Source organism: Sphingomonas bacterium (assembly GCF_028289855.1).
Lineage (GTDB): Bacteria > Pseudomonadota > Alphaproteobacteria > Sphingomonadales > Sphingomonadaceae > Sphingomonas.
Genome location: NZ_JAQGKZ010000089.1, coordinates 1 through 57166, shown reverse-complemented (window position 1 = coordinate 57166; position 57166 = coordinate 1). Strand labels below are relative to the sequence as shown.

Here is a 57166-nt window from a genome sequence, read left to right as displayed (position 1 = left end):
TCCGAGCGCGGGCGCCCCGCCAGCGTGATCAGCGCGACCGAGCATTTGCCTGCGGCGATCGCCTGTGCGGCGTGGCCGACATGCAGGATGTACGACGATCCGCCGGTCTCGGTGCTGTCGGTGTGGCGCACCTTCAGCCCCATATAGTCGATCATCGACATCCCGCCGAACCCCGGCGCGTCGCCCGCGCAGAAATAGCCGTCGACGTCCGATAGGCTCAGCCCGGCATCGGCGAGCGCCCCCTTCGCGCATTCGGCGTGGAGTTGCGGGGTCGATATGTCGGGCGCCAGCCGGATCGGATGCTCGAACGCGCCGGCGATGAACGCCTTGCCCCGGATGGTCACGCAGCTTGCTCCCCAAACGCGGCGAGCGCGCGGTCCTTGACCGCCTTGTAGTCGAGCTTGCCGTTGGGCGCACGTGCGACGCTGTCGACCACCAACACGTGGCGCGGCGCCTTGTAGGTCGCGAGTTGCGATTTGACGTGGTCGCGCAATTCTATTTCGTCGGGCGCGTGGCCGGCATGCGGCTCGACCAGCGCGACGATCCGCTCGCCGAAGCGCGCGTCGGGCACCCCGGTCACCGCCGCGTCGCGCACCGCCGGATGGCGCTTCAAGGCTTCCTCGACCTCTTCGGGAAACACCTTCTCCCCGCCGGTATTGATGCATTGCGACCCGCGGCCGAGAATGCGGACGGTGCCGTCGGCGTCGACGCTGGCCCAGTCGCCGGGCATCGACCAGCGCTTGCCCTCATAGGTCGGAAAGGTCTGCGCCGACTTCACCGGGTCCTTGTAATAGCCGAGCGGGATCGGCCCGCCGACCGCCAGCCTCCCGCTCTCGCCCGACCCCGGCTCGACGCGGCGCCCGTCCTCGGTGAAGATCGCGCAATCGGGGCCGAGCTCGAACGTCGCGGTAGCCTTTTCGCCCGCCGCGCTGGTGGTCGACAGCCCCATCCCGAACGCTTCCGACGACGAATAGCTGTCCATCAGCTGGACTTGCGGGATGTGGCGGATCAGCCCGAGCTTGTTCTCGCGGTTCCACATCGCGCCCGACGAGCCGATGATGAACAGGCTGGTCGAATCCCACCGCCCGGGATTGGCGTCGAGCGCCTCCAAGAGCGGTTGCGCGAACGGCTGGCCGACGATCGTCATGCGCGTCACGCGCCAGCGCTCGACCGCGCTCCACACTTCCTCGGGGTCGAACTTGCCCTGCGGCAACAGCACCACCGCACCGCCCGCGCCGATCGCGGTGAACGCGCCGATCAGCCCGGTCGCGTGCATCAGCGGCGGCGCGATCAGCGAGCGCGGCTTGATCGGCGACGCGACTGCGCGGCGGCCGGCTTCCTCGGGCGCCGCCATCGGGCCGGTGCCGAGCAGCGGATTGGCGCCGTAATTGCCCTTCTCCATCAAATCGCCCTGCTGCCACATCACCGCCTTGGGCATGCCGGTGGTGCCGCCGGTGAAGATCAGCAGCAGGTCTTCGTTCTGCCGGCCCCATGGGGCGACGACCGGACGGAGCGCGGGAACACGCGCGGCGAGCGACGCGAAATCCTCGGCCCAGGCGGGCGCGTCGACACCGTCGCGCCCGATCGCGACCCAGCTCTTCACCCCGGGCATCGCGGCGCGGATCGGGTCGATGATCGGTGCGAACCCCGCCTCAAATACCACCGCGTCGGCATCGCCATTGTCGAACAGGTAGCGAACCTCCTCTGGCCCGTAGCGGTAGTTGACGTTGAACGGCGCGAGCCCAGCCTTGAAGGCGGCATAATAGGCAATCAGGAATTCCGGGCAGTTGGTGGCGTAGACCGCGAGCTTGGCCTGCTGCTGCAACCCGGCGCCGAGCAGGTACGCGGCGAGCGCATCGGCCTGCGCTTCGAATTCGGCGAAGCTGACGACGCGGGTCCCCTGGACGATGGCGGGCTGATCGGGGACCGCCGCGGCGACCGATTCCCAGATATTGGCATAGGTCCAGGCGCTCATGCGGCTCTCCTGCCGCGCATTTCATGACGCTACGGCTTTCTCCCGAATTGGAATATCGGGTATGGTGCCGTCAAGGCCTAAAGCTCGGTCCGGACATGCCACAGTTCGGGAAACAGCTCGACCTCGAGCATGCGGCGGAGATAGGCGACGCCTTGCGAGCCCCCGGTGCCCCGCTTGAGGCCGATCACGCGCTCGACCGTGGTGACGTGGTTAAAGCGCCAGCGGCGGAAATAATCCTCGAGATCGACCAGTTTCTCGGCAAGCTCGTACAGCGCCCAATGCTCCTCTGGCGATAGATAGATCGCGCGCCACGCTGCCTGGAGCTTGGGGTTTTCGACGCGCTGTTCGGACAAATCCGCGCGCTCGTCTCCCACGTCGAACCCCGACCGCGCGAGCAGCCGCACAGCCTCGTCGTACAGGCTCGGGCGCGACAGGATCGCTTGCAGTTCGGTGACGATCTCGGGCCGGTGCGCATGCGGTTTGAGCATCGCGGCGTTGCGGTTGCCGCATAGGAATTCGATCGCGCGGTACTGGTGGCTCTGGAACCCCGACGACTGGCCCAGATCTTCGCGGAATTCGGTATATTCGCTCGGCGTGAGCGTGCGCAGCACGTCCCACGCATTGTTGAGCTGTTCGAGGATGCGCGAGACGCGCGCGAGCATCTTGAACGCGTGCGGCAGCCGGTCGTCGGCGATCGCATCGCGCGCCGATTCGAGTTCGTGGACCGCGAGCTTCATCCATAGCTCACTGGTCTGGTGCTGGATGATGAACAGCAATTCGTCATGCGCGCTCGACCGCGGCGCCTGCGCGCCGAGGATCAGGTCGAGGCGCAGGTAATCGCCATAGGCCATCTTGCCGGCGAAATCGGTTTCGGGCGTATCGGTCATGTGACGGCGCTCCGCGTCGCATAGGCCGGGTCGTCCCACAAGCGCCCGACCATGACGCGTTCGAGGATTTTGGTAGCGGCGACTACCTCGTCCTCGCTCAGATAGAGCGGCGTGAAGCCGAAGCGGATCAGGTCGGGCGCGCGGAAATCGCCGATCACGTCGTTGGCGATCAGCGCCTGCATGATCGCATAGCCTTGCGGGTGGCGGAACGAGACCTGGCTGCCGCGCTGCGCGGGGTCGCGCGGAGAAGCGAGCGCGAGGTCGGGACAGCGCGCCTCGACCTCGGCGATGAATCGCTCGCTCAGCCGGATCGATTGCGCGCGGACATCGGCCATGTTCACCCCCTCCCACGCATCGAGTGCGGCATCGAGCGCCGCCAGCGCGAGCACCGGCGGGGTGCCGACGCGCATCCGCTCGACGCTGGCGTGCGGACGGTAATCGAGGTCGAACGCGAACGGCGCCTCGTGCCCCATCCAGCCCGACAGGATCGGCTGTGCACTGTCGGCGAAGCGCGGCGCGACGTAAATGAAGGCGGGCGCGCCGGGGCCGCCGTTGAGATATTTGTACGTGCAGCCCACTGCGAAATCGGCGTCGGCGGCGGTCACGTCGACCGGGATCGCACCCGCCGAATGCGCCAGGTCCCATACCGCGATTGCGCCCGCAGCGTGTGCCTTGGCGGTCAGCGCCGCCATGTCGTGCAGCCGCCCGGTGCGGTAATCGACCTCGGTGATCAGCGTTGCCGCGACGCTCTCGTCGATCGCATCCGCCACATCCTCGGGCGCGACTAGCCGCAATTCGAGACCGCGCCCGAGCGCGTTGAGCAACCCGTCGGCGATGTAGAGGTCGGACGGAAAATTGCCGGTGTCCGACAGCACGACGGTGCGATCGGGCCGCATCGCCAGCGCCGCCGACAGCGCCTGGAACACTTTGATCGACAGCGTGTCGCCGGTCGCGACGCTCCCCGCCGGTGCGCCGATCAGCATCCCGATCCTGTCACCCACGCGGCGCGGCAGATTGATCCAGTCGGCGGTGTTCCACGCCTTGATCAGCTCGCCGCCCCATTCGCGCGTTATCACCGCGCGCACGCGCGCCTCAGCGGCGAGCGGCAAGGGACCGAGCGAATTGCCGTCGAGATAGATCATCCCCGGCGGCAAGTGGAACAGCGCGCGAGTGGCGGCGAAGTCGGTCATCGGCGCGACAGTCACCGAAATCGCGAGCTTGTAAAGACCGGCGATAAAAGAGTGGAAATGTAGGATTTCGCCTGTCAGTCAGCGGTCATGGCCGACCGATTCCGCAACGCTTCGTCGCATTTCGCCCCGCGCGTCCTGTGACTTTCGTGACCTTCGCGAATCGGTGACCGCCATCAGCACCATCGTCATCCTGACCGGCGCGGGGATTTCCGCCGAGAGCGGGATCGCGACGTTTCGCGGGCCGGGCGGGTTGTGGGAGGGGCATCGGGTCGAGGATGTCTGTACGCCGCGGGCATTGGCGCGCGATCCCGAACTGGTTCACCGCTTCTATGATTTGCGCCGCGCGGCGCTCGCGGATGTCGAGCCCAATGCCGCGCATCGCGCGCTGGCGCGGCTCGACGCCGAATGGCCGGGCGAGTTGCTGATCGTCACGCAGAATGTCGACGACCTCCACGAGCGCGCCGGGGCGAGGCGGATGCTCCACATGCACGGCGAATTGCTCTCGGCCTTGTGCGCTGAGTGCGGCGCGCGGGAGGCATGGGCTGGCGAGATGCCGCCGGCCAGCGTGTGTCCGTCATGCGGCGCGCCCGCGCTGCGCCCCGACATCGTGTTCTTCGGGGAGATGCCGTACGCTATGGACGCGATCGAGTGCGCGTTGGCCCGAGCCGATCTGTTCGTGTCGATCGGCACGTCGGGCGCGGTCTATCCCGCCGCCGGGTTCGTCCAGACCGCGAAATATCACGGCGCGCGGACGTTGGAGATCAACCTCGATCGCTCCGAAGGCAGCGGCTGGTTCGATGAGAGCCGGCGCGGGCCGGCTGGGGAATTGGTGCCGGCGTGGATCGACGAAGTGCTGCAACACACCCTTAACCGTCACCCCCGCGAAAGCGGGGGCCCATCTCCCGACCGATCCACTCGATGAAACGGTAGGAGCTGGGTCCCCGCTTTCGCGGGGATGACCAAGTGGAGGTCACTCCACCCAATCCAACCCGATATCGCGATACACCTCGCGGTCCTCGTCCCAATCGGCCTTGACCTTGACGTGAAGGTAAAGGTGCACCGGGCGGTCGAGCAGATGCACCAGCTGCGCCCGCGCGCGCGCGCCGATTTCCTTGATCCGGCTGCCCCCCTTGCCCAGCACGATCGCGCGCTGGGTCGGGCGGGCGACGAGGATCTGCTGGTGGATTTCGACCGATCCATCGGCGCGCTCGTCGAACTTCTCGGTCTCGACCGCCGACGCATAAGGTAGTTCGGCGTGGAGCTGGAGGTAGAGTTGCTCGCGCGTCACTTCGGCGGCCATCGCGCGTTCGGTGGCGTCGCTGACCTGGTCCTCGGGGAAGTGCCACGGCCCCTCGGGCATCATCGCCGCGAACGCCGCCTTGAGCTCGGGAAGCCCGTCGCCGGTCGCCGCCGAGACGAAGAACGTCTCGTCGAACGCGACCGCCGCGTTGAGTTTCTCGGCATGAACGAGCAGCTTGGCCTTGTCGGCCAGATCGACCTTGTTGAGCACCAGGAACTTGCGCTCGGGCCGGTTGGCGATGCTCTCGGCGATCGGCATTACCTTGGCGCCGAGCCCGCCCTTGGCATCGACCACCAGCGCGATCACGTCGGCGCCATCGGTCCCGCCCCACGCGGCGGCGACCATCGCGCGGTCGAGCCGGCGCTCCGCCGCGAAGATGCCCGGGGTGTCGACCAGCAGGATCTGCGTCTCGTCGGCCATCGCCACCCCGAGCAACCGCGTCCGCGTGGTCTGCGCCTTGGGGCTGACGATCGCGACCTTTTGACCGACCAGCGCATTGACGAGCGTCGACTTGCCCGCATTGGGCGCGCCGAGGACGGCGACGAGGCCACAATGGTGCGTCATGCGTCCACCTGCGCCAGCAACGTCGCGGCGGCGGCGGTTTCGGCTTCCTGCTTGCTCGCGCCGATCGCTTCGGCCTCGGCGAACCCGCCCAGGCTGACGCGCACGGTGAAGCGCGGCGCGTGTTGCGGGCCCGACCGGTCGGTCACTTCGTAATGCGGGGTCTTGCGGTTGTGCGCGGCGGCCCATTCCTGGAGCGCCGATTTGGGGTGCTGTGGCGCGCGCGCGCCGGCTTGGACGCGGGTGCCCCAGGCCGACCGCACGAAATCGCGCGCCGGGGCGTAGCCGCCGTCGAGATAGAGCGCGCCGATCAATGCCTCCATCACGTCGCCCAGCACGTTGTCGCTGTCGCTGGCGCCGTCGTCGCGCGCTTGCTTGCCGAGGCGCAGCCGCGCCTGCACGCCGATCGCGCGCGCAACGTCGGCACATACCGCGCCGGTCACCAGCGCGTTGAGCCGTTTCGACAAACTGCCTTCGGGTTCGTGGGGAAAGGTTTCGAACAACCATTCGGCCATGGCGAGCCCGAGCACGCGGTCGCCGAGAAACTCCAGCCGCTCGTAATTGTCCGCCGCCTGGCTGCCGTGCGTCAGCGCGCGGTCGAACAGCGCGAGATCGCTGGGCTTGTGGTCGAACGTCTCGCCAAGCCAGCCGGCGAGAGCCTGCGTCGGCAAGTCGGCACCAGCCCGCTCCCCCACCCGACCTCCCATTTCAGGATACCTTGTGGGAGGTCGGGTGGGGGAGCGGGCTGGTGCCGCGTTTCAGCGCAGCTGAAACCCTCATCAAAAAGCCTGCCCCATCCGGCTCCAGCGCGCCGCGGTGAACCACGTCCAGGGCAGCAGCCACTGCGCATTGCCGTCGGTCGACCAGAAGGTGATAACCGCTTTGCCCTCGACGGTTTCCAGCGGGACGTAGCCCAGCCCGCCCTGTTCGACCGGGAAGCGGCTGTCGCCCGAATCGTCGCGATTGTCGCCCATCATGAAGACGTGGCCGGGCGGGACGGTGTACAGGTCGGTATCGTCCGCCCCCGCGCGCGGCCCGCGGTCGAGCACGTTGTAGCTTACCCCATTCGGCAGCGTTTCCTTATATTGCAGGTACCGGCACACCGGCTGGCCGCCGACATTGGTCAGATAGGGCGGCGGGCAATTGGGCTGATCCTCGGCCGGGCCCTGAATATTGCTGTAATTGGGCGTGATCGGGATGACGAAATCGGCGACGCGCACCTTGGGCACCGCGGCGCCGTTCAGGATCAGTTGGCCACCCCGCATCTGGATCGTGTCGCCGGGCAAGCCGATCACGCGCTTGATGATGTCCTCGCCGCTGCCGGTCGGGCTCTTGAACACCGCAATGTCGCCGCGCGTCGGGTCGCGCGCCAGGATGCGGCCCGGGATCAGCGGCAGGCTCCACGGCAGCGAGTGCCGCGAATAGCCGTAATTCCATTTCGAGATGAACAGATAGTCGCCGATATACAGCCGCGGCAGCATCGACTGCGACGGGATCGAGAAAGGCGAGAACAGAAAGCTGCGGAAGATGAACACGACGATCGCGAGCTTCGCCAGGAATTTGAGCGTGTCGCGCCAATCCTCCTTCTTCACCGGCTTGGTGGGCGCCGGATCGGTCGGGATCGGTTCCGGCGCGATGGGCGCCTCGGTCGTGTCGGTCATGCGGCGCGGTTTGCGCATGGTGTGTGGCAACGTCAAGGCGGACCCGCTTGCTTGAACGGGACGTTATGAACGCCCATTGCAACCCGCGAGTCGAATAGGAGCGTACAATATGGCCGACTGGAGCGAGATCGAGGCGCTGAAGCGCGTGCCGCTAACCGAGCTGTTCACCGCCGATCCCGACCGGCTTGGCAAGTATAGCGCCGACCTTGCGGGCATCCATTTCGACTGGTCGAAGACGCATTTGACCGACGACGGCATCAAGGCGTTCGAGCGGCTGGCCAAGGCGTGCGATCTGGCGGGCAAGCGCGAGGCGCTGTTCACCGGCCAGGTCATCAACACCACCGAGAACCGCGCGGTCACGCATACCGCCGAACGCGGCGAGGGCGCGAAGGACGATGTCGCGGTCGCGCAAGGCTTCCACGCGCGGATGCGCGGGTTGATCGACGTGATCGAGAGCGGCGCGCTAGGGCCGATCCGCAACGTGCTGCATGTCGGGATCGGCGGATCGGCGCTGGGGCCGGACCTGCTGGTCGATGCGCTCGGCCGCGATGCGGCGCGCTACGAAGTCGCGATCGTTTCCAACGTCGACGGGGTCGCGCTGGAGGACGTGTTCAAGCGCTTCGACCCGACCGCGACCTTGCTCGCGGTGGCGTCGAAGACCTTCACCACCACCGAGACGATGCTCAACGCCGAAAGCGTGATCGAGTGGATGCAGGCGGGCGGCGTCGAGGATCCGTACGGCCGCGTGATCGCGCTGACCGCCGAGCCCGACAAGGCGATCGAATGGGGCGTCGATGAGACTCGGGTGCTACCGTTCGCCGATACGGTCGGCGGGCGATATTCGTTATGGTCGTCGATCGGCTTTCCCGCGGCGATCGCGCTTGGCTGGGACGCGTTCAGCGACTTGCTCGAGGGCGCCGCCGAGGTGGACCGGCATTTCCGGCTGACCGCGCTGCACGAGAACGTGCCCGCGATCGCGGCGTTTTCGGACCTGCTCTACACGCAAGTGCTCGGCTGCGAGACGCGCGGCGTATTCTGCTACGACGAGCGGCTGCGGCTGTTGCCGTCCTATCTCCAGCAGCTCGAAATGGAATCGAACGGCAAGGGCGTGACGCTCGACGGCCAGCCGGTCGGGCGCCCGACCGCGGCAATCACCTGGGGTGGGGTCGGCACCGACGCGCAGCATGCGGTGTTCCAGTTGCTCCATCAGGGCACGCATCTGGTCCCGCTCGAACTGATCGGCGTGATCGAGCCCGGCGACACGCTGGCCGAGGATCACCACAAGAATTTGCTCAACAACATGTTCGCGCAGGGTGCCGCGCTGATGAAGGGCAAGCCCAATCCGGACGATCCGGCACGCGCCTATCCGGGCGACCGGCCCTCGACCACGCTGTTGCTCGACGATCTCGACGCGCGGACGCTCGGCGCGCTGATCGCTTATCACGAGCATCGCGTGTTCGTGAACGGCGTGCTGCTCGGGATCAATTCGTTCGACCAGTTCGGGGTTGAGCTCGGCAAGGAAATGGCCAAGGCGGCGAGCAAGGGCGAAGGCGATTTCGATCCATCGACCACCGACCTGATCAAGCGCGCGTTCGGGTAATCCGCTCCTGCCGTCGCCTTGAACTTGTTTCAGGGTCCAACGTGCAACAAGTAATGGCGGCGCCGGCGGCGCGATGGATGCTGAAACGAGTTCAGCATGACGAAAGTGAGAGACGATGACCGACGCCACATACGACTACGACCTGTTCGTCATCGGCATCGGTTCGGGCGGCACGCGGGCGGCGCGCGTCGCCGCCGCGCACGGCGCGAAGGTCGCGGCCGCCGAGGAATATCGCGTCGGCGGGACCTGCGTCATCCGCGGCTGCGTGCCCAAGAAATTGCTCGTCTATGGCGCGCATTTCGCCGAGGATTTGCAGGACGCACGCCGCTTCGGCTGGGACGTGCCCGACTGCAGCTTCGACTGGAAGACGCTGACCGCAAACGTGTTCGAGGAAGTCGACCGGATCAATCAGGCCTATACCAACACGCTCGACACGCACGGTGTCGAGATCATCCACGAACATGCCGAGTTGACCGGGCCGAACAACGTCCGCCTGGCCTCGGGCCGCGAGATCACCGCCAAGTACATCCTGATCGCCACCGGCGCGCGGCCGCACATCCCGACCTGTCCCGGGCACGAATTTGGCATTACCTCGAACGAGGCGTTCCATCTGCCCGATATTCCCAAGCGCATCCTGATCGCTGGCGCGGGCTATATCGCCAACGAATTCGCCGGCATCTTCCACGAATTCGGCGCGCACGTGACGCTGATCAACCGCACCGACGTGATCCTTCGCGGCTATGACGAATCCTGCCGCGACCGGTTGCTCCAGATCAGCATGATGAAGGGCATCGATTTCCGATTTAACGCCAAATTCTCCGGCATCGAACAGCAAGCCGATGGGTCGCTGAAAGTGTCGATGTCGAACCACGACCCGATCGAGGTCGATTGCGTCATGTTCGCGACCGGCCGCGTGCCCAATACCGAGAATCTCGGCTTGGCGGCGGCGGGGGTCGAACTGACCGAAAAGGGCGCGGTCAAGGTCGACGAGGACAATCGCAGCAACGTTCCGAGCATCTATGCGGTCGGCGACGTCACCGACCGCGTTCAGCTGACGCCGGTCGCGATCCGCGAGGGGCAAGCGTTCGCCGACACGGTGTTCGGCAACAAGCCGACGCGGGTCGATTATCACTGCATCCCGGCGGCGGTGTTCAGCCATCCGCAAATGGCCGGGGTCGGCATGACCGAAAGCCAGGCCAAGATGAAACACGGCTCGGTCAAGGTCTACACCAGCGATTTCCGCCCGATGAAGAACGTGCTGGCCGGCCGCAACGAGCGCGCGCTCTATAAGATGATCTGCGACGGCACGACGGGCAAGATCCTCGGCATCCACATGATCGGGCCCGAAGCCGCGGAGATTTTGCAGGCGGCCGCCATCGCGGTGAAGGCCGGGCTGACCAAGGACGATTTCGACGCCACCGTCGCGCTGCATCCGACGATGGCGGAAGAATTGGTCTTAATGAAGTAGCGGAACTCAGGACAGAATCGGGTTCCGCGCGATGCTCCCTCGCGCGGCGCGACGGATAAGCTGCACCAGACCCTTTGCATCGCTGAGAATTCGCCTTTTGTCGAAGAACCCGACGGCGCCCCGGCCGAGCGATTCGATCGCCGATTCTGTATGGCTCGACAGCATGACGACGTGGGTCTGGCCTTCGGCGACCAGGCGGTCGAGCAGCGCCAGTCCGTCCATCCCCGGCATTGCGATATCGACCGTGACCACCGAGGGACGAAATTGGTCGATCATCCGCTCGGCCTCCTCCGCGCTGGAGGCGACTCCGACCACTTTAACGCCGGGTTCGCGCGCGAAAACCGTCTCCAACATAGCGCGGATCGTCATCGAATCGTCGACGACGAGAATACGGATCGGGACGGTCATCTTCTCTCCCGGCGCAAAAAAATACTGGCGCCACCGCTTCTTTGGGCGCAATTGATTGAGAAGCTATGTTTTTTTTGGCGACCGGTTAGACGAGCGGCACACCCGAAATCGTGATCCGGTGCATCAGCCGGCGGTGGCCGTGATAGTCGTTCATCGCCAAATGCCAGGTCGACCGGTTGTCCCACACCGCGAGACTCCCCGGCGCCCATTGCAGGCGGCAGTGGAATTCCGGCCGCATCGCGACCGAATAGAGATAGGCGAGCAGCGGCATGCTTTCCTCGCGCGTCCAGCCTTCGAAATGGAGCGTGAAGGCCGGGTTGACGTAGAGGATCTTTCGTCCGGTCACCGGGTGGCGGATCACCGCCGGATGGACCGCGTTGGCGCTGATGTCCTGACCTTTCAGATCGGCGCCTTGGTCGGTCTTCGCATAGATGCCGTCCTCGCCGTAAATGTGGTCGGCGGAATGCACGGCGCGTAACGTCTCCAGCGTCGCCTTGAGCCCGTCCGACAACGAATCGTACGCCGCGCCCAGGCTCGAAAACAGCGTGTCGCCGCCGGTCGGCGGAGTCTCGCGTGCGAGCAGGATCGATCCCATTGCGGGCACCTGATCGTAGCTGTGATCGGTGTGCCAGCCGCCACCGATATTGGTGGTCTGCGCCTCGGCCTTGCGCACTTCGGCGATCTCGGGATGGCCGCCATTGGCCGGGAAATAATTGTTGATATCGATATCGCCCCAGCGCCGCGCGAAGGCGATGTGATCCTCCGGGGTCAGCTCCTGGTCGCGGACGAACAGCACGCCATTCTCGAACAGCGCCGCCTTGAGCGCGTCCATCCCGGCATCGTCGAGCGTCTTGAGATCGATGCCGGATGCTTCGGCGCCGCAATGATCGGTGATCGGCTGGATATGCATTTTCCCTCTCCTTGTTGATCGACCATAGCGAGTCGCTTGCCGACCGAATGCTACGATCGTAACAATTAGAAATGGAGGTGATGACCGCCCTCAAGCGTGGCCGCTGGTTCGCCGGACTTGATGCGAAACTCGCCGAGGCGTTGGTCGCGGCGGGCCGGGTGCGCGCGCTCGACGAGGGGCAATGGATCTACAGCGAAGGCGACGAGGAGCCGGGGCTGTGCCTGGTGATCGACGGCGTGCTGCGGCTCGAAGCAAGCGCCGGGTACGAGCGCGGTGTGCTGATCGGGCTGGTCGGACCGGGACAGGCGATCGGCCAGTCGCGGCGCTTCGGTGGCGGGCGGCGGATCGTGACCGCTAGCGCGCAACGCGCGAGCCATGTGCTGCTGGTCCCCGACATCGCGCTGCCCGGCATCGCCGACCGCGCGCCCGGCGCGTGGGCGGCGGTGATCGCATTGCTCTACGACCAGCTCGACGCCGCGGTCCACGCCGCCGCGCTGAATCTATGCCTGACCCCGCGCCAGCGAGTCGCGGCGCGGCTGGCGCAACTCGCCGACGCCGAGGGCGTCGTCGCCGTGACGCAAGCCGACCTCGCCGAAATGTGCGGGCTCAGCCGCAAGTCGGCGAGCGGGCATATCCTTGCATTGGCAGCGAACGATTGGGTCGTGCCGCTCTACCGGTCGTTGCTGGTAGTTGATCCAAATTCCCTGCGCGCATTCGCCGGGATCTAGGGCTCGATCACGATCTTCCCCACCACCCGGCTGTCGCGCATCGCCTCGAACGCGGTGCGCCAATCAGTTAGCGGATAGCGCATATCGACGCGGGGGCGGATACGGCCTTCGGCGGCGAGTGCCCAGATCGCGTCCAGATTCTCGCGGCCCTTGTCGGGGAATTGCCGGCCATATTCGCCCGCGCGAACGCCGATCACCGAGAATCCCTTGATCAGCGGGATGTTGGTCGGGACGGTCGCGATCCGGCCCGAGGTGAAACCGATCACCAGCAATCGTCCGCCGAAGCCGATGCAGCGCGTGCTCTCGTCGAACACGTCGCCGCCGACCGGATCGTAGATCACGTCTGCGCCGCCGCCGGCCAGCTCCTTGACGGCCTCGCGGAAGCCGGGCGCGATCAGCATCGCGTCGGGCGCATAGTGGCGCGCGACTATCGCCAGCTTGTCCGCCGAACGCGAGGTAGCGATTACCCGGCAGCCGAGCGCCTTGGCCAAGTCGACCGCCGCCAGCCCAACCCCACCCGTCGCGCCGTGGACGACCACCCATTCGCCCGGCTGAACGTTGGCGCAGCGCCCCAGCGCAACATAAGCGGTGTTATACGCCGCGCCGACGCTCGCCGCCCTGGCGTAGTCGAGGTTGGCGGGTATGGCGCGGACGCTCCGCGCATCCACCGTGACGAATTCGGCAAACCCGCCCAGCCGAGTCCCCGCGACCACCGCGTCGCCCGCCGCGAAACCGCTATCGCGATCGGCCGCGACCACCTCGCCCGCCACCTCCATGCCGGGCACGAAAGGGAGGTCGGGCTTCAACTGATACTTGCCCTCGGTCATCAGCAGGTCGGGGAAGTTGAGCGATGCTGCGCGGACGCGGATCAGCACTTGCCCCGCGACGCGCACCGGATCGGGCACGTCCGCCAGCGCGCACCCGGCGAAGTCCGCGGCCAGTTCGGAAACGACGAGCGCCTTCATGATCGGGGTGTCGCGCGCGCCGCCGCCCTGGTCAATCGCAACCGAATTGCCGCGCGCGCCGTATCCCGGCATAGGCGCTTCCGGGGAGACGATCGATGACGCAGACAGTGCTGGTGTCGGGGGGCAGCGGCTATATCGCGGGCTTCACCATCCGCCAGTTGATCGCCGAGGGTTGGACCGTCCACGCGACGATCCGCAATCTCGCGCGCGAAGCCGAGGTGCGCCGGGCGCTGGCGACCGATAACGACCGGCTCCATTTCTTCGCCGCCGATCTGATGCATGACGCCGGCTGGGCGGAGGCAATGGCGGGGTGCAGCCATGTTGTCCACATGGCCTCGCCGATCCCGTCGGGCGCGGTGAAGGACGAGAACGATCTGATCGTGCCCGCGCGCGACGGGGCATTGCGCGCGCTACGCTTCGCTCGCGATGCCGGCGCGACGCGGCTGGTGATGACGTCGTCGGTCGCGGCGATCTTCTATGGCCGCGCGGCAACCAAGGACAGCTTCACCGAATCCGACTGGACCGACGTCACCGCGCGCAATGTGGGGGCCTATGCCAAGTCGAAGACGATCGCCGAGCGCGCCGCGCGCGACTGGATTGCCGACGAAGGCGGCAGCCTCGAATATGTCTCGGTCAATCCGGGCCTCGTGATCGGCCCGCTGCTCAGCCAGGATTTCTCGCCCTCGCTCGAAGTGGTCAAGCGCGTGCTCGAAGGGGCATATCCGGCGCTGCCCGATCTCGGCTTCAACCTGGTCGATGTGCGCGACGTTGCCGACCTCCATGTTCGCGCGCTCACCGCGCCCGACATGCATGGCGAGCGCTTCATGACGGTCGCGCAGAACGGCTTCCTGCGGCTCGGCGAAATCGGCGCGGTGCTGCGCGCGCGGATGCCGGCGGAGGCGAAGAAGGTGCCGACGCGGCGGATGCCCAATTGGGTGATGCGGTTGCTCGCCTTGTTCGATCCGATGATCCGCCAGGTGGTCGACGAACTCGGCAAGACCCGCCATGCCGAACCGACCCGCGCAGTCGAGAAACTCGGCTGGGCGCCGCGTAAGGTCGAGGACAGCGTGGTCGATACTGCGCGGAGTTTGATCGATATGGGCGTGGTGAAGGTCTAGGGCGCGAAAAGGCGCCCGCGATTGCTCGCGAGCGCCCTTCTCAAAATAACGTCACGCCGTCGGACGAGCCGGGCAAGCCGGCTCGCCGGCCGCCGTGACGAGTCCTGGATTTGCCGAGGCAAATCCAGGCCGTCCGCTCACCAAATATGCACGCGCTTTTCGGGCGACAGATACAATTTGTCGGTCGGCTGGATGTTGAACGCCTTGTACCACGGGTCGAAATTGCGGACGACGCCGTTCACCCGGAACATCGCCGGCGAGTGCGGGTCGGTCAGCACTTGCTGACGCAGCCGGTCGTCGCGCGATTTGGATTGCCACGCCTGGGCATAGGCGAGGAAGAAGCGCTGGTCACCGGTCAGCCCGCCGATCACCTTGGCCTTGCCGTGCTTGGCCTGGTACAATTGATACGCCTCATAGGCATTCTCGATACCGCTCAAGTCGCCGATATTCTCGCCCAGCGTCAGCTTGCCGTTGACCTTGACGCCAGCGACCGGCTCGTACGTGTCGTACTGCGCGGACAGCGCGGCGGTGTGCTCCGAATAGGCCTTCTTCGCCGCCGGGGTCCACCAATTCTCGAACTTGCCGGTCGGGCCGAACTGGCTGCCCTGATCGTCGAAGCCGTGACCCATTTCGTGCCCGATGATCGCGCCGATCGCGCCATAGTTCACCGCCGGATCGGCGTTCGGGTCGAAATAGGGCGGCTGCAGGATCGCCGCCGGGAAGGTGATCTGGTTGGCCAGCGGGTTGTAATAGGCGTTCACGGTCTGCGGCGTCATGCCCCACAGGGTGCGGTCGACCGGCTTGGCAAAGCGCGTCAGTTCGAGTTGGTGCTGGAACTCGCCCGAGTGCATCACATTGCCGAGCAAATCGCCGCGATCGACCGACAGAGACGAATAGTCGATATATTTGTCGGGATGGCCGATCCGCGGTTCGAACGCCTGCAACTTGACCAGCGCGGCCTTGCGCGTCGCATCGTCCATCCACGCCGCGCTCGAAATGCGTTCGTGATAGGCGGTGCGCAAATTCTCGATCAACTCGGCCATCTTGGCCTGACTGGCGGCCGGATAGTAACGCTTGACGTAAAGCTGGCCGACCGCCTCGCCGAGCGCACCGTTCATCAACTGGACGCCGCGTTTCCAGCGGTCGCGCTTGACCTGAACGCCACCCAAAGTCTTCGAATAGAAACCGAACTGCGCGTCGTCGAACGCCTTGGGCAGGAACGTCGCGTGATCGCTGACGAAGTGATAGGCGACATAGTCCTTCCACGTCTGAAGCGGGGTCGCGACCATGATCTTGCCCATCGCGGTCAGCGCGGTGTTGTTGGTCATCAGCACGGTCGGCGTGTTGTCGAGGCCCGCGGTCTTGAGCATCAGCGCCCAATCGACCTCGGGCGCCTTGGCCTTCAGCCCGGCGAGCGTCTCGGGATCGTTGAGCTTGGCGATGTCGCGGCTCTGTTCGGGCGACCATTGTTCCTTGGCCATCGCGGTTTCGAGCGCGAAGATGGCATCGGCCTTGGCGCCCGCGTCGGGAATGCCGGCGAGCTCCTGCATCTGCTTGATGTACGCCTTGTACGCGGTGCGGAAGCCTTCGTATTTCGCGCCCGGCAGCAGATAGTAATCGCGCGGCATGCCGAGCCCGCTCTGCCCGACGGCGACGGTGTAGTGCGTCGGATCCGCCAGGTTCGGGATGATCCCGACGTCGATCGGCGACGTATAGCCGGTGGTCGCGAACAGCGTCTGCAGTCCGGTCAGGTCGTTCACCGCCGCGATCTTCGCGAGATAGGGCTTGAGCGGCGCGGTGCCCTTGGCCTCGATTCCCGCCTCGTCCATCCAGCTGGCGTAGAAATCGCCGACCTGCTTGCCGGTCGCGCCATACGCTGCGGGGTTGGCCGCCATGTCGGTCAGGATCGTGCGGACATTGGCCTCGGCCTCATCCGACAGAATGTTGCCGTAACCGACGCCGCCCTTGTCGGCGGGGATCGGGGTGCGCTTGGCCCAAGCGCCGTTGGCATAGGTCCAGAAATCGTCGCCCGGCTTGACGGTCTTGTCCGCCGCGGTCAGGTCGATGCCGAACGTGCCGTACCGTGCCTTGGTAACTTGCGCGACCGTCGGAATCGCGATCGCCAGCGCGGCGACGCCCAGCATCGCCCGAGTCAAAACCTTGGTTTTCATCGAAAATCTCTCCGCACACTTGTGTGTTACGTCGCTATAGCGGCACGGCTGGGCGCGTGCAATCGACACGAATCAAGTTTCGTGCGACGAAAAATACGATGTCCGTAGCCCGCAAAATCCGCACCCTCGCCACCACAGGCTGGCGCCGTCAGGCGATGGTCGCCGAGGCATGTGGGGCGATGCTGGCGGCGCGGGTCACGCTGGCGATCCATCCGTTCTCGCGCGTGTCGAAATCGCTCGGCGACTTCACCCGGCCCGACGATCCGCGCGCCACCGATCATGCCGCGCCGACCGATGAGGCCGATGCCGCGACCGCGCGCGCGGTGCGCTGGGCGATCCGCGCCTCGGCGCCGTTCCTGCCGTTCCGCACGGTCTGCCTGCAACAAGCGATGGCGGCTCGGGTGATGCTAAAGCGGCGCGGGATCGCCAGCGTGATGCATTTCGGCGCGCCCGCCGAAGGCGAGCGACCGATCGACGCGCACGCCTGGCTCGACGCCGCGGGGATCAAGGTGACGGGCTATCCGCTCCCCGATGGGATGCAGGAGATCGCCTGTTTCGTGGGGCCGCCGGCCCCTAGCGCCGAATGATCTCCTGAACGCGACTGGGCAGGAGCTCGACCTGAAACGGCTTCGACAGGAGAAACATCCCCTTCTCCAGCCGTCCGCCGCCGACCACAGCATTCTCGGCATAGCCGGTGATGAACAGCACCTTGAGGTCGGGGCGGCTCACCCGCGCCGCGTCGGCGACTTGCCGGCCGTTCATCCCGCCGGGCAAGCCGACATCGGTGATCAGCAAATCGATCCTGGCATTCGATTCGAGGATGCGAAGCCCGGTCGGGCCGTCGGGCGCCTCGATCACCGCATATCCCGCTTCGGTCAGCACTTCGCCGGCAAGCATCCGGATCGTCGGCTCGTCGTCGATCAGCAGCACGACTTCGCCGTCTCCGACGGGCTCCGACGACATGGACGAATTTGCTTCGTCTTCCGATACCGCCTCTTCGTCGTGACGCGGCAGGTAGATGCACATCGTCGTGCCTTGGCCGACCTCCGAATAGATCCTGACTTGCCCGCCCGATTGGCGCGCGAAGCCGTAGATCATCGACAGCCCCAGCCCGGTGCCCTGCCCGAGCGGCTTGGTTGTAAAGAAGGGCTCGAACGCCTTGGCGACGATGTCGGGGGCCATCCCCGTGCCCGTATCGCTCACGCAGATCGAGACGTATTGGCCGACCGGCAGATCCTGTTGGCGCGCCGTGCGCTCGTCGAGCCACTTGTTCGCGGTCTCGATCGTCAGCCTGCCGCCATCGGGCATGGCATCGCGCGCGTTGATGCTGAGATTCAGGATGGCGTTTTCGAGCTGGTTTGGATCGACCAGGGTCGGCCACAGCCCGCCTGCACCGACGACCTCGACTCGAACGCTCGGGCCCACGGTTCGTTGGATAAGGTCCTGAAGGTCGTTGATCAGACGGTTGATGTTGGTCGGACGCGGATCGAGCGGTTGGCGGCGCGAAAAGGCAAGCAGGCGGTGCGTCAGCGCTGCGGCGCGTTTAACCGCTCCCTGCGCCGCGAGCAGATAGCGGTCGAAGTCGCCGGTCCGGCCCTGCGCCATGCGGACCTGCATCATCTCGAGACTGCCGCCGATGCCAGTCAGCAGATTGTTGAAGTCGTGCGCGAGGCCCCCGGTCAATTGACCGACCGCTTCCATCTTTTGCGATTGGCGAAGCTGTTCCTCGATGCCGCGTTTCTCGGTCAGGTCGCGAGTCACCTTGGCGAACCCGATCAGTTCGCCATCGTCGTTGCGGATCGAATCGATGATCACGCTGGCCCAGAAACGCGATCCGTCCTTGCGCAGCCGCCACCCTTCGGTCTCGAAGCGGCCTTCGCTCGCGGCTGTCTCCAGCGCAATGCGCGGTATTTCCGCCGCCCGATCCTCATCGGTATAGAATCGGGAAAAATGTTCTCCCATGATTTCGTCGGCTGTGTAGCCCTTGAAGCGTTCCGCCCCGGCGTTCCAACTGCTCACGCGCCCGTCGGGATCGAGCAGATAGATCGCATAATCGGTCACGCTTTGGACGAGCATGCGAAAGCGTTCTTCACTCGCGCGAAGCTCCTGCTCCGCCGCGCGCCGCTCGGTGAGGTCGCGCGTTACCTTGGCATAGCCGATCAGATTGCCGGCATTATCTCGGACCGGGTCGATCACCACGTTCGCCCAGAAGGTCGTTCCGTCCTTGCGGACGCGCCAGCCTTCGGCTTCGAACCGGCCTTCGCGTTCGGCGGTTTCCAGCGCGATCCGGGGGATTTCCTTGGCGCGCTCCTCCGCGGTGTAGAACCGCGAAAAATGCTCGCCGATTATCTCGTCGGGTTCATATCCCTTGAACCGCCGGGCGCCAGCGTTCCAGCTCGTCACGCGACCCTGCAGGTCGAGCATGTAGATCGCGTAATCGGTAACGCTTTGGACAAGGAGTTCGAATTTGTTGCCGGTACTCGAGGGATGTTCGGATCCTGCCATGCCCTCTTTCTGCACTCGTCGCTTCGTACCTAAACAGCGGGCAGCGCTAACCGTTCCCGCTCCATAACGAATTATCGGGGACTATCCGACCCTGTTCGCCACCAGATCGTCGACCACCGCCGGGTCGGCCAGGGTCGAGGTATCCCCCAGGCTCGACACGTCGCCTTCCGCGATTTTGCGCAGGATGCGCCGCATGATCTTGCCCGACCGCGTCTTGGGCAGGCTGGGCGCGAACTGGATCGCATCGGGCGAGGCGATCGGCCCGATTTCCGTGCGCACCCATTGGATCAGCTCGCCGTGCAGCTCCGCGGTCGCGATCTCGTCGGCGTTGAGCGTGACATAGGCGTAGATGCCCTGCCCCTTGATGTCGTGCGGGAAGCCGACCACCGCGGCCTCGGCGACCTTGGGATGGAGCACCAGCGCCGATTCGACCTCGGCGGTGCCCATGCGGTGGCCCGACACGTTGATCACGTCGTCCACGCGGCCGGTGATCCAGTAATAGCCGTCCGCGTCGCGGCGGCAGCCGTCGCCGGTGAAATACTTGCCCTTGTAGGTGGTGAAATAGGTCTGGAAGAAGCGCTCGTGGTCACCCCACACGCTGCGCATCTGGCCCGGCCACGAACGCGCGATGACGAGGTTGCCCTCGCACGCGCCGTTCTGCACGACGCCGTCGGCATCGACGATCTGCGGATCGACGCCCGGAAACGGAAACGTTGCGCTACCGGGCTTCAAGTCGGTTGCTCCGGGGAGCGGCGTGATCATGTGCCCGCCGGTCTCGGTCTGCCACCAGGTGTCGACGATCGGGCAGCGGCCTTCGCCGACCACGTCGTGATACCAGCGCCATGCCTCGGGATTGATCGGCTCGCCGACCGTGCCGAGCAGCTTCAGCGTCGCGCGGCTGGTCGCGGTAACGAAGGCATCGCCCTCTTTCATCAGCGCGCGCAACGCGGTCGGCGCGGTGTAGAGAATCTCGACCTGATGCCGGTCGCACACTTGCCAGATGCGGCTGGCGTCGGGCCAGTTGGGGACGCCTTCGTACATCAGCGACGTGGCGCCGTTCGCGAGCGGGCCGTAGAGGATGTAGCTGTGCCCGGTGACCCAGCCGATATCGGCCGCGCACCAGTATATTTGCCCGGGCCGGTAATCGAAGGTCAGTTCGTGGCTGAGGCTGACCCAGACGAGATAGCCGCCGGTGGTGTGGAGCACACCCTTGGGCTTACCGGTGGATCCGCTGGTGTAGAGGATAAACAACGGATCTTCGGCTGACATTGGCTCAGGCCGGCAACCAGGCGCCGCGGCCGCGAGCAGATCGTGATACCAATGGTCGCCCGCGTCCATCGTCACGTCGCCGCCGGTCGCCCGGACGACGATCACCGTCTCCAGCCCCGGCGCGAGTTTGCGCGCGGCATCGACATTGGCCTTGAGCGGGACTTTTCTGCCTCCGCGCCGCCCTTCGTCGGCGGTGATGACGACGGTCGATCCGCAATCCTCGATCCGTCCGGCCAGCGCCTCGGGCGAGAAGCCGCCGAACACCACCGAATGGATCGCGCCGATCCGCGCGCAAGCGAGCAACGCGACCGCGGCTTCGGGGATCATCGGCAGGTAGATCGTCACGCGATCGCCCTTAGTGACGCCGCGATCCTTCAACGCGTTGGCGAAACGGCACACCTCGGCGTGGAGCTGGCGATAGGTGATCCGCTTCGGCGTCTCAGCCGGATCGTCGGGTTCCCAGATCAGCGCGACGGTGTCGCCGTTCTTGGCGAGGTGCCGGTCGAGGCAATTGGCCGACACGTTGAGGATGCCGTCGGCGAACCAGGTGATGCGGAAATCGGCCTTGTCGAACGACCAGTCGCCGGCGATTTCGGGCCGCTTGATCCAGTCGAGCCGCTTGGCCTGTTCGAGCCAGAAGCTGCCCGGGTCGGCGAGCGACCGGCCGTATAACTTCTCATAGCCCGCGCGCGTCACCTTGGCGCGCTTCGCCCAATCGGCGGGGACCGGATAGAGCGACTGGTCGGACATCGGCTTTTCCTCCGTGCGAAAAACGATGATGGCGGGTGATGCGGGCGCTTGGCAAGCGGCGTCGGTGCGGGCAGCATACGGCCAAGGGGGATTCGATGAGCGACGCGACAACCGATCGGCCGATGCACCACGGCGCACCGGCGCACGCGCTGGAGCGGCTGGTGTTCTTTTCGGACGCGGTGTTCGCGATCTCGATCACGCTCTTGGTGATCGAGCTCAAATTCCCGCATCTGCCACGCGACGCCAGCGACCGCGATTTCCTCGTCACATTAATCAACATGACGCCGCAGTTCATCGGCTTCTTCGTATCGTTCTTCGTCATCGGCGCGTTCTGGAACGGACACCACCGCGCGTTCGATTGCGCGCGGCACTGGTCGCCCAAATTGGTGATGCCCAATCTCTTTTTGTTGCTGTCGGTCGCGGGCATGCCGTTCTTCACCGCGCTGGTCAGTGCCTATTATGGCAAGCTGGTGCCCGCGGCGGCATACTGCTTCTGGCTGCTGTTCGTGGCGGTGTGCAATCTGTGGAACAACAGCATGGCGGTGGCACGACCCGTCGCCGCCGACGATCTCGATCCCGAATATGCCGCGCTGATCCGGCGGCGCGGCTGGGCGGTGCTGCTCGGGACGGCAACGGCGCTGGCGTTTTGCTTCGTCAACCCATGGTTCGGCCAGCCCGCGCTGATGTCGATGCCGGTATGGCGCAAGATACTCGACCTGCTCCACCGCCGCGGGGTGATCCAGAAGGTCTGAGCTATTGCGTCGCCAGCCGGTCGATCCACAGCGTCGCGACTGGTTTGGCCCGGCTCAACAGGAACAGCGCGCCGAACACGATCATCCAGCCGATCACATCGCCCATGACCGCGAGAAAGACCGCGACGATCGCGGCGGCGACCAACGCTAGCACCGCGCCACCGAGCTGTTGCTCCGCCGCCATTCCCAACGCCAGCGTGCGCGGCCCCTTCGCATCGTACCAGCGTGCGGTAGTCAGCAACAGCCGGCCGTCGCCGTCGCGCGCGCCGCCGGCGACCGTCTCGGCGACGCTTCGCAGCGCGCCGGGTGGCTCGGCGATCATCGATTGCGCGGTGGCGTAGCGCGATGGCGGCGGCGCCACCGGCGCAACAGGTTCGGCGAGCGGTTGTTCGTCCATATACGGCTCGTCCAGCACCATCGGCGGCGTATCATCCGTCCGGGACTCTGAAGCCATGTCGGGCAACAAGTCCCTTGCCGTCAGCGGCGCGCCGCCGACCGCCGAATCGAGCACCACCAGCCGCCCGCCGCGTTCGACCACGCGATAGCGCGACGGCGGCGGCTGCATCGTCAGCCGAACCGTTGCTTGAGGCCGAGCATCGCCAGCGCCGCGCGCGCCGCGCCGCCACCCTTGTCGGCCTGTGCGGGATCGGCGCGATAGATCGCCTGCGCCTCGTTCTCGGTCGTCAGGATGCCGTTGCCGATCGCGATCCCGTCCATCGTCAATGCCATGATCCCGCGCGCGCTTTCGTTCGACACGATCTCGAAATGATAGGTCTCGCCGCGAATGACCACGCCGAGTGCGACGAACGCGTCGTAGCGCCCGGCTTCCGCCGCCAGCGCGATCGCGCCGGGGGCTTCGAGCGCGCCGGGGACGGTCACCGTCTCGTGGATATGCCCCGCTTCCTCGATCGCGGCGCGCGCACCGGCCAACAGCATATCGTTCAAATGGTCGTAGAACCGCGCCTCGACGATCAGCACGCGCGCCATCAGTTGCCGCCGCCGCTGATCGCGCGCTCGCCGACGATCGACAGGCCGTAGCCGTCGAGCGCGACGAGCGTGTGGTGGGTGTTGGTCAGCAGGATCATGTCCTCGACCCCCAATTCGGTCAGAATCTGCGCGCCGACGCCGTAATCGCGTATTTCATCGCCCGGCGGGCCGCCCGCCTTGCGCTCCAGCGCCTGGCTGAACCCGCCCGCGCCGCTCGGCGACAGCAACACGACGACGCCCGATCCGGCCTCGCCGATCAACTCCATCGACCGCGGGAGCAAGCCGCCACGCGTGCCCTCTTCGCCGAACATGTCGGCGAACACGTTCATCGCGTGCATGCGGACCAGCGTCGGCTTGTCGGGATCGATCCGGCCCTTGATCAACGCGATCTGCTCGGTCCCGGTCGCCTTGTTGTAATAGGTCCGCGCGGTCCAGTCGCCGCCCCAGCGGCTGATGAACTTCGCCTCGGCGCGGCGCTCGACGAGGTGGTCGTGCTGGCGGCGATACGCGATCAAGTCGCGGATCGTGCCGATCTTGAGCCGGTGCTGGTCGGCGAACGCGACGAGGTCGTCCATCCGCGCCATCGTCCCGTCGTCCTTCATGATCTCGCAGATCACGCCCGACGGGTTCAAACCGGCCAGCCGCGACACGTCGACCGCCGCCTCGGTATGGCCGGCGCGGACCAGCACGCCGCCGTCGCGCGCGACTAGCGGGAAGACGTGACCGGGAGTGACGATGTCCGCCTTGTGCTTGGCGGCATCGATCGCGACCGACACAGTGCGCGCGCGATCGTGTGCGGAGATGCCGGTGGTGACGCCCTCGCGTGCTTCGATCGAGACGGTGAAGGCGGTTTCGTGCCGCGTGCCGTTGTGACGGCTCATCAGCTCGAGCCCGAGGCTGTCGATGCGGTCCTTGGTCATCGCGAGGCAGATCAGCCCGCGGCCGTGCTTGGCCATGAAGTTGATCGCGTCGGGGGTCGCCATTTGCGCGGGGACGATCAAGTCGCCCTCATTCTCGCGGTCCTCGTCGTCGACCAGGATGAACATCCGGCCGTTGCGTGCTTCCTCGATGATCTCCTCGATCGGGACCAGCGCGGGGCGTTTCTCGCGCAGCGTCAGATACGATTCGAGCTTCTTCAGCGTGTCGGCGGTGGGGTTCCATTCCTGCTCGTCCAGGCTGCGCAGCGAATTGGCGTGGAGCCCGGCGGCGCGGGCAAGACCGGAGCGGGAAATCCCGCCCGTGGCGACGAGATCGCGGACGCGATCGATCAGCATGGTGCTCATGATCCGCCGATTATCACACTGCAATGTGATTTGCCAAGCCAGCAATCACATGAACGCGCAAGGTGCCGACCGAAATTTACCGAAGCTCGCGCATGTGACACCATGAAAAGGACGTTCTTCATTGTCTTGTTGACCTTGCAATGTGAATCGTGGGTGTCAGACGAAATCCAACATTGCCAGTTCTAAATCCTCCCCGGGACGGGGAGGAGGCAGCGCGTAGCGCTGACGGAGGGGGCGGGCCGCAAGCGGTGCGCTCGCGGCCCAGCACTATCTGTTAGCGAGCGACTGCATTCGGCTGAGATAGCGCGCGAGCACGTCGATCTCGATATTGACCGCCTGCCCGACCGCCAGCGCGCCGAGCGTCGTCACCGCCTGGGTGTGCGGGATCACATTGACGGTGAACTCGGTGCCCTGCGGTCCGTCGGTGACGGCATTGACGGTAAGCGACACGCCATCGACCGTCACCGATCCCTTGGCGGCGATGTATGGCGCCAGGTCGCCCACGACGCGGAACGCGATGACGCGCGAATCGCCCGAGGGCTCGGCACGCACGACTTCTGCGACGCCATCGATATGGCCGGTGACGATATGCCCGCCCAACTCGTCGCCCAGCTTCATCGCGCGCTCGAGGTTGAGCTTGCGCCCCTGGCTCCACTGCCCCTGCGCGGTGCGCGCGACGGTTTCGCCCGACACATCCACGGTGAACCAGCCCGGACCCTTATCGATCACGGTCAGGCACACGCCCGAGCACGAAATCGACGCGCCGAGATCGACCGTCGCGGTGTCGTAGGCAGTCGCGACGCGGACGCGCAGGTCGCCGCGTCGTTCGACGCGCTCGATCGTGCCGATATCGGTGATGATGCCGGTGAACATTAACGGGTCCGTTCGTATTCTTCGAACACGTCGATGCCCAACATCCGCCGGTCGCGCAACCGCCAGCGACCGTGCGTGTCGGCGAGACCGGTCAAGCCGATATCGCCAAGCGCGGGCTTGCCGCCCCCGATCAGGATCGGGGCGCGGTAGAGGAGGAGGCGATCGACCAGGTTCGCCGCCAGAAAGGCCGAAGCGGTTTGTGCGCCACCTTCGATGAGGAGGTGGTCGATGCCGGTAAGGTCAGCGATGGCCGCTGGCGAAGCGACCCACTCCCAATCGTCATCCCCGCGAAAGCGGGGACCCAGCTTACCTCCTCCGCCTAGCAACAAAGAAGCTGAGCCCCCGCTTTCGCGGGGGTGACGGGAGGAAAGGAGGAGGCGGCGGGGCGATCGATCCGCCAGCCCATCCAACCGCACATCGAGTGTCGGCGCATCCGCCTCCCACGTCCCCCGCCCGACAAGGATCGCCTCATGCCGCGAGCGTTCGAGATGCGCGTGCGCCCGCGCGGGCGCGCCGGTGATCCATTGGCTCTCGCCCGAGGCGAGCGCGATGCAGCCGTCGAGCGAGGTTGCGAGCTTGAGTGTGACATAGGGGCGTTCGTGCGCCTGCCGCGTCAGGAACCCCGCCATCGAGCGTCGCGCTTCCGCCTCGCCCGGCCCGGTTTCGACGGCGATCCCGGCGGCGCGCAGCCGGTCGTGACCCTTGCCATCGGTGCGCGGGTCGGGATCGCCGAGCGCCGCAACCACGCTCGCGACCCCCGCCTCGACCAGCAAGCCGCTGCACGCGGGCCCGCGCGGACTGGCATGCGCGCACGGCTCGAGCGTGGTGTAGACGGTCGCGCCGCGCGCCGCCGCACCCGCCTCGGCCAGCGCCATCGCTTCGGCGTGCGGGCGCCCGCCCGGCTGGGTCCAGCCACGCCCGACGACGCGGCCCCCGTTCACGATCACGCAGCCGACATTGGGGTTGGGCGCGGTCCGCCCGCGGCCACGCTCGGCGAGCGCCAGTGCGGCGCCCATCCATCGCGCGTCGGCGGTCAGATGCCGAACTTCTTCATCTGATCGCTGACGCGCTTGTACTCGGCGCGCTTCTTGGCCTCGAACTCGGCCTCCTTCGCGTCCTGAATCTTCTTCTGCGCCATGTCGATCTTCTGCTGCGCGATGATTTCCGCATCGGTGCGGTCGGCGCGCCATGACTGGACGTAGATGATCTCGGGTGGCTTATACAGTTTCTCGACGTGCGACCCGAGCACGAAGCCGACGACAATTAACGTGCAGATGATCAGCGCCGCGAACAGGAAGATGATCTCGTGCCGCCCGCGCGACGCTAGATAGCGGCGCAAGTCGCCGACCGCGCGCAATGGATTGAATCGGATCAGAACGGCCATGCGGCCAAGATAGGGGCGGGGCCGGTGCGAGACCAGCCCCGCCGTCCTTGTCGGACGATTGGGCCTCCGCCCAATCGCTGCGGTGCCGGGCCGGTACCGCTTCTCGCGGAGAGGCGAGCAGGAAAACTCCCTATTGATCGTCCTGAAGCACGAACCGCAGGCTCATCGTCTTCCATTGCTCGATCGGCGTCCCGTCGCTGGTCGCCGGCTTGAAGCGCCACTTGGTCAGCGCCTGGTTCTGCGCGGCGGCGAAGAAGGCGTCGCTGGCGGCGGCGATGCGCTCGACTTGCTTGACCCGCCCGTCGGCGCCGATCAGCACGCGGATCACCACCCGGCCGCTATTGCCGCCGCGGATTTCCGACGCCGGATAGGGCGGCTGCAGCGCGTTGGCATAGCGCGGGTCGTAACTCGCACCGACAAGCACCGGCTTCGCGATCGGCGGCGGCGTGACGGCGGTGCCGTTCCCGACTTCGGGGAGCAGCGGGATGATCGTACCCAGGTCGGTGGTGGTGGTCAGCGTGTTGTCGGTCGTCAGGCGCGTATCGACCCGCGGAACGTACGTCGTTTCATTGACCGGGGTTTGCGGATCGGGCTTGACCCTGGGCTTGACGATCGGCGGCGGATCCTTGGGCAGCGGGATGTTCCTGACCTCGATCGGGCCGTCGATGATCCGGATGATGCTGGCCGCGTGGGTCGATATGATCAGCCCCGCGATCGGCAGCACGGTCATCGCCAGCGCCAGCGTCATGCTGCCCGGCTTGAAGCTGCGATCGGCAGCGAATTGGTTCGCATACATACGCCGTATCCTCTCTCCTTGCCTCGACGTCAGCCGCCGAGTCTGTGTTATGATACAACGTTACATATGGTTCCGCAAGAAAAGATGAATCAGGCCGCGGCGAGGCGTTCGAGAGCGCGGTTGCGGCCGATCAGCGGGAGCAAGGCGGCCATATCGGGCCCGTGGTCGCGGCCGGTCAGCGCGCGGCGCAGCGGCAGGAAGAGCGGCTTGCCCTTGCGGCCGGTCTCGTCCTTCAGCGCCGCGGTGAGCGCGTGCCATGGGTCACCCGCCCAATCGATCTCGCCGGCGACGCGATGCGCGGCGGCGAGGAAATCGTGGTCGTCGGGGTCAGAAGTGGCAGTGACCGGCCCCTCGACGACATGCCACCAGTCGGCAGCGTCGGCGATCGTCGAGAGGTTGGGGCGAATCGCTTCCCATCCCGCGCGGTCCATGCCCGCGGGCAACCGACCGGCCACCGAGTCGTAGTCGAGTTGGTGGACGATCCGCGCGTTGACTTGCGCCAGCTCGGCCTCGTCGAACCGCGCCGGCGCGCGCCCGAACCGCGCGAAATCGAACGCGGCGATCAGCGGCGCGGGATCGGCGACGGGCTCGACCGGATCGCTCGTCCCGATCCGCGCGAGCAACGCGACGATCGCCTGCGGCTCGATCCCTTCGGCGCGGAAGTGCTCGGCGCTGAGCGAGCCGAGCCGCTTCGACAATTTCCCTTCCGCCCCGGTCAGCAGCGCGGCGTGCGCGAAGGTCGGGACGGCTGCGTCCATCGCCTCGAACATCTGGATCTGCAACGCGTTGTTCGACACGTGATCCTCGCCGCGCACGACATGGCTGATGCCCAGGTCGATATCGTCGATCGCCGAGGGCAGCATGTAGAGCCACGAGCCGTCGGCGCGGCGAATGACGGGATCGCTCATCGCCGCCGCGTCGAACCGCTGATGGCCGCGGATCAGATCGTCCCATTCGATCGCCCCGAGATCGAGCTTGAAGCGCCAGTGCGGGCGCACGCCCTCCGCCTCGAACTTCGTGCGATCGGCATCGCCCAACGCGAGGGCGGCGCGGTCGTAGATCGGCGGCAGCCCGCGCCCCAATTGCACCTTGCGCTTGAGGTCGAGTTCCTGCGCGGTCTCGTACGCGGGATAGACTCGGCCGGCGGCGCGCAACTTTTCGAACTGCGCCTCGTACAGGCCGAACCGTTCGGACTGCCGCGCCTCGGCATCGGGGGTCAGGCCGAGCCAGGCGAGATCGGCACGGATCGATGTGACGAAACGCTCCTCGCTGCGCTCGCGGTCGGTATCGTCGATCCGCAGCACGAACCGCCCGCCGGTCGCCCGCGCGTACATCCAGCTGAGGATCGCGGTGCGGATATTGCCAACGTGCAGATTGCCGGTCGGGCTGGGGGCGAAGCGAGTAACGGTCATGCCGCTCCCTTAGCGGCAGGAAATCATGGGCGCGACCGCCAATCCGGCGTAGAGGCGGGAACGACGTGCCCCTCCCTCTTGTTGATAGCGGCCACGCAGAAAGATTTTCGTGCCCCAACCGACCGCCTATCTCAACGCCATCGGCACCGCGGTGCCTGAGCATGACGCGCACCACGCCTTCCTCGACTGGGCGACGCCCAGGATCGCCGATCCGCGGCTCGCCAAAGTGTTCGGGCGGATGGTCGCGCGGTCGGGGATCGAGCATCGCTGGACTGTGTTGCCCGAAGCGCCCGGCGGCGGATCGCCGGTGGCGCCGGGCGGGTTTTACGAGAATGGCTTCATGCCGGGCACCGGCGCGCGGATGGCGCTTTATGCCGAGGAAGCCCCGACGCTGAGCATCGTGGCAATCGACCGGCTGGCTGAGCAAGTCGATCTACACGGCATCACGCACCTGGTGGTGGCGAGCTGTACCGGGTTCGTCGCGCCCGGGATCGACCAGATCGTCGCCGCGCGGATCGGCCTATCGCCCAGCGTCGAGCGGCTGCTGGTCGGCTTCATGGGGTGTTACGCCGCGGTCGCCGCGCTGAGGAGCGCGCGGCATATCGTGCGGTCGGAGCCGGGCGCGCGCGCGCTGGTGGTGTGCGTCGAATTGTGCACGCTCCATTTGCAGGACACCGCCGAGATCGAGCCGCTGCTCGCGATGCTCCAGTTCGGCGACGGCGCGGCGGCGGCGCTGGTCACGAGCGATCCGGCTGGCTTCGCGCTCGAAGCGCCGTTCGCGACCACGCTCCCCGATTCGGCGGGGCTGATCCGCTGGGACATCACCGACCAAGGCTTTGCAATGCATTTGTCGGGCGAAGTGCCGGGGCGGATCGCCGCGGGGCTCGCTGATCCCGCCTTCGCCGCTGCCGCATTGGGCGGCCGCCAGGTCGAGGAGATCGACGGCTGGGCGGTGCATGCCGGCGGACGATCGATCCTCGACGCGGTCGAAAGCGCGTACCATTTGCCGCAAGGCGCGCTCTGGGCGTCGCGCGAGACGCTCAACGACAACGGCAACATGTCGTCGGCGACGCTGATGTTTACGCTGGCGAAAATGCTCGCTACGCCGCCGGTCGAGCATGGCGTGGCGCTGGCGTTCGGGCCGGGGCTGGCCGCCGAGGGATTCGGGTTTCGGAGCGCCGCGTGAGCTTGGCGGAGCGCGCCATCGCCGAAGAGTTGATGGACGCCGACGACCTCGACGCATCGACCTATGCCGCGGTGGTCGGCGATCTCGCCAAGGTCAATGTCGTGACGATGGCGCGGCGGCCGACCTTGAGTTTCGTGCGGCGGGCGTTGGGCGAACGAAAAGCCTTCAAATTGCTCGATGTCGGGTTCGGTGACGGCGACATGCTGCGCACGATCGCGCGCTGGGCGGAAAAACGCGGGATCGAGGCGGAACTGGTCGGGGTCGATCTCAATCCACGAAGCGAACTCGCGGCGAAAGAGCATACCCCCAGCGGCATGCACATCCGCTGGATCACCGGCGACTATGCCGATCTCGCGGGCCAGCGCTGGGACATGGTAATCTCCAGCCTGGTCGCGCACCACATGACGCACGACCAGCTCGTCGCTTTCCTGCGCTTCATGGACCGCGAAAGCACGTTGGGGTGGCTGGTCAACGACCTTCACCGCCACGGTTTTGCGCATTGGGGCTTTCCGATCCTCGCGCGCATCTTCGGATGGCACCGTATCGTGCGGCACGACGGAGCGCTGTCGATCGCGCGGTCGTATCGCCCCGCCGAATGGCCGCCGATCCTCGCCGAGGCCGGAGTATCCGACGCGCGCGTCTATCGCGCTTTTCCGTTCCGCCTATGCGTTGAAAAGATTTGCGTCGAACGCCTGCGCTGATCGTCGGCGGCGGGCCGGCGGGCGCCGCGGCGGCGCTGCTGCTCGCTCGCGCCCGCGCGCCGCATTTGCTGATCGAGCGCACCCGCGAAACCGGCGACGCACTGTGCGGCGGGTTCCTCAGCTGGCGGACGCTGGAAACGCTCGAAGGCATCGGCATCCGCCGCGGCGCTCTCAATCGCGACGATATCCGGCGGCTGCGATTGTTCGCCGGCAAGCACAAAGCCGAGACGTGGCTTCCGCGTCCCGCGCTCGCCGTATCGCGATGGCGGCTCGATACGCTGATGATCGAGCATGCCGTCACGGCCGGAGCGGCGGTCGAGCGTGGGGTGGCGGTGCGCAGCGCAGAAGATCGCACCGTGCGGTTGGCCGATGACAGTGAAATCGCCGCCGACGCGCTGTTCCTCGCCACCGGCAAGCACGATTTGCGCGGCCTCGCGCGGCCGGTCGCGGTCGAGGATGACCCGACATTGGGATTGCGCGTCCGGCTCGGCCCGTCCGATGCGCTCGACCGGCTGGTCGGCGGGACGATCGAATTGCATTTGTTCGACCGCGGCTATGCCGGGCTCGCGCGGCAGGAGGACGGCACGGTCAATTGCTGCATGGCGGTGCATCGATCGCGGCTGAGCGAGGCGGGATCGCCCGATGCGTTGCTCGACGCGCTCGGGCGTGAATCGCCACGGCTCGGCGACCGCCTAACGTATCGCGTGAGCGGTGCGCCCGTCGATGCGGTCGCCAACGTCCCGTATGGCTGGCGCGCCGAGGATACCCGGCCCGGTATCTTCCGCCTCGGCGATCAGGGCGCGTGCATTCCCAGTCTGGCTGGCGAAGGCATGGGGATCGCGATCGAAAGCGGATTGCGCGCCGCGACCGCGTATCTGCGCGGCGGCCCCGACGCGGCGCTAGCCTATCAGCAGCGCCTAACCGCCGACCTCTCCCGTCCGTTCGCCGTGACGCGCACGATCCGCCGCGCCGCCGAGACGCGGGGTTGGGCAAGCGCGCTGACCTGGGCGGTACGGCTCGCACCGCAATTGGCCGGAATCGCCGCGCACCTGACCCGCATCAATCACATCGCGCTTGACGCCTGACCCGCGCGTCACGACATCTCGGGGTATGGATCATCTCACCCTGCCCGAGTCCGAATGGCGCCAGCGCCTGACCCCCGAGCAATATCACGTGCTGCGCGAAGCCGGCACCGAACGCGCCTTTGCCGGCATCTACAACGACAACAAGGCGGATGGCATTTATCACTGCGCCGCGTGCGATCTCGACCTGTTCGACAGCGCCGACAAATACGATTCGGGATCGGGCTGGCCGAGCTTCACGCAACCGATCGCGCCCGATCACGTCACCGACCATAGCGACGTCAGCCACGGCATGACTCGCACCGAAAGCCGCTGCGCGCGGTGCGACAGCCATTTGGGGCACGTCTTCCCCGATGGTCCGCCGCCAACCGGCCTCAGGTATTGCATGAATTCCATCAGCCTCGACTTCAAACCGAGGGCTTAGTTAACCCCGGCTTGTCGAGAGTCCGCTAACCCGGTATCGCCGCTTCCGTGGCGCGCGCTTCCACTCGTATCGTACCCAAATGGCGGCGCTGGCTCGTGCTGGCGCTGCGCGTTACCGGCATCGCCTTCGTTCTGGCGTTTCTGGCGCTGGTCATCGCCGTCTATGTGACCCGCGGGCAACTCCCCAGCTTCGACGAGCTCAAATCCTCGCCCAACGGCCAGATGATCCGCGTGCTCGCCGCCGACGGCACGCCGATCGTCAATCTCGGGCCGAGCTACGGCGAGTGGCTGACCTACGACCAGATTCCGCAAGTCATGAAGGACGCGATGGTCGCGGTCGAGGATCGCCGCTTCCGCAGCCATTGGGGTGTCGACCCGATCGGCGTCGCGCGATCGTTCGAGGTGCGACTCAAGGAAGGGCATTGGACGCAGGGGGGGTCGACCATCACCCAGCAGCTCGCGCGGAACATCTTTCTGTCGTCGACCAAGCAGTTCGGCCGCAAGTTCCGCGAGGGTATCCTGGCGCTGGCAATGGAGCGCAAGTTTACCAAGGACCAGGTGCTCGAACTGTACCTCAACAAGGTCTATTTCGGCGGCGGCGCGTACGGGATCGACGCCGCGAGCCGCAAATTCTTCGGCCATGGCGCCGATCACCTGACGCTGGACGAAGCCGCGATCATCGCCGGGCTGGTCAAGGCACCGTCGCATTATTCGCCGACCGCCGACGCCGAGGCCGCGGTCGGCCGCGCCGGGGTGGTGATCGGGCTGATGAAGGAAACCGGCAAGATCACCGCTGCGGAAGCGGCGGCCGCCAATCCCAAGGCGGTCAAGCTCGCACCCGAGCCGAACCAGAACAGCGTGCGCTATTTCACCGACTGGGCGCTGCCCCAGCTCGAGAATCTGATCGACGAGCCGAGCCGCCCGCTCGAAGTGTGGACGACGATCGACATCAAGATGCAGGCGGCGGGCGACAATGCGATCCGCGCCAACGCGCCGGGCAACGCGCAGGGCGCGCTGATCAGCCTCGACCGCGACGGCGCCGTCCGCGCGATGGTCGGCGGCAAGGATTACGTCACGTCGAACTACAACCGCTCGATCACCGCGCTCCGCCAGCCGGGATCGTCGTTCAAATTGTTCGTCTATCTGGCCGCGCTCGAGGCCGGCAAGCGGCCGAGCGATCAGGTCGTCGACGAGCCGGTGACGATCCAGGGCTGGAGCCCGCGCAACTCGTCGGGCCGCAATGCCGGCGCGATGGATCTGCGCACCGCGTTTGCCTATTCGGTCAACACCGTCGCGGCGAAACTGGGCGAGGAAGTCGGTTTCTCGACCGTCGCCGACATGGCGCGACGCTTCGGCATCTCGACCCCGATCCAGGTTGTCCCATCGATGGTGCTGGGATCGAACGACGTCCGCGTGATCGACATGACTCGCGCCTTCGCATCGGTCGCCAACAAGGGTGTTGCCGTCACCCCGTACGGCATCACCAAGGTCACTTCGATGGGCGAGACGATCTACACGCACGAAGTCGACCGCAGCCATGTGCTGGTCGCGCCGTACGTCGCGCAGGAAATGACCGATTTGCTCCAGACCGCGGTCAACACCGGCACCGGCCGCGCCGCGCAGATCGGCCGGCCGGTCGCGGGCAAGACCGGGACGACCACGTCGAACAAGGACGGCTGGTTCATCGGCTTCTCGTCGGGGCTGACCACTGGCGTGTGGATGGGCCGCGACGACGCCAAGGTCGTGCCGGGGCTTCAGGGCGGCACCGCACCAGCGCGCGCCTTCGCCGCGTTCATGAAGATCGCCACGGCGGGCCGCCCGGTCGAGCAATTCGACACCGCGGTGACCTTGCCCGATCTCGCGCTCGATAATGAGGAAGGGTTCGGCGCGCCCGACAACGGCGTGTTCGTCGATCCCGACGGCAATCCGATACCCCCGGATCAGATCGCCCCCGACGAGCCGCCAACGGGTGGCGGCGACGCCGGCTTACCGCCAAGTTCCGAGAACGACGCGCCGCAGACCGCGCCCGATGGGCCGCCCAAGCAGAGCGACCGGCTCGACAAGAAATGGCTCGACCGCGTGACCGGCGGGGATACCGGTAACGGCAAGGCACCGCCGCGCACCCCGCCGCCCGACCGCTCAGCCCCGGCCGACCGTCCGCGCGACGTTCAGGAACGCCGCCCCAGCCAGTGAAGCTCTGCGCCGTGGCGCCGCAGCCATGCGCGCGCTGGCGCCGGATCGGCGCCGTACAATTCGCGCAACGCCGCATAGAAAGCGGGCGAGTGGTTCATGTGGAGCCGGTGTGCGACTTCGTGCGCAACGGTCGCGCGGCGGACATGCGGCGGCGCGCAGATCAGCCGCCAGTTATAGCGGATCGCGCCGCTGGAGGCGCAGCTTCCCCAGCGCGCCTTGGCGTCGGCGACCGAGACACGGGTGATGGTGACGCCGGCCTTGGCAGCGTATTCGGCGGTTTCGTCGGACAGGACGGCCAGCGCGCGGCGCTTCAGCCAGGATTCGATGCGGCGGGGGAGGCCTTCGAGCGGGCCGCCACAGACCAACCTGTCGTCACCCCGGACTTGATCCGGGGTCCATGTCCGGGAAACGGTATGCTCGTTGCTCGGGTGGGACATGGATGCCGGATCAAGTCCGGCATGACGAACCAGGGTGATCGTTCTGGATCGCGCTTCGTCCCAATCGATAAGCGTATCCCCGCCCTCGACCGGAATCACCGCCCCCGGCGCGAACGGTCGCGCTTGGGGCAGCCGCACGCGCTGCGCCTCGATCCAGCCGCGTTGCTCGTCGGCCCACGCCATCGCGCGCTTCAACGACGCGCGCGGCGGCAACGTCAGCCGCACACGCCCGCTTGCCGCATCGACCGACAACCGCATCCGCCGCGACCGCGCGTTGCGCACGATGTCGATATCGAGGCTCACAGCGTGCGATCGACCAGGTGGAATTCGAGCTCCCCCGCATCGTCCTCGCTGACCGTCCAGCCGCGCGTCGATTCACCCGCGCGGTGCACCGCCTCACGGTCGCCGCTCACCAGATAATGCCAGTCGGGCAGCTTTTCGCCATTGGCGCGCAACCGGTACGCGCACGTCGAGGGCAGCCAGTCGGTGGTAAAGGCGTTGACGGCATCCAGCCGGACGCAATCGGGCACATAGGTGCGCCGGTTCTTGTAATCCTTGCACTGCGCAGTGCGGCGATCGAGCAACTTGCACGCGACGTTGGTCGGATACAGCTCACCGGTCTGGTCGTCCTCCAACTTGTGCAGGCAGCATTTGCCGCAGCCGTCGCACAACGCCTCCCACTGGCCGCGGTCGAGCTCGGCCAAGGTCTTGGTTTCCCAGAATCGGTCGGTGGTCATTTGACCCAGCGCTTGATCTCGTCGGCGGTCGCGTCGGCGCCCTGATCGGTGGGCAGCAACGCGATCGGCTTGTTGTCGGGATCCATCAGATAGGCGGCGTTGGAATGTTCGACCAGATAGCCGCCATTCGGCGTCGGCTTGTCCTTGGCGGCAAACACGCCGTACTCGCGCGCGACCGTCTTGATCGCCGTGACGCTGCCGGTCAGTCCGACGAAGCGCGGGTAGAAGGCGCGGACGAACTGCTTGATCACCGCGGGCGTGTCGCGTTCGGGATCGACCGTGACGAACACGGGCACGACCTTGGCCGAGACCACCGGATCGCTCTTGTCGAGGTTCCGCATCGCCGCGCCGATGGTCTGCGCGGTGGTCGGGCACACGTCGGGGCAATAGGTATAGCCGAAATACATGATGCGGTATTTGCCCGTAAAGCTGCGGTCGGTGGCGGGCTTGCCATCCTGGTCGGTCAGCGCGAAGGGGCCCCCGATCTTCGCCCCGGCGAGCGGTGGTGGCGCGGCCGGGGTCGGCGAGCAGGCGGCCAGCGCCAGCGCCAAAACGATCGTAGCTGGGGAGAAATTCATCGCGGCGTCAGCCTTGATCGTTTAGGGGCGGGCGCGCAAGTTCGCCGCACATCATCACGGGTATCGCAACCATGGCCGCTCCCCTGCTCCGTCTCGCACTCGCCGCTGCGCTCCTCGCCGCCCCGCTCCCCGCCGCAGCGCAGCTCCAGGGTTCGCCCGGCTATGCGTTCCTCCAGGCGGTGCGCGACGACAAGGGCGAGGATGTCGACAAGATCCTCGCCGTGCCGGGGACGCGGATCATCGACACACAGGACGTTACCTCGGGCGAGAGCGCGCTGCACATCGTCGCGAAGCGCAACGATTCGCGCTACACCGCCTATCTGCTCGCCAAGGGGGCCAACCCCAACCTCAAGGATCGCCAGGGCAACACGCCGCTGATGGTCGCGATCGATCATGGCTATGCCGGGCTGGTGCCGATCCTGTTGAAGGGCAAGGCCAACCCCAACATCGCCGGCGACGGCGGACAGACCCCGCTGATCAAGGCGGTGCTGCGCCGCGACGAGGAGATGGTCCGCGCGCTGCTCGATGCCGGCGCCGACCCCGACCGCAAGGATTATCTGGCGGGCAAATCGGCGCGCGATTACGCCAATGCGGACACGCGCAACACGTCGATGGCCAAGCTGTTCGCCGATGTCCCGGTCAAAACGCGGCGCGCAATCTCTGGCCCCACACTGTAATTACGCGGGCAACGGTTCCGCGCCCGCACCCGGCAATTTCGCGAATAGCGTGCGGTCCTCGGGTTTGAACGACCAGCGCCACACGACGAACAGGAACGCGCCGACCAACGCCGGTTCGCCGACCACCAGCTCGACCCACTCGAACCGCTTGGGCAGCAAGGTGAACAGCGTGCCGACCACCACCGACGCCGCGATCGCGGCGAGGAACGACCAGCGCCACGCCATCACCGGCGCGCCGAGCATCCGGCGCAACACCCCAGCCTTGATCAGCGAGGTCAACGTCAGCGACAGCATCAGCGCCACCGCCGGTCCCGCCGCCTGGTAATTGGGCGGAAAGCTCAGCTTGGTCCAACCCGAAGGCAGCCAGATCATCCACCCCGATCGATCCAGCCATCGCATCGCGAAGATCAGCGCGAAGCTGAGCGCGATCTGGAACAGCAGCATCCCGACCGAAATCGCCAGATTGCGGTGCCGCGCCATGTACACCAAAGCCGCCTCGCTGACCGCTCCCTGCGTCGCCAGTACCTCTCCCCACAGGAGGAATCCCAACGCCGCGGTGCCGGCCACGAATTGCGGACCGATCAGCCCCATCACCGCTTCGCCCGGGATCGACCCCATCAGCGCGGCGATCGCCTGGAACGACATGATCCAGAACCCGACCTGGCGCACTTGCTGCGCGATCGCGGCGCGGTCGTTCTTGGCGAGGCTCTGCGTGATCACCGGCCCCAGGATCGGATCGAAGCTCGATTTCAGCTTCTGCGGCACCGACGAGATTTGCTGCGCCATATAATAGATGCCGACGATCTTGGGCTCGAACACCATCCCCAGGATGAAGCGATCGACGTTGCGCGTGCCCCATTCGATCGTCTCTGCACCGGCCAGCGGTGCGTTGAGCCGCGCCATCGCCGCGACGCGCCCGGGATGCGGGCGCCAGCCGCGCGGCCAGCCGAATTCGCGCGCCATCGGCACGACCGAGGCGACCATCGCCGCGACCAGCGCGGTCATATAGGCGAGCGTCAGCCCTTCGGCGCGCGCGACATAATAATAAGCCAGCACCGCGATCGAGATCGTCCACGGCTCGATGATCGCGCGCGCCGTCACCGCCGCTCGGAAGTTGCGGCGATACGACAGCGCCGCCACCGCCACATCGGACAAGGCGATCGGCAGGATCGTCCAGGCGAACCACGGATCGAAGCGCGTGACGACGCCGTCGGGGTACATGAGCTCGGGCAGCGCGAAGAGCAGCCCGCCCGCCGCCAGCGACACCAATGTCGCCAGCAACATCGCGTCCCACACCGTACAGGCCTCGTCCTTGCCCTTGGCCAGCGCCAGCGCGAGCCCGCGCTTGAGGCCGAGCGTCGCAATCAGCGCACCGAACTCGATCACCACGACCGCGATTGCGTAGCGCCCGACCGCGTCTGGACCGTAGAGCCGCCCCGCCGCGAACAGGAACGGCATCCGCGACACCAGCCGGATCGCGAACCCGCCGATATTGGTCCGTCCGCCCTTGGCGAGCGTGCCCATATCGTCGGGGGAGGCGGCGCCCGAGGTCGTGCGGTTGCTCACGCGCGCGTGCCCCACAACCACCCGTCATGCTGAACTTGTTTCAGCATCCACCCCTCTACCCACCACTGCCGTGTGTGGAACGCGATGGACCCTGAAACAAGTTCAGGGTGACGGAGAAAAGGGGATGTAGAGTGGTGCAAGTTAGTGTGCCGCGCCCCAGCTCGGTCCGGTGCCGATTTCGATCGCAAGCGGCACGTCGAGCTTGACCGCGGGTTCGGCCGCCGTGGCCATGACGCGTTCGATCACCGGCTTGGCCGCTTCGACCTCGCTTTCGGGCACTTCGAATACCAATTCGTCATGGACCTGGAGCAGCATGCGCGTGCCGGTCAGTCCCGCCGCCGCCAGCGCCGGCTCCATCCGCGCCATCGCGCGCTTGATGATGTCGGCGCTCGTGCCCTGGATCGGCGCGTTGATCGCGGCGCGCTCGGCGCCCTGGCGTTCGTGCTGGACGCTCGATTTGAGCCGCGGAAAGTGCGTCTTCCGCCCGAACAACGTTGTGGTGTAGCCAAGCTCACGCGCGCTGTTGGTCGTGTCGGCGATATAGCGGCTGATGCCGGGGAAGCGTTCGAAATAGCGGTCGATCATCGCCTGCGCTTCATCCGACGACACATCGAGCCGGCCGGCCAGCCCCCAGCGCGAAATGCCGTAGAGGATCGCGAAGTTGATCGTCTTGGCGCGCCCGCGCGTGTCGCGGTTGACCTCCCCGAACAATTCCTGCGCGGTCAGGCTGTGGATGTCGTCGCCGCGCGCGAACGCGTCCTTGAGCGCGGGGACGTCGGCCATGTGCGCGGCGAGGCGCAGTTCGATCTGCGAGTAATCGGCGGCGAGGATGACGTTGCCCGGTTCGGCGACGAACGCGTCGCGGATCTGGCGGCCGGTCTCGGTGCGGATCGGAATGTTCTGGAGGTTGGGGTCGGTCGACGACAGCCGGCCGGTCTGCGCGCCGGTCAGGCCGTAGCTGGTGTGGACGCGGCCGGTCGCGGGGTTGATCTGTTCCTGCAGCGCGTCGGTATAGGTCGACTTGAGCTTCGATAGCTGGCGCCAGTCGAGCACCTTCACTACCATCTCGCGGCCCGGCGAATCCTTGTCGGCGGCAATCCGTTCGAGCTCGTTGACGTCGGTCGAATAGACCCCCGACTTGCCCTTGCGCCCGCCCTTGATCCCCATCTTGTCGAACAGCACGTCGCCCAATTGCTTGGGGCTGCCGATGGTGAACTTGAACCCGGCGATGCCGTGGATTTCCTCCTCCAGCGCGGCGATCTGGTATGCGAAATCGGTCGAGAGCTGATGAAGCTTGCCCTGATCGACCTTGATCCCGTGCCGCTCCATCCGGCCGATGACGGCGGGGAGCGGGCGGTCGACCATTTCGTAGACGCGCGTGACTTGTTCGGCGGGCAATCGCGGCGTGAACCGGCGCCACAGCCGAAGCGTCACGTCGGCATCCTCGGCGGCGTAGCGGGTCGCGGTCTTCAAATCGATTTCGGCGAACCCGAGCTGCTTCTTGCCTGTCCCCACCACGTCCTTGAACGCGATGCAGCTGTGCGACAGGTGCGTCGCGGCGAGCTCGTCCATGCCGTGACCGTGGAGCCCGGCGTCGAGATCGAAGCTCATCACGATCGTGTCATCGTATGGCGCGACCTCGATCCCCCCCACACTTTCTCCGGCGCGCGCGAGCACGATCAAATCGTATTTGATGTTGTGGCCGATCTTGAGCACCGCCGGGTCTTCGAACAGCGGTTTGAGCTTGGCCAGCGCCACAGTCTTGTCGAGTTGAACCGGCTTCTCCGCAAACATGTCGGTGCCGCCATGCGCCAGCGGGATGTAGCAAGCGAGGTTGGCGTGGAGCGCCATGCTGACCCCGACCAGTTCGGCGCGCGTCGCATCGACACCCGTCGTCTCGGTATCGATCGCTACCCAGCCCTGATGCCGAGCGACTTGAATCCAGCGATCGAGCGCGGCCTCGTCGACCACCGTTTCGTAGGCATCATGATCGCAGGGCGGGTCTTCCTCTTCCGGAACGCCGGGGAGCCCGGGCGCCGGTTCGGCCAAGGGCGCATCGGCGACTTGCCCGAGCTTGGCGAGCAACGTCTTGAACCCGTGATGCTCGAGGAACGCCCTGAGCGGCGCATCGGGAATACCCTGAAGCTCGAACTCCTCGAGCGGTTGCGGCAGCGGCACGTCGCACGCCAGTTCGACCAGCCTGCGGCTGAGGCGCGCCATGTCGGCATGCTCGATCAGATTGTCGCGCAATTTACCCGGCTTCATCGTCGGCGCGGCGGCGAGCACGGCTTCGATGTCGCCATATTCGTTGATCAGCTTGGCCGCGGTCTTCGGCCCCACCCCGGGCACGCCCGGCACATTGTCGACGCTGTCGCCCATCAGCCCGAGCACGTCTCCGAGCCGCTCCGGCCCGACGCCGAACTTCTCCATCACCTCGGCGGGGCCGAAACGCTTGTCGCGCATCGTATCGAGCATATCGATGCTCGGCTCGGTCAGGAGTTGCATCAAATCCTTGTCCGAGCTGATGATCGTCACCGACCAGCCCTGCGCCAGCGCGGCCTTGGCATAGGACGCGATCAAATCGTCCGCCTCCCACCCCGCTTCCTCGATGCACGGCAGCGAAAAGGCACGTGTCGCGTCGCGAATCATCGGGAATTGCGGGACGAGATCCTCGGGCGCGGGCGGGCGCTGCGCCTTGTACTGATCGTACATTTCGTTGCGGAACGTGTGCTCGGACTTGTCGAGCACCACCGCGAGATGGGTCGGTCCGTCGGCCTTGTGGAGCTCGTCGGCGAGCTTCCACAGCATCGTCGTATAGCCGTACACCGCACCGACCGGCTCGTCGTGCTTGTTGGTCAGCTTCGGGAGCACATGATAGGCGCGGAAGATGTAGCCGGAGCCGTCGACGAGATAGAGATGGGGCATCGTGGGCGAGGGATAGCGTAGCTGCGCGCCGGGACAAAGCCTTTCGCCTCTTCTCCCTCTCCCCTTGCTAGGGGAGAGGATAGCGAAGCTTGGCAGCTTGCTGTCTAGCGTAGCTCGGTGAGGGGTAGGGCGGCGCATGGCGCCGCGCGATTGCCATGCAATCGCTCACCCCTCACCCAGCTCCGACTAAGGCTCTTCGAGCCTAAGTCTGCGCAACCCTCTCCCCTTCCGGGAAGAGGGAGAACAGGCCTACCAGCGGTAGTTGCTCACCACCCCCATCACCACCGCCTGCATCAGCGCCTGGCGTTCGGGGATCGTCTTCGCGGTGTCGCCGATCATCACCGCGATCGCAAAGGACTTGCCGTTGGGCGCGATCAGGATGCCGACATCGTTATAGCCAGCGGTGCGTCCGCCGAAATTCTGCCCGGTCCCGGTCTTGTGCCCGAACGTCCAGCCCTCCGGCACCGCGCCGCGCATGCGCTGCTTGCCGGTGCGTGACATTTCCATCGTGCCGATCAGATATTGCGTCGAAGCGGGCGAGAGCAGTTCGCCGCGCTTGAGGCGGGCGAGCGCGGTCGCGATCGCGCGCGGTGCGGCGCCGTCGGGCGGATCGGCAATATAGCGCTCGAACGCGTCCATCCGGGTCGAGGCCGGGATGCGCGCGCGCGCCGTCTCGAACGCACGGCCCTTCGAATATTCGGGTTTCCAGTCGAGCCCGGCGGTCAGGCTCTGCAGCGCGCGCTCGCCGGGGCCGAAGCGGATGTCGGCAATCGCCTTCTTCAACAGGAACGCGCGCACCACGTTCGGCCCGCCGACATATTGCAGCAACCGGTCGTTAGCGGTGTTGTCGCTTTGGGTCAGCGCGCGCTGGAGCAACTCGCCAACCGTGGTTTGATACCCCTCGTCCTTCACCAGCGCCGCGATCGGCTGGTTGAACAGGGTGAGGTCTTCCTTCTTGACGGTGATCGGATCGTCGAGGCTCAATTTGCCGGCGTCGCGCGCATCGAGCACGGTCATCGCCACCCACAGCTTCGACACGCTTTGCTGCGGCAGCTTGAGATCGCCGTTCGACGTCACCGTCCAGTCGTCGTCGAGGCTCTTGACCGCGATCCCGACCTTGCCGCCGAAATCGCGCGTCAGCGACTGGACCAATGCGACCAGCGCCTCGGGCGGCGCGACGTTGCGCGGCGGCAAAGGCTGGACGACCGGGCGCGGCGCGGCGTACACCACCGGGGGCGGTACCGATCGCGCCATGCGGCTGGGGCGACTGTCGGATACGCACCCCGCGATCGCCAACCCGGCGATCACACCCGTTAGAATCTTGCTGGTACGCTGCACTGAATTACCCATGGACCCCCGCCCGCTTGGTTGCCGGGAGATACTGTATCGCCCGGCTTGGTTGAGGAATCCCCAATTTATCGATCCACGATGAACCGCGCCTGAAAAGCGGTGGGGCGAGCAACCCAATCGTCTGAAATAGTTAACGGAATCAGGGAACGAGGATCGTATCCACCGCGACGGGCAATGTTTCGGGATAATCGAGCGTGAAATGCAGCCCGCGCGATTCGTGGCGATGGAGCGCCGAGCGCACGATCAGATCGGCGGTCTGGAGCAGATTGCGCAGCTCGATCAGGTCGGGCGTCACGCGGAAATGGCCGTAATAATCGCCGACCTCGTCGTTGAGCAGCTTGATGCGGTGCGCAGCGCGTTCGAGCCGCTTGGTGGTGCGCACGATCCCCACGTAATTCCACATGAAGCGGCGGATTTCGGTCCAGTTCTGCTGGATCACGACTTCCTCGTCCGAATCGGTCACGCGGCTTTCGTCCCACGGCCGGATCGCGGGGGGCGGCGGCAGATCGTCCCAATGCGCGTTGATGTGCCGCGCCGCGCTTTCCCCGAATACGAAGCATTCGAGCAGCGAATTGCTGGCGAGGCGATTGGCGCCGTGGAGCCCCGACTGCGTGCACTCGCCCGCCGCATACAGCCCGGGCAGATCGGTGCGCCCGTCGAGATCGACCATGATCCCGCCGCAGGTGTAATGCTGCGCGGGGACGACCGGGATCGGCCCCTTGGTCATGTCGATGCCAAGCCCGAGCAGCTTCTCGTAGATCGTCGGGAAATGGTGCGTGACGAACTCGGCGCCCATGTGGCTGATGTCGAGATGGACGTAGTCGAGCCCGTCGCGCTTGATCTCGGCATCGATCGCGCGCGCGACGATATCGCGCGGCGCGAGCTCGGCGCGCGGGTCGACGTCGGGCATGAAGCGGTGCCCGGTCCTGGGGTTCTTGAGCTGCCCGCCCTCGCCGCGTACGGCCTCGGTGATCAGGAAATTCTTGACCTCGAGATTGTAGAGGCAGGTCGGGTGGAACTGCATCATCTCCATGTTCGAGATGCGGCACCCCGCGCGCCACGCCATCGCGATGCCGTCCCCGGTCGCACCACGCGGCGCGGTCGAGAACAGGTAGGTCCGGCCGGCCCCGCCGGTCGCGAGAATCGTCGCATTGGCGGTGAACAGTTCGACCCGTCCGCTGGCGCGGTTGACCGCGTAGACGCCCCAGACATTGCCCGCGCCCGAATAGCGTTCCTCATGCTTCGACGTGGCGAGGTCGACCACCACCATGTCGGGCACGAGCGTGATATTGGCATGCGCGCGCGCCGCGGTGAGCAACGCTTCCTGCACCGCCCAGCCGGTCGCGTCGTTGACGTGGACGATGCGGCGATGGCTGTGCCCACCCTCGCGCGTCAGATGGAGGTCGCCGGCTTCCTCGTTGAACGGCACGCCGAGGTCGATCAACCGCTCGATCGCGCGCGGCGCGCCTTCGACGACGAACTCGACCGTCTTGCGGTCGTTGAGCCCCGCGCCGGCGATCATCGTGTCCTCGATATGGCTTTCGAACGTGTCGCCGGGTTCGAGCACCGCCGCGATCCCGCCCTGCGCCCACGCGGTCGACCCCTCGGCGAGCCCGCCCTTGGCGAGCACGGTGACCTTGAACCGCTCGGCGAGATTGAGCGCGGCGGTAAGGCCCGCGGCACCGGAGCCGATGATGAGGACGTCGGATTGGTGAAAGCCACTCATCTGACCACCGTGGCATATTTGGTGCCTACTAGGACAGCCCCTGCATGCTCCCTCTGCGAGGTGTTGCAGAACCCAACTGGCCAACCTCTCTCACCAGTCGGAAGCGTTATTTTCGTTTGGATTTGACTTTACGATTCTATTGCTTCAAATATTCGATGCCATGTTTCGGGAGAAAACCGATGTTCAATTCGACGCTAGTGCAGACGAAGCAGGAGTTGCACGACAACACGATTGGTTTTGCGGCAGAGATCGCTAACCTCGCAGGCAAGAAGACGAACGAGCATGATGCGGTCGCCAACGGCTGCTCGCACGCGGTCGAGTGGGTGGCTTTTCCCGATGGCCGCGGCGGATGGGTCGTCGCGTTCAGCAAATATGTCGGCTATCGCGACGTTACGCCTCGCATCTATGACCAGTTCCGGAAAACGCACATGACCGGGACGGACACCAAGCGGCGCGTCGAAAAGTTCGGCGGCACGCAGTATGGTGTGGGTCGCCGCGCGGGCCTCAACGATAAGCACCCGGCAGTCACGGAAGTACGCACCGTTTGCGCGACGATGGGCAAGACCCCGAAGCAAACGGCCAAAGTTCGCGTATTCGCCTTGGAAGAGCGCCCGGCGGCGATGGACATCCTCGTCGCCGCTATTCGAGCAGCGGCGCTCAACGACGCCGAACTCGACACCATGATTGCAGAGGTGAAAAAGGCCGCCTGAACCCGGCCCTATGCGTTGGCAGCCCGAGTCAGGTTGAGGAACACGTCTTCCAGATCGGGCTCCTTGGTCGAGACGTCGACGATGCCATATCCATCACCCTGCACCGCGGCGAGGACTTGCCCGGCGTTCGCCTGATCCTTGCGATAGGTGATTTCGAGCACGCGCTCGCCCTTGAGCTCGACTTTCTGGAAACAGCTCGCCGATGGCGGCACCGTCACGTCGCGGTCGACGGTCAGTGCGACGACCTTTTCCTGTGCGCGGCCGACCAGCTCGCGGGTCGGTTCGTTGGCGATGACGCGGCCGTGGTTGATGATCGCGATGCGGTCGCACAATTGCTCGGCTTCCTCGAGATAGTGCGTGGTCAGCACCACCGTCACGCCCTGGCGGTTGAGTTCTTTGACATAGGCCCAAAGCTGTTGGCGCAATTCGATATCGACCCCCGCGGTCGGCTCGTCGAGCACCAGCACCGGCGGCGAATGGACCATCGCCTTGGCGACCATCAGCCGCCGCTTCATCCCGCCCGACAAGGTGCGCGCATACGCCTTCGCCTTGTCCTCGAGATGCACCGCGCGAAGCAATTCCATCGAGCGGCGCTTCGCCCTGGGCACGCCGTAGAGACCGGCCTGGATTTCCAGCGTTTCGACGGGCGTAAAGAACGGATCGAACAGGATTTCCTGGTTGACGATGCCGATCGACGCCTTGGCGTTGCGCGGGTGATCGTCGATGTCGAAGCCCCAGATCGAGGCATGCCCGCTGGTCTTGTTGACGAGCCCGGCAAGAATGTTGATCAGCGTCGACTTGCCCGCGCCGTTGGGGCCCAGCAGCCCGAAGATGCTGCCGCGCGGCACATCGAACGAGACGTTATCGAGCGCGACCTTGCCACCCGCATAGGTCTTGCAAAGCTGGTCGATCGAGATCGCGGCGTCGGTCATGCCAGCGGACTTAGGCTTGCCGACGACTGGCGCAAGTCACTTTGCGGGCGGTGCGGCCGGATCGGGCGCCGCCGGCGTGGCAGGATCGGTCGTCGCCGGATCGGCCGGCGCGGGATCCGGCTTGGCCGGTGCCTTTTTGACCGGTTTCGCGGGCGCCGCGGCTTTGCCGGGCGCGATCGTCAGGGTCAGCTCGGTCGTCAGCGTCACCCCGGCGACGCGATCGGTCACGGTCGCGACGACGCGATAGTCGCCGAACGGCCCCTCGTCGTCGACGCCATAGCCGAGCGCCCCATCGCCGAGATACGGCTTCTTGGGATCGGTCGGCGCGGCCTTGTCCCACACCACGACGCCTTTGTTTTCATCGTTGATCGTGCCGTCGGGCCGCGTGATGACGAAATCGGCGACGATATCGCACCGCGCTTCCGCATTCGCCTTGCACCCGCGAAAGATCAGGAAGGTGAAGAGCGGCCGGTTGGCGACCGTTTTCGTCGTGGCGCTCTTGCCGCCGCCGCCCAGTTTCCATTCGGCGATGAACTTGTCGGCATCAGGCACCGCGACCTGGAGCACGCTGAAGCCAGCCTTTTCGTCATGGCTAAGCGGCGGAATGGTGATGAGCGAGGGTTTGGGGTTCGGCTTTGCGGGTGCCGGTTTGGGCTTTACCGACGCGGGCTTGGCAGCGGGGGTTTTGGCCGCCGCAGGCTTCTTCGCCTGCTGGGCGATGACGGGACTGGCGGCGATCAGCGCCACGGCGGCGATGCGGAAAGCAAACATGCTGCCATGGTGCGGCGGCGATCCGCGCTTGGCAAGGCGGCGTTGGTGATTGAAGCCGCCCGTGCCGCTTGCTATCGCGCCACCATGCTGCCCCCGCCCGAACTCGTCCGCGTCTCCCAGCCCCGTGTCGCTTGCGACGGGGCGACCGACATTCCCGGCGGCGCCGCGCTCGGTCATCCGCGCGTGTTCCTGCAGATTGACGAGCATGGCTATGTCGATTGCGGCTATTGCGACCGGCGCTTCGTGCTGATCGGGGGACCGGCGGACGGCGCCGACCAGAGCCAATTGCCCGATCATCCGGCTGGTGCCAGCGTCTAACCCGCTTATATACCGGGCATGACCAGCCCGACCGACCCCCGCCAGTTCCTGTATCGCGACCAGCTGTCGCCCGACGAGGCGCAAGCGCTGACCGCCGCCGCGCTGGGCAAGGCCGACGACGGCGAGCTGTATCTGCAATATGCCCGCTCCGAAGCGTTCGGGTTCGACGACGGGCGATTGAAGACCGCGAGCTACGACACGCATTCGGGGTTCGGGCTGCGCGCGGTGTCGGGCGAGACCACCGCGTTCGCGCACGCCAACGAGATTAGCGCCCCCGCGATCCGCCGCGCCGCCGAGACGATGGCGCTGATCGACCCCGCGACGGGTCCCAAGGCCGCCGCCCCGGCCAAGACCAACCGTCATCTTTACACTGACGCCGACCCGCTCGATCTCGTCCCGTTCGCCGAGAAGGTGAACCTCTGCCAGACGATCGACGCAGCGGCGCGCGCCCGCGATCCGCGCGTCGCGCAAGTATCGGTCAGCCTCTCGGGATCGTGGAATGTGGTCGAGATCGTCCGCGCCGACGGTTTCGTCGCGACCGACGTGCGGCCGCTGGTGCGGCTCAACGTCTCGATCGTGGTCGAGCACAATGGCCGGCGCGAAACCGGCAATTTCGGGCTGGGCGGTCGCTATCTCTACGAATCGCTGATGGAGCCCGCGACGTGGAACCGCGCGATCGACGAGGCGCTGGCGCAGGCGCTGGTCAACCTCGACTCGGTCGCCGCGCCGGCGGGCGAAATGACGGTGCTGCTCGGCAATGGCTGGCCCGGCATCCTGCTCCACGAAGCGATCGGGCATGGGCTTGAGGGCGATTTCAACCGCAAGGGCACGTCTGCCTTCTCGGGCCGGATCGGCGAAAGAGTCGCCGCGCCGGGCGTCACCGTAGTCGACGACGGCGCGATCGCCGACCGACGCGGGTCGCTGTCGATCGACGACGAGGGCACCCCCACTGCCGAGACGATCCTGATCGAGGACGGCATCCTCAAGGGCTATATGCAGGACCGCCTCAACGCGCGGCTGATGGGTGTCGCGCCGACCGGCAATGGCCGCCGCGAATCGTTCGCGCACGCCCCGATGCCGCGGATGACCAATACCTTCATGAAGGGCGGCAAGGACGATCCCGCCGAACTGATGGCCCGCGTTAAGAGGGGTATCTTCGCCAAGTCGTTCGGCGGCGGTCAGGTCGATATCGTCAGCGGCAAGTTCGTGTTCAGCTGCACCGAGGCGTATCTGATCGAGGACGGCAAATTGGGTGCGCCGATCAAGGGCGCGACCTTGATCGGCGATGGGCCGACGAGCCTGACCAAGGTCACCGGCATCGGCCACGACTTCGCGCTCGACGAAGGCGTCGGCATGTGCGGCAAGGGCGGGCAGTCGGTGCCGGCGGGCGTGGGGCAGCCGACGTTGCTGCTCGAAGGGCTGACCGTCGGCGGGACGGCGGTCTGACGCCGTGGCGGCGATCGAGATCGGCCGGTTCGACACCATGGTCGCCGATATCATCATCGGCCGGTTGCACGCCGACGGCATTGCCGCCTTTCCGTTACCCTACAGCAGCGAATACAGGAGCGGCGTAGTGACCGGCATCCTGGTGGACGAGGATGAAGCCGAGGCCGCAAGGTCGATCATCGCCGCCAGCGACGCAGATTTTCCGGAATGACCCAGGAGACATGGCCCGCGCTCGACTGGCCGCAATGGCGCGACACGACCGCGCATCTCCACCTCATCGCCCAGATCGTCGGCAAGGTGCGGCTCGCGCTGACGCCGTGGCTCAACCATAGCTGGCACGTCGCGCTCTACGTCACGCCTAACGGGCTGACGACTTCGCCGATGCCCGCGGGGCCGGGGCGGACGCTGCAGATCGACTTGAACCTGTCGACCGCGCGGCTGATCGTCGCGACCAGCGATGGCGAGCATCGCATGATCCCGGTCGGCGCGCGGAGCATCGCCGATCTGTACGCGGTGGTGATCGCGATGCTCGCCGATCTCGGCATCGCCGCCACGGTCAGCGATGCGCCTAGCGAGATTCCCGATGCCATCCCGTTCGCGGAGGACAAGGTGAAGCGCCCGTGGGACGCCGACGCGGTGCGCCGCTTCCACCGCGCGCTGGTCACGGTCGACGGCGTGTTCAAGCAATTCCGCACCGGGTTCCTGGGCAAGGCGAGCCCGGTGCATTTCTTCTGGGGCAGCATGGATTTGGCCGCGACGCGCTTTTCAGGACGGGTCGCACCGAAGCATCCCGGCGGCATGCCCGGCCTGCCCGACGCGGTGACGTGCGAGGCGTACAGCCATGAGGAAGCCAGCGTCGGCTTCTGGGCGGGGAGCGATGCCTATCCCAAGGCGGCGTTCTACGCTTATGCCTATCCGTCGCCCGAGGGATATGACGCTGCTAAAATCGAACCCGCCGAGGCCGCATGGAACGCCAACATGGGCGAATTCCTGCTCGATTACGACACGGTGCGCGCCGCGCCCGACCCGGAAGCCATGCTGCTGTCCTTCTGCCAATCGACCTATGACGCGGCCGCCGAGCTGGCCAAATGGGACCGCGCCGCGCTCGAATGCCCGCTCGGCCGCCCCCGCATTCCGCGCGCGGTATGACGGCGGTGTAACGAAACGACCCAAAATCAAGCCATTGGATTCATCGGCGCGCGGCGCTATGGCGCTCGCCGACTTTGAGGTAGAGCGTAATCATGGCACGGCTGGGAAACCGGAAGGATTCGGAAATCCTCGTCGCGCTCGGGCGGTTGCGCGGCGGGCTGGGCGCGATCATCGCGCTCTCCGCGATGGTCAACCTGCTGACGATCGCCGGGTCGCTCTATTTGATGATCGTCTACGACCGCGTGCTGCCATCGCAGAGCCTGCCGACGCTGTTCAGCGTGTTCGCGATGATCGCCATTGCGTACATCTTTTACGGCCTGTTCGACGTGATGCGGTCGAAGATGCTGGCCGACGTCGCCTCGTCGCTCGACCGCTCGCTGTCGGGGCGGGTGCAGACGATCGAGGCGCGAATCGCGCTCGAACGGCCCGATTCGAAGGAACAGATCAGCCCGACGCGCGACCTCGACCAGTTGCGCTCGTTCCTCGCCAGCCCCGGCCCGCCCGCGCTGATCGACTTGCCGTGGATCTTCTTCTTCCTGCTGGTCCTGACGCTGGTGCATTACTGGCTTGGCGTCGTGACGCTGGTCGGCATGATCGCGCTCGCCGCGCTGACATGGGTGGCCGAGCGGTCCGCCAGCCGCCACGTCGCCGCAGTCAACAGCACCATGGCGCAGCGCCGCACGCTCGGCGACCGGCAATGGCGCCATGCCGAAGTGATCACCGCGCTCGGCATGCGCGACCGGCTGATGCTGCAATGGCGCCGCGTCCATCACGACTATCTCGACCGGCAGGCGATGCTGTCGGACACGATCGCCACCTTGGGCGGGATCAGCAAGGTGTTGCGGATGTTCCTGCAGTCGCTGGTGCTGACCGTCGGCGCGATGCTGGTGATCGACGGCAAGGCCACCGCGGGGATCATCTTTGCCTCCTCGATCCTGTCGGGCCGCGCGATGGCGCCGGTCGATCAGGCGATCGCCAACTGGAAGAATTTCGTTATGGCGCGGCAGAGTTGGGGACGGCTCGACAACCTGCTCCGCCAGGTCCCGACCGACGACGCCGACCGTACCGAATTGCCCGCGCCCGAGCATCTGCTGAGCGTCGAGCAACTCTCCTTGGCGCCCCCCGGCAGCCAGCGCACGACGGTCGCGGGGGTCGGTTTCCAGGTCAAGGCCGGGCAAGTGCTCGGCATTATCGGCGCCAGCGCGTCGGGCAAGTCGTCGCTGGTGCGTGGCGTCGTCGGGGTGTGGCGGCCGACGGCGGGCGCGGTGCGGCTCGACGGCGCGGCGATCCAGCAATGGGACCCCGAAACGCTCGGGCGCCATCTCGGCTATCTCCCGCAATCGGTCGAACTGTTCGCCGGCACGATCGCGGAGAATATCGCGCGGTTCGAAGTCGGCGCGACGTCGGAGGCGGTGATTGCCGCTGCCAAGGCGGCGGGCGCACACGACATCATCGTGCAATTGCCGGGCGGGTACGATTATGCGGTCGGCGAGGATGGATCTACGCTGTCGGCGGGTCAGCGCCAGCGCATCGCGCTCGCCCGCGCGCTGTATCGCGATCCGTTCCTGGTCGTGCTCGACGAGCCCAATTCCAACCTTGATCCAGAGGGTGAAAACGCCCTGGCGCGCGCGGTCATGGGCGTGAAGCAACGCGGCGGTATCGTGCTGCTGGTCGCGCATCGCCGCGAAATCCTGGGCGTCGCCGACCTGCTGCTCGTGATGCGTGGTGGCCAGATGCAAGCGTTCGGCCCGCGCGACGAGGTGCTGGCTAAGCTCGCCCCGCCGGGCGGCCAGGGCAACCTGACCCCGATCAAGCGAGCCGGCGGATGAACGCGCAAACGCCGCTGCATACCTTCTGGCCCGATGCCGAGCCCGATCCCGGCGCCGAGCGGCTGCGCCATCGCACACGCCGCGCGTTCATCCTGATCGCGGTGCTGGTGTTCGGCTGTTTCGGGCTGGCGTCGTTGCTCCAGGTCGGCGGCGCGGTGGTCGGGTCGGGCGAAGTCGCGGTCGAATCGAGCGTCAAGACGATCGCGCATCCGACCGGCGGCATCCTGACCGCGATGCTGGTGCGCGACGGCGATCACGTCACCAAGGACCAGGTGCTGATGAAGTTCGACGTCGGCGTGTCGTCGGTCGGGATGGAATCGGCCGCGCTCGGGCTCGAACAATTGCGCGCGCGGCGTGCGCGGCTGGAGGCCGAACGCGACGGCGCCGGGTCGATCCTGTTCCCGCCCGAACTGACCGCCAGCACCGACCCCAAGGCGAAGGACGCGATGCTGCGCGAACAACGCCTGTTCGGGCTGCGTCAGCGCGAACGGTCGGGCACGATTTCGCTGCTCGGCCAGCGCGTGCGGCAATATCAAGAGCAGATCGCATCGTATAACGCGCAGATCGCCGCGCTCGATCAGCAGATGGTGCTGGTCGAGCCCGAGCTCGCGGGGCTTCGCAAGTTGCACGACAAGCAACTCGTGACGATCAACCGGCTCAACGAGATGGAGCGCACTGCGGTGCAGATGCGCGGGTCGAAGGCCGCGCTGCAATCGAACATCGCCGAGGCGCGCGCGCGCATTTCGGAGGCGAGCGAGCAGATGCTCAACGTCGACAAGCAAATCCGCAGCGACGCCGCGACGCAGCTCGCCGAGGTGGTCGGCCAACTCAACGACCAGCAAGTCCGCGTCGCGACCACCAGCGACCTGGTCGACCGCAGCGTGATCCGCGCGCCGCAATCGGGCACGGTCGACAAGATCGCGTTCCTGACCATCGGCAGCGCGGTGCCGCCCAATCAGCCGCTGCTGCAAATCGTTCCCGACCGCGACAATCTGGTGGTCGATGCGAAAATCCGGCCGCAGGACATCGACCAGGTGCGCATCGGGCAGAAGGCCCGCGTCACGTTTTCCGGGCTCAACCGCCAGACCACGCCGGACGTTGCCGGCAGCCTGATCTTCGTCTCGCCCGACCTCACCACCGACCAGCGCACCGGCGCGAGCTATTACCGGATCAAGGTGCGGCTCGACGCGCAGGAACTGGCCAAGGCGCCGCAGATCGCGCTCAAGGCCGGGATGCCCGCCGAGGTGTTTGTCCAGACCAACGACCGCTCGATCCTGTCGTTCCTGTTCAAGCCGTTGCTCGACCAGATCCGCTACTCGATGCGCGGCGAGGGATAGTCGACACGACCGGCACCGACGCCTAGCGTCGGGCGATGTCGATACGCATGCGCCTGTTCAGCTTGAGTCTGGTAATGGTGGTGGGAGCCGGAGCGATGGCGACGAAACCGCAGCCGCTGCACATCCGCTGCAGCGCGACCGGTACCAAATTGATCGCGCCGCCGATGACCGATGCTGAGGCGTGTGCGCGCTTCATCCGCGCGGTCGGGACCGCGAGCGCCACGCCAATTGCCGCCCAGGTTTCCGGGACGATCGGCGACGGCCTGAGCGTCGAACTTCGCTTCCTGCCGCAGGGCGTCGCCATGGCGAGCGTGACGCGCGTTCGTGCCGGTCGGCCGCAGCCGCCGATGCGCTACGAACTGGCAGTGTCCGACCGTGGATTTCGCGCCGTCGATATCGACCGACTCGCGCGCGATGTCGCGGCCGGCATGCTCGCCGCGCCACCCCGCCGATAGCAATCTCGCTCAACCGCTTTGGCATTGCGCAGCGCGTGTCTTGGACTAACATCGCGCCCCATGATTGAGGCCTGAGCCGACCAGCTTATCAGGGGTATCGCCATGACGACTTTTCTCGACCGGCTTTCGCCGTCCACTCGCGATTTCGTTGCCGACGCCAGCGACGAAGCGCTGACGTTCGAGACGGGCGGCGAATCGATCGTCAAGGGACCCGTCGCCGCGCCCGGCAATGCTTTCGTGTCGGTCCCGCTTCCCCAGGCCGCCGACACCGTGGGCGGCGATACCTCGACCACCGCGACGATCACGCCAGGGTCGAGCGTCGACGTGTCGATCGACACGCTCGGCGACCATGACTGGTACCGCGTCACGCTGACCGCGGGCACCAGCTATACCTTCCACACGTCCTCGGACTCGACCGGCGCCGATACCTATCTGGTCCTGCGCGACGCGAGCGGGACGCAGCTCGCGTTCGACGACGACGCGGGGGACAGCAGCTATTCGCTGATCGGCTATACGGCGACCACTTCCGGCACCTATTATATCGATGCCGGCACCTATGCCGACCAAAGCACCGCCACCTTCCATCTGTCGGTCGCGGCGGTGCTGCCGACCGGCGCCGACTCGGTCGCCGGATCGGTCGCGACGACCGCCAACCTGGCGATCACGGGCAGCGTGGACGGCAATATCGACACCAGCGGCGACCATGATTTCTACCGCGTCAGCCTGACCGCCGGGCAGACCTATATCTTCCGCACCGGCGGGGTGACCGCGGCGACCGCCACCGACACCATCCTGACGCTCCGCGACGCCAGCGGGACTCAGATCCTGACCAACGACGATTCGGGCGAAGCGTCGTTCTCGGCGATCCGCTACACCGCGACCGCGACCGGCACCTATTATCTCGACGTGTCGGCCTATCAGACCGGCACCGGCGCGTTCAACCTGACCGCCTTCACCACGCCGACGCCCGTGGTCTACACCTACGACCAGATCGCGAACCAGCTGACCAATGGTTACTGGGGCGGCGACAGCCACCATTTCGCGGTGAGCCCGGGTGGATCGATCACCTTCAACGTCCAGGCACTGACCGCCCCCGGGCAAGTGCTGGCGCGCGCCGCGCTGTCGGAATGGACCGACGTGACCGGGATCGTCTTCACCGAAGTCACCACCGGCGGCCAGATCGTCTATGACGACAACCAGAGCGGCGCGTTTGCCAGCGCGTCCTATTCGAACGGGATCACCACGAGCGCCAACGTCAACGTCTCGACCCAGTGGCTGACCGACTACGGCACCGGGCTCAACAGCTATTCGTTCCAGACCTATATCCACGAAACCGGCCACGCGCTCGGGCTCGGCCATGCCGGCAATTACAACGGCAGCGCGAGCTATTCGGCGGATTCGCTGTACCTCAACGACGCTTGGGCGACGACGGTGATGTCGTATTTCAGCCAGACCGATAACACCTATTTCCAGGCGCAGGGCTTCACCCAGGAATTCGTGCTGACCCCGATGGTCGCCGACGGGGTCGCGGTCGCCAACCTGTACGGCACCAACACCAGCACGCGCACCGGCAATACGACCTATGGCTTCAACAACACTTCGGGCCAGGCGGTCTACGACGCGACGCAGTTCCCGACCGACAGCTATACAATCTACGACAATGGCGGGATCGACACGCTCGATTATTCGGGGTTCGGTCAGAATCAGGTGATCAACCTCAACGCCGAAACCTTCTCCAACATCGGCAGCCGCATCGGCAACGTCTCGATCGCGCGCGGCACGGTGATCGAGAATGCGATCGGCGGCAGCGGCGCCGACACGATCACCGGCAATTCGGCGGACAATCAGCTCACCGGCAATGGCGGAGCGGATTCGCTCTACGGCAATGGCGGCAACGACACGCTGTTCGCGCAAGTGGGCGACGCGGTACTCGATGGCGGCGCCGGCACCGATACATTGGTGTTCGGCGCGTCGGGCACGGTCACCGGGACGCTCGCCGGGTTCGAGGGCCTGCAGCTGACCGGCGGCGCGGCGGTGGCGATGACCGAAACGCAGTTCAACACCGGTTTTGCCGCGACCAGCACGCTGTCGGGCGGCGGGTCGTTGACGATCAACATGGGCGCGGGCGACAGCGAGCTTTACCTGCAGCAGCTGCTCGGCGGGTCGGGCGTGACGATCACCGTCAACGGCTCCGCCAACAACGATCTGGTCAAGGGCGCAGTCAACGCGGTCAACATCATCAACGGCGGCGACGGGTCGGACGCGATCCGCGGCAGTACGCAAATCGACACGCTGAGCGGCGGCAACGGCGACGACAAGATCGAGGGCGGCATGGGTGCCGACATCCTGACCGGCGGCAGCGGCGCGGACACGTTCCGCTATCAGTCGGCCAGCGCATCGACCGTCGCAGCGCCCGACAAGATCACCGATTTCGTCAGCGGCACCGACAAGCTCGGCTTCCTGTTGCTCGACAGCGATCCCAATACCCCGGGCATTCAGGGGTTCAGCTATATCGACACCCAGGCGTTCCACCACACCGGGGCCGCCGAAATCCGCTACGAGACGTCGGGCGCCGATCTCACCGTGCAGGTCGACATCAACGGCGACGGCATCGCCGACATGGCGATCTCGCTGCTGGGCCTGGGCGGCGGATCGCTGGGGAGCGGGGATTTCCTCATCTGACGCGCGGCGCCAAGTCGTCACCCGGCCGCGAAGAACATCAATGGACCAGCCGGCCGTTCTCCGACCGCGACAGATAGGATGCCCGAATAGAAGCGCGGATCGACATGCACCCCCGATACGATCGCGCCAAAGCGGGGGAAATGGCGCACGACAGGCGCTGCCGGTAGGGTTATCCTTTTTAGTCGCGCTGTCCTTTTCGCGGCGCCGCGCAAGGGAAAAAGCGATATGTCGACATGGAACATGGGCAGCGAGCCGCATTCGGACGGGTCGCGCGACGTTATCATGGCGTTTCAGAATAACGACGCGAACGGTCAGGTCGCGGGCACGTTGACGTTCAAGAACACCGCTTATTCGGTCGACGGAAACTGGGCGGCAGCGGGCTCCGTCACCGGGCGCAATTACTCCGCCTTCGCCCTGTGGGGCAGCGACAATCAGGGCGCGACGCAATATGTTGCCGCGACCGGCACGCTGGACGATTCGTCGGGCAGCCTGAAGGCGATCCAGCTCAACCTGATCCGCGTATCGACCGGCGACGACCGGCAATTCGGCTGGGACGGCGTTTTGCTGCCGATGTAAGCGCACGCCGGGCGGGGGCACGAGTATCCGACCCCCGCTTTGCGCCCGGGATAGGCGCGGCGCGCGAACCGTGCGACAATCGCCCCGGGCCTCCCGCCTCCCAAGGAAATCGCCATGGCCAAGGGCCAGAAGAAATCGAACAAGGAAGTCCGCAAACCCAAGGCTGAAAAAGCGCCCAAGGCGAATGCGTCGAACCCCACGACCAAGGGCAATCCGGTCGGGATCGTGAACATCAAGGGCTGAAGCGCGACATGACCGAGGCTTGGTGGAACGACACGCTGATCGCGAAGAGCGACGATATCGTCACGGTCGAGGAGAATGGGTATTTCCCGCTCGCCGCGGTCGCGCCCGATTTGCTCGAGGACAGCGCGACGACGAGCATCTGCCCGTGGAAAGGAACCGCGCATTACTACACGATCGTAGCGGG

The 57166-nt window shown here is 66.1% G+C and carries 55 protein-coding genes (1 of these 55 cut by a window edge); 25 read left to right on the top strand and 30 right to left on the bottom strand.

Going from position 1 to position 57166, the window contains the following annotated elements; genetic code table 11:
* The 4 genes from JWM94_RS10460 to kynU all read right to left on the bottom strand — a co-directional run.
* A protein-coding gene (locus JWM94_RS10460; protein ID WP_299426153.1) for a thiolase domain-containing protein crosses the window boundary here: on the bottom strand, window positions 1-344 show its 5' portion. Its footprint begins 811 nt before the window's first position; 344 of the gene's 1155 nt are visible here — the first part of the coding sequence; it begins with the start codon at window positions 342-344; its stop codon lies beyond the left edge, outside the window.
* The gene (locus tag JWM94_RS10455; RefSeq protein WP_299426150.1) at window positions 341-1975 is read right to left on the bottom strand and encodes an acyl-CoA synthetase; all 1635 of its coding nucleotides are present in this window, start codon (window positions 1973-1975) and stop codon (window positions 341-343) included. Before JWM94_RS10455 ends, JWM94_RS10460 begins: the two co-directional genes overlap by 4 nt.
* A 77-nt stretch (window positions 1976-2052) precedes the next feature.
* Window positions 2053-2862, bottom strand: coding sequence for a tryptophan 2,3-dioxygenase (kynA, locus tag JWM94_RS10450; protein WP_299426147.1), 810 nt, complete (start codon window positions 2860-2862; stop codon window positions 2053-2055).
* Window positions 2859-4052, bottom strand: coding sequence for a kynureninase (gene kynU / locus JWM94_RS10445; RefSeq protein WP_299426144.1), 1194 nt, complete (start codon window positions 4050-4052; stop codon window positions 2859-2861). The genes kynA and kynU overlap by 4 nt, the downstream gene beginning before the upstream one ends.
* Before the next feature lie 163 nt (window positions 4053-4215).
* Here kynU and JWM94_RS10440 point away from each other — a divergent pair, with 163 nt between their 5' ends.
* Window positions 4216-4974: an NAD-dependent deacylase gene (locus JWM94_RS10440; RefSeq protein WP_299426141.1), complete on the top strand. Its 759-nt coding sequence runs from the start codon at window positions 4216-4218 to the stop codon at window positions 4972-4974.
* A gap of 48 nt (window positions 4975-5022) precedes the next feature.
* Here JWM94_RS10440 and era read toward each other — a convergent pair whose 3' ends face one another.
* The 3 genes from era to lepB form a co-directional block, all read right to left on the bottom strand.
* Window positions 5023-5916: a GTPase Era gene (era, locus tag JWM94_RS10435; RefSeq protein WP_299426138.1), complete on the bottom strand. Its 894-nt coding sequence runs from the start codon at window positions 5914-5916 to the stop codon at window positions 5023-5025.
* On the bottom strand, window positions 5913-6584 hold the full coding sequence (gene rnc, locus JWM94_RS10430) for a ribonuclease III (protein ID WP_299426178.1): 672 nt from the start codon (window positions 6582-6584) through the stop codon (window positions 5913-5915). The genes era and rnc overlap by 4 nt, the downstream gene beginning before the upstream one ends.
* A gap of 108 nt (window positions 6585-6692) precedes the next feature.
* Window positions 6693-7574 (bottom strand): signal peptidase I, encoded by an 882-nt coding sequence (gene lepB, locus JWM94_RS10425; protein ID WP_299426135.1) that lies wholly within the window; start codon window positions 7572-7574, stop codon window positions 6693-6695.
* Between the two features lie 109 nt (window positions 7575-7683).
* Here lepB and pgi point away from each other — a divergent pair, with 109 nt between their 5' ends.
* Together pgi and gor are read left to right on the top strand one after the other, a co-directional pair.
* On the top strand, window positions 7684-9174 hold the full coding sequence (pgi, locus tag JWM94_RS10420; protein WP_299426132.1) for a glucose-6-phosphate isomerase: 1491 nt from the start codon (window positions 7684-7686) through the stop codon (window positions 9172-9174).
* A 115-nt stretch (window positions 9175-9289) separates the two neighbouring features.
* On the top strand, window positions 9290-10642 hold the full coding sequence (gene gor, locus JWM94_RS10415) for a glutathione-disulfide reductase (protein ID WP_299426129.1): 1353 nt from the start codon (window positions 9290-9292) through the stop codon (window positions 10640-10642).
* Window positions 10643-10648: 6 nt separating this feature from the next.
* Here gor and JWM94_RS10410 read toward each other — a convergent pair whose 3' ends face one another.
* Complete coding sequence (locus JWM94_RS10410; protein ID WP_299426126.1) at window positions 10649-11050, bottom strand: response regulator; 402 nt, start codon at window positions 11048-11050, stop codon at window positions 10649-10651.
* An 85-nt stretch (window positions 11051-11135) separates the two neighbouring features.
* On the bottom strand, window positions 11136-11960 hold the full coding sequence (locus JWM94_RS10405) for a TauD/TfdA family dioxygenase (RefSeq protein WP_299426123.1): 825 nt from the start codon (window positions 11958-11960) through the stop codon (window positions 11136-11138).
* 80 nt (window positions 11961-12040) lie between these two features.
* Between JWM94_RS10405 and JWM94_RS10400 the strand changes: the two genes are divergently transcribed.
* Window positions 12041-12688: a Crp/Fnr family transcriptional regulator gene (locus tag JWM94_RS10400; protein ID WP_299426175.1), complete on the top strand. Its 648-nt coding sequence runs from the start codon at window positions 12041-12043 to the stop codon at window positions 12686-12688.
* Here the strand turns inward: JWM94_RS10400 and JWM94_RS10395 are convergent.
* Window positions 12685-13653 (bottom strand): NADPH:quinone oxidoreductase family protein, encoded by a 969-nt coding sequence (locus tag JWM94_RS10395; protein WP_299426172.1) that lies wholly within the window; start codon window positions 13651-13653, stop codon window positions 12685-12687. The genes JWM94_RS10400 and JWM94_RS10395 overlap by 4 nt on opposite strands.
* A 95-nt stretch (window positions 13654-13748) precedes the next feature.
* Between JWM94_RS10395 and JWM94_RS10390 the strand changes: the two genes are divergently transcribed.
* On the top strand, window positions 13749-14771 hold the full coding sequence (locus JWM94_RS10390) for an NAD-dependent epimerase/dehydratase family protein (RefSeq protein WP_299426120.1): 1023 nt from the start codon (window positions 13749-13751) through the stop codon (window positions 14769-14771).
* 137 nt (window positions 14772-14908) lie between these two features.
* Here JWM94_RS10390 and JWM94_RS10385 read toward each other — a convergent pair whose 3' ends face one another.
* Window positions 14909-16942 carry a M13 family metallopeptidase gene (locus JWM94_RS10385; RefSeq protein ID WP_299426117.1) on the bottom strand — a complete coding sequence of 678 codons (2034 nt, stop codon included), beginning with the start codon at window positions 16940-16942 and terminating at the stop codon, window positions 14909-14911.
* A gap of 98 nt (window positions 16943-17040) precedes the next feature.
* Here JWM94_RS10385 and JWM94_RS10380 point away from each other — a divergent pair, with 98 nt between their 5' ends.
* Entirely contained in the window at window positions 17041-17529 is a 489-nt protein-coding gene (locus tag JWM94_RS10380; RefSeq protein ID WP_299426113.1) for a lasso peptide biosynthesis B2 protein, read from the top strand.
* Here JWM94_RS10380 and JWM94_RS10375 read toward each other — a convergent pair.
* Window positions 17516-19447, bottom strand: a complete 1932-nt coding sequence (locus JWM94_RS10375; RefSeq protein WP_299426110.1) for a PAS domain-containing sensor histidine kinase — start codon at window positions 19445-19447, stop codon at window positions 17516-17518. The two genes, JWM94_RS10380 and JWM94_RS10375, sit on opposite strands and share 14 nt — an antisense overlap.
* A gap of 81 nt (window positions 19448-19528) precedes the next feature.
* Window positions 19529-21466 (bottom strand): acetate--CoA ligase, encoded by a 1938-nt coding sequence (gene acs, locus JWM94_RS10370; RefSeq protein WP_299426107.1) that lies wholly within the window; start codon window positions 21464-21466, stop codon window positions 19529-19531.
* Window positions 21467-21561: 95 nt separating this feature from the next.
* Between acs and JWM94_RS10365 the strand changes: the two genes are divergently transcribed.
* A complete protein-coding gene (locus JWM94_RS10365; protein ID WP_299426104.1) occupies window positions 21562-22218 on the top strand; it encodes a TMEM175 family protein in 657 nt (218 codons plus the stop codon).
* Window position 22219: 1 nt separating this feature from the next.
* Here JWM94_RS10365 and JWM94_RS10360 read toward each other — a convergent pair whose 3' ends face one another.
* The 8 genes from JWM94_RS10360 to JWM94_RS10325 form a co-directional block, all read right to left on the bottom strand.
* Complete coding sequence (locus JWM94_RS10360) at window positions 22220-22783, bottom strand: hypothetical protein (protein WP_299426100.1); 564 nt, start codon at window positions 22781-22783, stop codon at window positions 22220-22222.
* 2 nt (window positions 22784-22785) lie between these two features.
* A complete protein-coding gene (ribH, locus tag JWM94_RS10355) occupies window positions 22786-23205 on the bottom strand; it encodes a 6,7-dimethyl-8-ribityllumazine synthase (RefSeq protein WP_299426097.1) in 420 nt (139 codons plus the stop codon).
* A complete protein-coding gene (ribB, locus tag JWM94_RS10350; protein WP_299426094.1) occupies window positions 23205-24488 on the bottom strand; it encodes a 3,4-dihydroxy-2-butanone-4-phosphate synthase in 1284 nt (427 codons plus the stop codon). Before ribB ends, ribH begins: the two co-directional genes overlap by 1 nt.
* A gap of 267 nt (window positions 24489-24755) precedes the next feature.
* Window positions 24756-25361: a riboflavin synthase gene (locus JWM94_RS10345; protein ID WP_299426091.1), complete on the bottom strand. Its 606-nt coding sequence runs from the start codon at window positions 25359-25361 to the stop codon at window positions 24756-24758.
* Window positions 25361-26398 carry a bifunctional diaminohydroxyphosphoribosylaminopyrimidine deaminase/5-amino-6-(5-phosphoribosylamino)uracil reductase RibD gene (gene ribD, locus JWM94_RS10340; RefSeq protein WP_367185883.1) on the bottom strand — a complete coding sequence of 346 codons (1038 nt, stop codon included), beginning with the start codon at window positions 26396-26398 and terminating at the stop codon, window positions 25361-25363. Before ribD ends, JWM94_RS10345 begins: the two co-directional genes overlap by 1 nt.
* Complete coding sequence (locus JWM94_RS10335) at window positions 26395-26745, bottom strand: hypothetical protein (protein ID WP_299426085.1); 351 nt, start codon at window positions 26743-26745, stop codon at window positions 26395-26397. The genes ribD and JWM94_RS10335 overlap by 4 nt, the downstream gene beginning before the upstream one ends.
* A 130-nt stretch (window positions 26746-26875) precedes the next feature.
* Window positions 26876-27541, bottom strand: coding sequence for a TonB family protein (locus tag JWM94_RS10330; RefSeq protein WP_299426082.1), 666 nt, complete (start codon window positions 27539-27541; stop codon window positions 26876-26878).
* A gap of 89 nt (window positions 27542-27630) precedes the next feature.
* The gene (locus JWM94_RS10325) at window positions 27631-28953 is read right to left on the bottom strand and encodes a glutamate--tRNA ligase (RefSeq protein ID WP_299426079.1); all 1323 of its coding nucleotides are present in this window, start codon (window positions 28951-28953) and stop codon (window positions 27631-27633) included.
* Between the two features lie 109 nt (window positions 28954-29062).
* Between JWM94_RS10325 and JWM94_RS10320 the strand changes: the two genes are divergently transcribed.
* From JWM94_RS10320 to JWM94_RS10300, 5 genes are all read left to right on the top strand, one after another.
* Window positions 29063-30139 (top strand): type III polyketide synthase, encoded by a 1077-nt coding sequence (locus JWM94_RS10320; protein ID WP_299426074.1) that lies wholly within the window; start codon window positions 29063-29065, stop codon window positions 30137-30139.
* Window positions 30136-30840: a methyltransferase domain-containing protein gene (locus JWM94_RS10315; protein WP_299426072.1), complete on the top strand. Its 705-nt coding sequence runs from the start codon at window positions 30136-30138 to the stop codon at window positions 30838-30840. The genes JWM94_RS10320 and JWM94_RS10315 overlap by 4 nt, the downstream gene beginning before the upstream one ends.
* Window positions 30819-31925: an FAD-dependent monooxygenase gene (locus tag JWM94_RS10310; RefSeq protein WP_299426069.1), complete on the top strand. Its 1107-nt coding sequence runs from the start codon at window positions 30819-30821 to the stop codon at window positions 31923-31925. Before JWM94_RS10315 ends, JWM94_RS10310 begins: the two co-directional genes overlap by 22 nt.
* 25 nt (window positions 31926-31950) lie before the next feature.
* Entirely contained in the window at window positions 31951-32346 is a 396-nt protein-coding gene (gene msrB / locus JWM94_RS10305) for a peptide-methionine (R)-S-oxide reductase MsrB (RefSeq protein WP_299426066.1), read from the top strand.
* 95 nt (window positions 32347-32441) lie between these two features.
* Window positions 32442-34538 (top strand): transglycosylase domain-containing protein, encoded by a 2097-nt coding sequence (locus JWM94_RS10300; RefSeq protein ID WP_299426169.1) that lies wholly within the window; start codon window positions 32442-32444, stop codon window positions 34536-34538.
* Here JWM94_RS10300 and JWM94_RS10295 read toward each other — a convergent pair.
* Genes JWM94_RS10295 through JWM94_RS10285 form a run of 3 tightly spaced genes read right to left on the bottom strand, consistent with a single transcriptional unit; the run spans window position 34514 to window position 36290 of the window.
* Window positions 34514-35278: a M48 family metallopeptidase gene (locus JWM94_RS10295; RefSeq protein WP_299426062.1), complete on the bottom strand. Its 765-nt coding sequence runs from the start codon at window positions 35276-35278 to the stop codon at window positions 34514-34516. The genes JWM94_RS10300 and JWM94_RS10295 overlap by 25 nt on opposite strands.
* On the bottom strand, window positions 35275-35712 hold the full coding sequence (locus JWM94_RS10290; RefSeq protein ID WP_299426059.1) for a YcgN family cysteine cluster protein: 438 nt from the start codon (window positions 35710-35712) through the stop codon (window positions 35275-35277). Before JWM94_RS10290 ends, JWM94_RS10295 begins: the two co-directional genes overlap by 4 nt.
* Window positions 35709-36290: an SCO family protein gene (locus JWM94_RS10285; protein WP_299426056.1), complete on the bottom strand. Its 582-nt coding sequence runs from the start codon at window positions 36288-36290 to the stop codon at window positions 35709-35711. The genes JWM94_RS10290 and JWM94_RS10285 overlap by 4 nt, the downstream gene beginning before the upstream one ends.
* A gap of 71 nt (window positions 36291-36361) precedes the next feature.
* On the opposite strand from JWM94_RS10285, the gene JWM94_RS10280 reads away from it, so the two are divergent.
* Window positions 36362-36967, top strand: a complete 606-nt coding sequence (locus JWM94_RS10280; protein WP_299426053.1) for an ankyrin repeat domain-containing protein — start codon at window positions 36362-36364, stop codon at window positions 36965-36967.
* Here JWM94_RS10280 and JWM94_RS10275 read toward each other — a convergent pair whose 3' ends face one another.
* The 4 genes from JWM94_RS10275 to nadB all read right to left on the bottom strand — a co-directional run bounded on the left by JWM94_RS10275 (window position 36968) and on the right by nadB (window position 44534).
* Window positions 36968-38533 carry a lipopolysaccharide biosynthesis protein gene (locus tag JWM94_RS10275; protein ID WP_367185882.1) on the bottom strand — a complete coding sequence of 522 codons (1566 nt, stop codon included), beginning with the start codon at window positions 38531-38533 and terminating at the stop codon, window positions 36968-36970.
* A 141-nt stretch (window positions 38534-38674) separates the two neighbouring features.
* Window positions 38675-41458, bottom strand: coding sequence for a DNA polymerase I (polA, locus tag JWM94_RS10270; RefSeq protein ID WP_299426050.1), 2784 nt, complete (start codon window positions 41456-41458; stop codon window positions 38675-38677).
* A 249-nt stretch (window positions 41459-41707) separates the two neighbouring features.
* Window positions 41708-42808, bottom strand: coding sequence for a class A beta-lactamase (gene bla / locus JWM94_RS10265; RefSeq protein ID WP_299426047.1), 1101 nt, complete (start codon window positions 42806-42808; stop codon window positions 41708-41710).
* A 139-nt stretch (window positions 42809-42947) separates the two neighbouring features.
* Complete coding sequence (gene nadB, locus JWM94_RS10260; protein ID WP_299426043.1) at window positions 42948-44534, bottom strand: L-aspartate oxidase; 1587 nt, start codon at window positions 44532-44534, stop codon at window positions 42948-42950.
* A gap of 179 nt (window positions 44535-44713) precedes the next feature.
* Here nadB and JWM94_RS10255 point away from each other — a divergent pair, with 179 nt between their 5' ends.
* Window positions 44714-45244: a hypothetical protein gene (locus tag JWM94_RS10255; protein WP_299426040.1), complete on the top strand. Its 531-nt coding sequence runs from the start codon at window positions 44714-44716 to the stop codon at window positions 45242-45244.
* Window positions 45245-45252: 8 nt separating this feature from the next.
* Here JWM94_RS10255 and JWM94_RS10250 read toward each other — a convergent pair whose 3' ends face one another.
* On the bottom strand, window positions 45253-46176 hold the full coding sequence (locus JWM94_RS10250) for an ABC transporter ATP-binding protein (protein ID WP_299426037.1): 924 nt from the start codon (window positions 46174-46176) through the stop codon (window positions 45253-45255).
* Window positions 46177-46212: 36 nt separating this feature from the next.
* Window positions 46213-46947: a hypothetical protein gene (locus JWM94_RS10245; RefSeq protein ID WP_299426033.1), complete on the bottom strand. Its 735-nt coding sequence runs from the start codon at window positions 46945-46947 to the stop codon at window positions 46213-46215.
* A gap of 84 nt (window positions 46948-47031) precedes the next feature.
* Here JWM94_RS10245 and JWM94_RS10240 point away from each other — a divergent pair, with 84 nt between their 5' ends.
* The 11 genes from JWM94_RS10240 to JWM94_RS10190 form a co-directional block, all read left to right on the top strand.
* On the top strand, window positions 47032-47265 hold the full coding sequence (locus JWM94_RS10240) for a zinc-finger domain-containing protein (RefSeq protein WP_299426163.1): 234 nt from the start codon (window positions 47032-47034) through the stop codon (window positions 47263-47265).
* Window positions 47266-47283: 18 nt separating this feature from the next.
* Window positions 47284-48711 (top strand): metalloprotease TldD, encoded by a 1428-nt coding sequence (tldD, locus tag JWM94_RS10235; RefSeq protein ID WP_299426030.1) that lies wholly within the window; start codon window positions 47284-47286, stop codon window positions 48709-48711.
* Between the two features lie 4 nt (window positions 48712-48715).
* Window positions 48716-48922: a DUF2007 domain-containing protein gene (locus JWM94_RS10230; protein WP_299426027.1), complete on the top strand. Its 207-nt coding sequence runs from the start codon at window positions 48716-48718 to the stop codon at window positions 48920-48922.
* Window positions 48919-49860, top strand: coding sequence for a DUF5996 family protein (locus JWM94_RS10225; protein WP_299426024.1), 942 nt, complete (start codon window positions 48919-48921; stop codon window positions 49858-49860). The genes JWM94_RS10230 and JWM94_RS10225 overlap by 4 nt, the downstream gene beginning before the upstream one ends.
* Window positions 49861-49952: 92 nt before the next feature.
* Window positions 49953-51689 (top strand): type I secretion system permease/ATPase, encoded by a 1737-nt coding sequence (locus JWM94_RS10220; RefSeq protein ID WP_299426021.1) that lies wholly within the window; start codon window positions 49953-49955, stop codon window positions 51687-51689.
* Window positions 51686-53026 carry an HlyD family type I secretion periplasmic adaptor subunit gene (locus JWM94_RS10215; RefSeq protein ID WP_299426018.1) on the top strand — a complete coding sequence of 447 codons (1341 nt, stop codon included), beginning with the start codon at window positions 51686-51688 and terminating at the stop codon, window positions 53024-53026. Before JWM94_RS10220 ends, JWM94_RS10215 begins: the two co-directional genes overlap by 4 nt.
* Before the next feature lie 95 nt (window positions 53027-53121).
* Window positions 53122-53481: a hypothetical protein gene (locus JWM94_RS10210; protein WP_299426015.1), complete on the top strand. Its 360-nt coding sequence runs from the start codon at window positions 53122-53124 to the stop codon at window positions 53479-53481.
* A gap of 102 nt (window positions 53482-53583) precedes the next feature.
* Entirely contained in the window at window positions 53584-56163 is a 2580-nt protein-coding gene (locus tag JWM94_RS10205) for a M10 family metallopeptidase C-terminal domain-containing protein (protein WP_299426011.1), read from the top strand.
* A gap of 225 nt (window positions 56164-56388) precedes the next feature.
* Entirely contained in the window at window positions 56389-56739 is a 351-nt protein-coding gene (locus tag JWM94_RS10200) for a hypothetical protein (protein ID WP_299426009.1), read from the top strand.
* A 114-nt stretch (window positions 56740-56853) separates the two neighbouring features.
* Window positions 56854-56982 (top strand): hypothetical protein, encoded by a 129-nt coding sequence (locus JWM94_RS10195; RefSeq protein WP_299426007.1) that lies wholly within the window; start codon window positions 56854-56856, stop codon window positions 56980-56982.
* An 8-nt stretch (window positions 56983-56990) separates the two neighbouring features.
* Window positions 56991-57166: DUF427 domain-containing protein (locus JWM94_RS10190; protein ID WP_299426160.1), on the top strand; the 176-nt coding region annotated here is incomplete at its 3' end.

Excerpts from the sequence above, each read along its gene's own strand:
- JWM94_RS10455 (WP_299426150.1), bottom strand. The coding sequence starts at position 1,975 with ATGAGCGCCTGGACCTATGCCAATATCTGGGAATCGGTCGCCGCGGCG.
- kynA (WP_299426147.1), bottom strand. The coding sequence starts at position 2,862 with ATGACCGATACGCCCGAAACCGATTTCGCCGGCAAGATGGCCTATGGC.
- kynU (WP_299426144.1), bottom strand. The coding sequence starts at position 4,052 with ATGACCGACTTCGCCGCCACTCGCGCGCTGTTCCACTTGCCGCCGGGG.
- era (WP_299426138.1), bottom strand. The coding sequence starts at position 5,916 with ATGACGCACCATTGTGGCCTCGTCGCCGTCCTCGGCGCGCCCAATGCG.
- lepB (WP_299426135.1), bottom strand. The coding sequence starts at position 7,574 with ATGACCGACACGACCGAGGCGCCCATCGCGCCGGAACCGATCCCGACC.
- pgi (WP_299426132.1), top strand. The coding sequence starts at position 7,684 with ATGGCCGACTGGAGCGAGATCGAGGCGCTGAAGCGCGTGCCGCTAACC.
- gor (WP_299426129.1), top strand. The coding sequence starts at position 9,290 with ATGACCGACGCCACATACGACTACGACCTGTTCGTCATCGGCATCGGT.
- JWM94_RS10410 (WP_299426126.1), bottom strand. The coding sequence starts at position 11,050 with ATGACCGTCCCGATCCGTATTCTCGTCGTCGACGATTCGATGACGATC.
- JWM94_RS10405 (WP_299426123.1), bottom strand. The coding sequence starts at position 11,960 with ATGCATATCCAGCCGATCACCGATCATTGCGGCGCCGAAGCATCCGGC.
- JWM94_RS10400 (WP_299426175.1), top strand. The coding sequence starts at position 12,041 with ATGACCGCCCTCAAGCGTGGCCGCTGGTTCGCCGGACTTGATGCGAAA.
- JWM94_RS10395 (WP_299426172.1), bottom strand. The coding sequence starts at position 13,653 with ATGAAGGCGCTCGTCGTTTCCGAACTGGCCGCGGACTTCGCCGGGTGC.
- JWM94_RS10390 (WP_299426120.1), top strand. The coding sequence starts at position 13,749 with ATGACGCAGACAGTGCTGGTGTCGGGGGGCAGCGGCTATATCGCGGGC.
- JWM94_RS10385 (WP_299426117.1), bottom strand. The coding sequence starts at position 16,942 with ATGAAAACCAAGGTTTTGACTCGGGCGATGCTGGGCGTCGCCGCGCTG.
- JWM94_RS10380 (WP_299426113.1), top strand. The coding sequence starts at position 17,041 with ATGTCCGTAGCCCGCAAAATCCGCACCCTCGCCACCACAGGCTGGCGC.
- JWM94_RS10375 (WP_299426110.1), bottom strand. The coding sequence starts at position 19,447 with ATGGCAGGATCCGAACATCCCTCGAGTACCGGCAACAAATTCGAACTC.
- acs (WP_299426107.1), bottom strand. The coding sequence starts at position 21,466 with ATGTCCGACCAGTCGCTCTATCCGGTCCCCGCCGATTGGGCGAAGCGC.
- JWM94_RS10365 (WP_299426104.1), top strand. The coding sequence starts at position 21,562 with ATGAGCGACGCGACAACCGATCGGCCGATGCACCACGGCGCACCGGCG.
- JWM94_RS10360 (WP_299426100.1), bottom strand. The coding sequence starts at position 22,783 with ATGCAGCCGCCGCCGTCGCGCTATCGCGTGGTCGAACGCGGCGGGCGG.
- ribH (WP_299426097.1), bottom strand. The coding sequence starts at position 23,205 with ATGGCGCGCGTGCTGATCGTCGAGGCGCGGTTCTACGACCATTTGAAC.
- ribB (WP_299426094.1), bottom strand. The coding sequence starts at position 24,488 with ATGAGCACCATGCTGATCGATCGCGTCCGCGATCTCGTCGCCACGGGC.
- JWM94_RS10345 (WP_299426091.1), bottom strand. The coding sequence starts at position 25,361 with ATGTTCACCGGCATCATCACCGATATCGGCACGATCGAGCGCGTCGAA.
- JWM94_RS10335 (WP_299426085.1), bottom strand. The coding sequence starts at position 26,745 with ATGGCCGTTCTGATCCGATTCAATCCATTGCGCGCGGTCGGCGACTTG.
- JWM94_RS10330 (WP_299426082.1), bottom strand. The coding sequence starts at position 27,541 with ATGTATGCGAACCAATTCGCTGCCGATCGCAGCTTCAAGCCGGGCAGC.
- JWM94_RS10325 (WP_299426079.1), bottom strand. The coding sequence starts at position 28,953 with ATGACCGTTACTCGCTTCGCCCCCAGCCCGACCGGCAATCTGCACGTT.
- msrB (WP_299426066.1), top strand. The coding sequence starts at position 31,951 with ATGGATCATCTCACCCTGCCCGAGTCCGAATGGCGCCAGCGCCTGACC.
- JWM94_RS10290 (WP_299426059.1), bottom strand. The coding sequence starts at position 35,712 with ATGACCACCGACCGATTCTGGGAAACCAAGACCTTGGCCGAGCTCGAC.
- JWM94_RS10285 (WP_299426056.1), bottom strand. The coding sequence starts at position 36,290 with ATGAATTTCTCCCCAGCTACGATCGTTTTGGCGCTGGCGCTGGCCGCC.
- JWM94_RS10280 (WP_299426053.1), top strand. The coding sequence starts at position 36,362 with ATGGCCGCTCCCCTGCTCCGTCTCGCACTCGCCGCTGCGCTCCTCGCC.
- polA (WP_299426050.1), bottom strand. The coding sequence starts at position 41,458 with ATGCCCCATCTCTATCTCGTCGACGGCTCCGGCTACATCTTCCGCGCC.
- bla (WP_299426047.1), bottom strand. The coding sequence starts at position 42,808 with ATGGGTAATTCAGTGCAGCGTACCAGCAAGATTCTAACGGGTGTGATC.
- nadB (WP_299426043.1), bottom strand. The coding sequence starts at position 44,534 with ATGAGTGGCTTTCACCAATCCGACGTCCTCATCATCGGCTCCGGTGCC.
- JWM94_RS10255 (WP_299426040.1), top strand. The coding sequence starts at position 44,714 with ATGTTCAATTCGACGCTAGTGCAGACGAAGCAGGAGTTGCACGACAAC.
- JWM94_RS10250 (WP_299426037.1), bottom strand. The coding sequence starts at position 46,176 with ATGACCGACGCCGCGATCTCGATCGACCAGCTTTGCAAGACCTATGCG.
- JWM94_RS10245 (WP_299426033.1), bottom strand. The coding sequence starts at position 46,947 with ATGTTTGCTTTCCGCATCGCCGCCGTGGCGCTGATCGCCGCCAGTCCC.
- JWM94_RS10240 (WP_299426163.1), top strand. The coding sequence starts at position 47,032 with ATGCTGCCCCCGCCCGAACTCGTCCGCGTCTCCCAGCCCCGTGTCGCT.
- tldD (WP_299426030.1), top strand. The coding sequence starts at position 47,284 with ATGACCAGCCCGACCGACCCCCGCCAGTTCCTGTATCGCGACCAGCTG.
- JWM94_RS10225 (WP_299426024.1), top strand. The coding sequence starts at position 48,919 with ATGACCCAGGAGACATGGCCCGCGCTCGACTGGCCGCAATGGCGCGAC.
- JWM94_RS10220 (WP_299426021.1), top strand. The coding sequence starts at position 49,953 with ATGGCACGGCTGGGAAACCGGAAGGATTCGGAAATCCTCGTCGCGCTC.
- JWM94_RS10215 (WP_299426018.1), top strand. The coding sequence starts at position 51,686 with ATGAACGCGCAAACGCCGCTGCATACCTTCTGGCCCGATGCCGAGCCC.
- JWM94_RS10210 (WP_299426015.1), top strand. The coding sequence starts at position 53,122 with ATGGCGACGAAACCGCAGCCGCTGCACATCCGCTGCAGCGCGACCGGT.
- JWM94_RS10205 (WP_299426011.1), top strand. The coding sequence starts at position 53,584 with ATGACGACTTTTCTCGACCGGCTTTCGCCGTCCACTCGCGATTTCGTT.
- JWM94_RS10200 (WP_299426009.1), top strand. The coding sequence starts at position 56,389 with ATGTCGACATGGAACATGGGCAGCGAGCCGCATTCGGACGGGTCGCGC.
- JWM94_RS10195 (WP_299426007.1), top strand. The coding sequence starts at position 56,854 with ATGGCCAAGGGCCAGAAGAAATCGAACAAGGAAGTCCGCAAACCCAAG.